Annotated in this window: 55 protein-coding genes (2 of these 55 running past the window's edge); 47 read left to right on the top strand and 8 right to left on the bottom strand. The window is 51.2% G+C overall.

All coding sequences use genetic code 11. The annotated features are described in order from the left end of the window. The 10 genes from ABID13_RS12370 to ABID13_RS12325 all read left to right on the top strand — a co-directional run. Nucleotides 1-576, top strand: the 3' portion of a protein-coding gene (locus ABID13_RS12370) for an aldo/keto reductase (RefSeq protein ID WP_048929043.1). The gene continues 417 nt to the left of window position 1, outside the view; only the last 576 of its 993 coding nucleotides appear in the window; the start codon falls outside the window, past its left edge; the stop codon is at nt 574-576. A gap of 36 nt (nt 577-612) precedes the next feature. Then, nucleotides 613-828, top strand: a complete 216-nt coding sequence (locus ABID13_RS12365) for a DUF951 domain-containing protein (protein ID WP_007861682.1) — start codon at nt 613-615, stop codon at nt 826-828. 134 nt (nt 829-962) lie between these two features. Further along, nucleotides 963-1,250 (top strand): 30S ribosomal protein S6, encoded by a 288-nt coding sequence (rpsF, locus tag ABID13_RS12360; protein ID WP_007861681.1) that lies wholly within the window; start codon nt 963-965, stop codon nt 1,248-1,250. 48 nt (nt 1,251-1,298) lie between these two features. Next, a complete protein-coding gene (locus ABID13_RS12355; RefSeq protein ID WP_040415992.1) occupies nt 1,299-1,757 on the top strand; it encodes a single-stranded DNA-binding protein in 459 nt (152 codons plus the stop codon). A 38-nt stretch (nt 1,758-1,795) separates the two neighbouring features. Next, nucleotides 1,796-2,065: a 30S ribosomal protein S18 gene (rpsR, locus tag ABID13_RS12350; RefSeq protein WP_002568382.1), complete on the top strand. Its 270-nt coding sequence runs from the start codon at nt 1,796-1,798 to the stop codon at nt 2,063-2,065. Nucleotides 2,066-2,467: 402 nt separating this feature from the next. Then, complete coding sequence (locus ABID13_RS12345; RefSeq protein ID WP_045092970.1) at nt 2,468-3,424, top strand: uroporphyrinogen decarboxylase family protein; 957 nt, start codon at nt 2,468-2,470, stop codon at nt 3,422-3,424. 17 nt (nt 3,425-3,441) lie between these two features. Continuing rightward, nucleotides 3,442-4,866, top strand: a complete 1,425-nt coding sequence (locus tag ABID13_RS12340) for an ABC transporter substrate-binding protein (protein WP_048929042.1) — start codon at nt 3,442-3,444, stop codon at nt 4,864-4,866. 64 nt (nt 4,867-4,930) lie between these two features. Then, nucleotides 4,931-5,800 (top strand): carbohydrate ABC transporter permease, encoded by an 870-nt coding sequence (locus tag ABID13_RS12335; protein ID WP_045092968.1) that lies wholly within the window; start codon nt 4,931-4,933, stop codon nt 5,798-5,800. A gap of 11 nt (nt 5,801-5,811) precedes the next feature. Beyond that, a complete protein-coding gene (locus tag ABID13_RS12330) occupies nt 5,812-6,651 on the top strand; it encodes a carbohydrate ABC transporter permease (protein WP_045092967.1) in 840 nt (279 codons plus the stop codon). Between the two features lie 27 nt (nt 6,652-6,678). Next, nucleotides 6,679-7,311, top strand: a complete 633-nt coding sequence (locus tag ABID13_RS12325; RefSeq protein WP_045092966.1) for a GntR family transcriptional regulator — start codon at nt 6,679-6,681, stop codon at nt 7,309-7,311. Nucleotides 7,312-7,370: 59 nt separating this feature from the next. Here ABID13_RS12325 and allE read toward each other — a convergent pair whose 3' ends face one another. The 3 genes from allE to ABID13_RS12310 all read right to left on the bottom strand — a co-directional run bounded on the left by allE (nt 7,371) and on the right by ABID13_RS12310 (nt 10,141). After that, nucleotides 7,371-8,159 (bottom strand): (S)-ureidoglycine aminohydrolase, encoded by a 789-nt coding sequence (allE, locus tag ABID13_RS12320; RefSeq protein WP_048929041.1) that lies wholly within the window; start codon nt 8,157-8,159, stop codon nt 7,371-7,373. Nucleotides 8,160-8,215: 56 nt separating this feature from the next. Continuing rightward, nucleotides 8,216-9,448: a peptidase T gene (gene pepT / locus ABID13_RS12315; protein WP_045092964.1), complete on the bottom strand. Its 1,233-nt coding sequence runs from the start codon at nt 9,446-9,448 to the stop codon at nt 8,216-8,218. A 195-nt stretch (nt 9,449-9,643) separates the two neighbouring features. Further along, complete coding sequence (locus tag ABID13_RS12310; protein ID WP_007861662.1) at nt 9,644-10,141, bottom strand: L-2-amino-thiazoline-4-carboxylic acid hydrolase; 498 nt, start codon at nt 10,139-10,141, stop codon at nt 9,644-9,646. 318 nt (nt 10,142-10,459) lie between these two features. On the opposite strand from ABID13_RS12310, the gene ABID13_RS12305 reads away from it, so the two are divergent. From ABID13_RS12305 to ABID13_RS12275, 7 genes are all read left to right on the top strand, one after another. Beyond that, nucleotides 10,460-11,413 (top strand): ABC transporter permease, encoded by a 954-nt coding sequence (locus ABID13_RS12305; protein WP_007861661.1) that lies wholly within the window; start codon nt 10,460-10,462, stop codon nt 11,411-11,413. Nucleotides 11,414-11,506: 93 nt separating this feature from the next. Next, a complete protein-coding gene (locus ABID13_RS12300) occupies nt 11,507-12,388 on the top strand; it encodes an ABC transporter permease (protein WP_007861659.1) in 882 nt (293 codons plus the stop codon). 33 nt (nt 12,389-12,421) lie between these two features. After that, entirely contained in the window at nt 12,422-14,083 is a 1,662-nt protein-coding gene (locus ABID13_RS12295) for an ABC transporter substrate-binding protein (RefSeq protein WP_007861651.1), read from the top strand. 40 nt (nt 14,084-14,123) lie between these two features. Beyond that, nucleotides 14,124-15,122 (top strand): ABC transporter ATP-binding protein, encoded by a 999-nt coding sequence (locus ABID13_RS12290; RefSeq protein ID WP_048929040.1) that lies wholly within the window; start codon nt 14,124-14,126, stop codon nt 15,120-15,122. Continuing rightward, nucleotides 15,109-16,086, top strand: coding sequence for an ABC transporter ATP-binding protein (locus ABID13_RS12285; RefSeq protein WP_007861649.1), 978 nt, complete (start codon nt 15,109-15,111; stop codon nt 16,084-16,086). The genes ABID13_RS12290 and ABID13_RS12285 overlap by 14 nt, the downstream gene beginning before the upstream one ends. 15 nt (nt 16,087-16,101) lie before the next feature. After that, a complete protein-coding gene (locus ABID13_RS12280; RefSeq protein WP_082173767.1) occupies nt 16,102-17,520 on the top strand; it encodes a Sapep family Mn(2+)-dependent dipeptidase in 1,419 nt (472 codons plus the stop codon). Nucleotides 17,521-17,589: 69 nt separating this feature from the next. Continuing rightward, nucleotides 17,590-18,240 (top strand): GntR family transcriptional regulator, encoded by a 651-nt coding sequence (locus ABID13_RS12275; protein WP_227162028.1) that lies wholly within the window; start codon nt 17,590-17,592, stop codon nt 18,238-18,240. Between the two features lie 71 nt (nt 18,241-18,311). On the opposite strand, the gene ABID13_RS12270 is transcribed toward ABID13_RS12275, so the two are convergent. Further along, nucleotides 18,312-19,286, bottom strand: coding sequence for a LysR family transcriptional regulator (locus tag ABID13_RS12270; RefSeq protein WP_007861645.1), 975 nt, complete (start codon nt 19,284-19,286; stop codon nt 18,312-18,314). A gap of 143 nt (nt 19,287-19,429) precedes the next feature. Here ABID13_RS12270 and ABID13_RS12265 point away from each other — a divergent pair, with 143 nt between their 5' ends. The 23 genes from ABID13_RS12265 (at nt 19,430) to ABID13_RS12155 (ending at nt 45,714) form a co-directional block, all read left to right on the top strand. Next, the gene (locus ABID13_RS12265; protein ID WP_048929039.1) at nt 19,430-20,743 is read left to right on the top strand and encodes a GntP family permease; all 1,314 of its coding nucleotides are present in this window, start codon (nt 19,430-19,432) and stop codon (nt 20,741-20,743) included. 13 nt (nt 20,744-20,756) lie between these two features. Then, complete coding sequence (locus ABID13_RS12260; protein WP_007861643.1) at nt 20,757-21,920, top strand: amidohydrolase family protein; 1,164 nt, start codon at nt 20,757-20,759, stop codon at nt 21,918-21,920. A gap of 305 nt (nt 21,921-22,225) precedes the next feature. Further along, nucleotides 22,226-23,881, top strand: coding sequence for an ABC transporter substrate-binding protein (locus tag ABID13_RS12255; RefSeq protein WP_045092960.1), 1,656 nt, complete (start codon nt 22,226-22,228; stop codon nt 23,879-23,881). Nucleotides 23,882-24,060: 179 nt separating this feature from the next. After that, a complete protein-coding gene (locus tag ABID13_RS12250) occupies nt 24,061-25,050 on the top strand; it encodes an ABC transporter ATP-binding protein (RefSeq protein ID WP_007861641.1) in 990 nt (329 codons plus the stop codon). Next, on the top strand, nt 25,034-26,062 hold the full coding sequence (locus tag ABID13_RS12245; RefSeq protein WP_048929038.1) for an ABC transporter ATP-binding protein: 1,029 nt from the start codon (nt 25,034-25,036) through the stop codon (nt 26,060-26,062). Before ABID13_RS12250 ends, ABID13_RS12245 begins: the two co-directional genes overlap by 17 nt. Nucleotide 26,063: 1 nt before the next feature. Then, a complete protein-coding gene (locus ABID13_RS12240; RefSeq protein ID WP_048929037.1) occupies nt 26,064-27,011 on the top strand; it encodes an ABC transporter permease in 948 nt (315 codons plus the stop codon). Nucleotides 27,012-27,037: 26 nt separating this feature from the next. Continuing rightward, nucleotides 27,038-28,006: an ABC transporter permease gene (locus ABID13_RS12235; RefSeq protein WP_007861634.1), complete on the top strand. Its 969-nt coding sequence runs from the start codon at nt 27,038-27,040 to the stop codon at nt 28,004-28,006. Further along, on the top strand, nt 28,003-28,956 hold the full coding sequence (locus ABID13_RS12230) for an acetamidase/formamidase family protein (RefSeq protein WP_048929036.1): 954 nt from the start codon (nt 28,003-28,005) through the stop codon (nt 28,954-28,956). The genes ABID13_RS12235 and ABID13_RS12230 overlap by 4 nt, the downstream gene beginning before the upstream one ends. Next, nucleotides 28,953-29,846 carry a LysR family transcriptional regulator gene (locus ABID13_RS12225; protein ID WP_045092957.1) on the top strand — a complete coding sequence of 298 codons (894 nt, stop codon included), beginning with the start codon at nt 28,953-28,955 and terminating at the stop codon, nt 29,844-29,846. The genes ABID13_RS12230 and ABID13_RS12225 overlap by 4 nt, the downstream gene beginning before the upstream one ends. Before the next feature lie 202 nt (nt 29,847-30,048). Next, nucleotides 30,049-31,176, top strand: coding sequence for an efflux RND transporter periplasmic adaptor subunit (locus ABID13_RS12220; RefSeq protein WP_048929245.1), 1,128 nt, complete (start codon nt 30,049-30,051; stop codon nt 31,174-31,176). Between the two features lie 14 nt (nt 31,177-31,190). Continuing rightward, nucleotides 31,191-34,238 carry an efflux RND transporter permease subunit gene (locus ABID13_RS12215; protein WP_048929035.1) on the top strand — a complete coding sequence of 1,016 codons (3,048 nt, stop codon included), beginning with the start codon at nt 31,191-31,193 and terminating at the stop codon, nt 34,236-34,238. Nucleotides 34,239-34,913: 675 nt separating this feature from the next. Further along, nucleotides 34,914-35,222, top strand: coding sequence for a hypothetical protein (locus ABID13_RS12210; RefSeq protein ID WP_045092956.1), 309 nt, complete (start codon nt 34,914-34,916; stop codon nt 35,220-35,222). Between the two features lie 54 nt (nt 35,223-35,276). Next, on the top strand, nt 35,277-37,292 hold the full coding sequence (locus tag ABID13_RS12205; RefSeq protein ID WP_007861618.1) for a V-type ATP synthase subunit I: 2,016 nt from the start codon (nt 35,277-35,279) through the stop codon (nt 37,290-37,292). 2 nt (nt 37,293-37,294) lie between these two features. Next, entirely contained in the window at nt 37,295-37,777 is a 483-nt protein-coding gene (locus ABID13_RS12200; RefSeq protein WP_007861617.1) for a V-type ATP synthase subunit K, read from the top strand. Nucleotides 37,778-37,822: 45 nt separating this feature from the next. Continuing rightward, on the top strand, nt 37,823-38,416 hold the full coding sequence (locus ABID13_RS12195; RefSeq protein ID WP_007861615.1) for a V-type ATP synthase subunit E: 594 nt from the start codon (nt 37,823-37,825) through the stop codon (nt 38,414-38,416). 17 nt (nt 38,417-38,433) lie between these two features. Next, nucleotides 38,434-39,402 carry a V0D/AC39 family V-type ATPase subunit gene (locus ABID13_RS12190; RefSeq protein WP_048929034.1) on the top strand — a complete coding sequence of 323 codons (969 nt, stop codon included), beginning with the start codon at nt 38,434-38,436 and terminating at the stop codon, nt 39,400-39,402. Beyond that, on the top strand, nt 39,395-39,715 hold the full coding sequence (locus tag ABID13_RS12185) for a V-type ATP synthase subunit F (RefSeq protein WP_007861611.1): 321 nt from the start codon (nt 39,395-39,397) through the stop codon (nt 39,713-39,715). The genes ABID13_RS12190 and ABID13_RS12185 overlap by 8 nt, the downstream gene beginning before the upstream one ends. Before the next feature lie 24 nt (nt 39,716-39,739). Continuing rightward, nucleotides 39,740-41,515 (top strand): V-type ATP synthase subunit A, encoded by a 1,776-nt coding sequence (locus tag ABID13_RS12180; RefSeq protein ID WP_007861609.1) that lies wholly within the window; start codon nt 39,740-39,742, stop codon nt 41,513-41,515. Next, a complete protein-coding gene (locus tag ABID13_RS12175; protein ID WP_007861607.1) occupies nt 41,515-42,888 on the top strand; it encodes a V-type ATP synthase subunit B in 1,374 nt (457 codons plus the stop codon). The genes ABID13_RS12180 and ABID13_RS12175 overlap by 1 nt, the downstream gene beginning before the upstream one ends. Nucleotides 42,889-42,917: 29 nt before the next feature. Next, nucleotides 42,918-43,601 carry a V-type ATP synthase subunit D gene (locus ABID13_RS12170; RefSeq protein WP_007861605.1) on the top strand — a complete coding sequence of 228 codons (684 nt, stop codon included), beginning with the start codon at nt 42,918-42,920 and terminating at the stop codon, nt 43,599-43,601. A 281-nt stretch (nt 43,602-43,882) separates the two neighbouring features. Further along, nucleotides 43,883-44,620: a TlpA family protein disulfide reductase gene (locus ABID13_RS12165; protein ID WP_048929244.1), complete on the top strand. Its 738-nt coding sequence runs from the start codon at nt 43,883-43,885 to the stop codon at nt 44,618-44,620. Further along, complete coding sequence (locus ABID13_RS12160; RefSeq protein ID WP_007861597.1) at nt 44,617-44,757, top strand: CD1871A family CXXC motif-containing protein; 141 nt, start codon at nt 44,617-44,619, stop codon at nt 44,755-44,757. Before ABID13_RS12165 ends, ABID13_RS12160 begins: the two co-directional genes overlap by 4 nt. Before the next feature lie 135 nt (nt 44,758-44,892). Further along, nucleotides 44,893-45,714 carry a 4Fe-4S binding protein gene (locus ABID13_RS12155; RefSeq protein ID WP_007861596.1) on the top strand — a complete coding sequence of 274 codons (822 nt, stop codon included), beginning with the start codon at nt 44,893-44,895 and terminating at the stop codon, nt 45,712-45,714. A gap of 125 nt (nt 45,715-45,839) precedes the next feature. On the opposite strand, the gene ABID13_RS12150 is transcribed toward ABID13_RS12155, so the two are convergent. Both ABID13_RS12150 and ABID13_RS12145 read right to left on the bottom strand, forming a co-directional pair. Further along, a complete protein-coding gene (locus ABID13_RS12150) occupies nt 45,840-46,307 on the bottom strand; it encodes a RidA family protein (protein ID WP_007861595.1) in 468 nt (155 codons plus the stop codon). Between the two features lie 43 nt (nt 46,308-46,350). Continuing rightward, nucleotides 46,351-47,475: a D-TA family PLP-dependent enzyme gene (locus ABID13_RS12145; RefSeq protein WP_048929033.1), complete on the bottom strand. Its 1,125-nt coding sequence runs from the start codon at nt 47,473-47,475 to the stop codon at nt 46,351-46,353. 373 nt (nt 47,476-47,848) lie between these two features. On the opposite strand from ABID13_RS12145, the gene ABID13_RS12140 reads away from it, so the two are divergent. The 7 genes from ABID13_RS12140 to ABID13_RS12110 all read left to right on the top strand — a co-directional run bounded on the left by ABID13_RS12140 (nt 47,849) and on the right by ABID13_RS12110 (nt 55,380). Continuing rightward, entirely contained in the window at nt 47,849-49,354 is a 1,506-nt protein-coding gene (locus tag ABID13_RS12140) for a sodium:solute symporter family protein (RefSeq protein WP_007861591.1), read from the top strand. A gap of 22 nt (nt 49,355-49,376) precedes the next feature. Continuing rightward, a complete protein-coding gene (locus ABID13_RS12135; RefSeq protein WP_048929032.1) occupies nt 49,377-50,009 on the top strand; it encodes a helix-turn-helix transcriptional regulator in 633 nt (210 codons plus the stop codon). A 34-nt stretch (nt 50,010-50,043) separates the two neighbouring features. Next, nucleotides 50,044-51,657: an N-acyl-D-amino-acid deacylase family protein gene (locus ABID13_RS12130; RefSeq protein ID WP_007861587.1), complete on the top strand. Its 1,614-nt coding sequence runs from the start codon at nt 50,044-50,046 to the stop codon at nt 51,655-51,657. A gap of 48 nt (nt 51,658-51,705) precedes the next feature. Continuing rightward, entirely contained in the window at nt 51,706-52,677 is a 972-nt protein-coding gene (locus ABID13_RS12125) for a sugar kinase (protein WP_048929031.1), read from the top strand. Between the two features lie 126 nt (nt 52,678-52,803). Continuing rightward, complete coding sequence (locus tag ABID13_RS12120) at nt 52,804-53,433, top strand: bifunctional 4-hydroxy-2-oxoglutarate aldolase/2-dehydro-3-deoxy-phosphogluconate aldolase (RefSeq protein ID WP_007861585.1); 630 nt, start codon at nt 52,804-52,806, stop codon at nt 53,431-53,433. A gap of 90 nt (nt 53,434-53,523) precedes the next feature. Continuing rightward, on the top strand, nt 53,524-54,603 hold the full coding sequence (locus tag ABID13_RS12115) for an L-threonylcarbamoyladenylate synthase (protein WP_007861584.1): 1,080 nt from the start codon (nt 53,524-53,526) through the stop codon (nt 54,601-54,603). A 102-nt stretch (nt 54,604-54,705) separates the two neighbouring features. Then, the gene (locus ABID13_RS12110; RefSeq protein ID WP_007861583.1) at nt 54,706-55,380 is read left to right on the top strand and encodes a FadR/GntR family transcriptional regulator; all 675 of its coding nucleotides are present in this window, start codon (nt 54,706-54,708) and stop codon (nt 55,378-55,380) included. On the opposite strand, the gene ABID13_RS12105 is transcribed toward ABID13_RS12110, so the two are convergent. Both ABID13_RS12105 and ABID13_RS12100 read right to left on the bottom strand, forming a co-directional pair. After that, entirely contained in the window at nt 55,373-56,791 is a 1,419-nt protein-coding gene (locus tag ABID13_RS12105) for a glycoside hydrolase family 32 protein (RefSeq protein WP_048929030.1), read from the bottom strand. The two genes, ABID13_RS12110 and ABID13_RS12105, sit on opposite strands and share 8 nt — an antisense overlap. Before the next feature lie 31 nt (nt 56,792-56,822). Continuing rightward, on the bottom strand, nt 56,823-57,671 hold the 3' portion of the coding sequence (locus ABID13_RS12100) for a PTS transporter subunit EIIC (protein WP_048929029.1). 567 nt of this gene lie beyond the right edge of the window; the window shows 849 of its 1,416 coding nt (coding positions 568-1,416); the start codon falls outside the window, past its right edge; the stop codon is at nt 56,823-56,825.

Raw genomic sequence — 57,671 nt, 5'->3', positions numbered from 1 at the left:
CCGGATCCGGAGACGCCGCTGGAGGAGACTATGGGTGCGCTGTCCGATGCGGTGAGGCAGGGGAAAGCCCTGTATGTGGCCATATCCAATTATCAGGCCCCGGAAGCAGAAAAGGCAATTGCCATGCTCCGCGCCAACGGCACGCCATGTCTGCTGCACCAGCCGCGTTACAATATGCTGGAGCGGTGGGTGGAGGACGGCCTGCTGGAGCTTCTTGACAGGGAAGGCGTGGGGTGCATCTGCTTCAGCCCATTGGCCCAGGGAGCGCTGACAGACAAGTATCTTTCCGGCGTGCCGGAGGGATCACGGGCATCCAGGGAGGGGAACACCATAGGCGGACGGTATCTGTCTGAGGAGAGCCTTGTTAAGATCAGGGAACTTAACCAGATCGCCGCCTCAAGGGGACAGACCCTGGCCCAGATGGCACTTGCATGGGTCCTGCGGCGCAGTGAGGTGACAAGTGTGCTCATAGGGGCAAGCAGCACCGCACAGCTGGAAGACAATGTGGCGGCTCTGGACCATCTGGCATTTGAACCGGATGAACTTGAGAAGATCGAGTCCGTCCTGAGCAGATAGAGGGGCTGTATTTACATATAGAAGTGGAGTAATAAGATGATGGAAAAGCTGAATTACGAAGTGGGTGATGTGGTAAAGCTGAAAAAACCGCATCCATGCGGCAGCAATGAATGGGAAATCCTTAGAGTGGGAGCCGACTTCCGGCTGAAATGCATGGGATGCGGACACCAGATCATGGTGGCCCGCAGGCTGGTGGAGAAGAATACCAGGGGATTGACCAAAAAAGGGGCGAATCCACAGGAGCTGCAGTGATGAAAGTTATAAAAATATTAAAAAACATCTTGCAATTGTCCCGGGAATTTGATAAAATAATACTCCGTGACATATCATATCCTTGCTCCTGTTACTGAAAGCAGGGGCCAGAGACCACAAGGAGGTAAAGCAAGATGAACAAGTATGAATTAACCGTTGTTCTGAATGTGAAGCTTGAAGACGATCAGCGTGCAGCAGCACTGGAAAAGGTGAAAGGTTACATCACACGTTTCGGTGGCACCGTGACCAATGTAGATGAATGGGGAAAGAAGAGACTTGCATATGAGATCCAGAAGATGCATGAAGCTTTCTACTACTTCATCCAGTTTGAGTCCGATTCTGTATGCCCGAATGAAGTAGAAGCACACATTCGTATTATGGAACCAGTTATCAGATACTTATGCGTTAAAGTAGAAGCATAAGACATACCCAGCCCGTGTAAGCGGGAAAGAAAAAGGAAGAGTGACCGTATGAACAGAGTTATCCTAATGGGAAGATTAACAAGAGATCCGGAAATCAGGTATTCACAGGGAGAGCGCTCCATGGCGATTGCCAGGTACACCCTTGCAGTGGACAGGAGAGGACGCAGAGGCCAGGAAGGCGGAGACCAGACCGCAGATTTTATCAACTGTGTGGCATTTGACCGCGCAGGAGAATTTGCAGAAAAGTATTTCCGTCAGGGTATGCGTGTCCTTGTTTCCGGCAGACTTCAAACAGGTAGCTATGTAAATAAGGAAGGTCAGAAAGTATACACCACCGAGGTCATCCTTGATGACCAGGAATTCGCAGACAGTAAGGGCGCAGCTTCTGAAATGGGCGGCTATACGCAGTCAGCTCCTTCTCAGAGACCGGCTCCTACCAGTGCGATTGGTGATGGGTTTATGAACATTCCGGATGGAGTAGAGGACGAAGGACTTCCATTTAACTAGAATGTTCTATGGTTGAATAATAAAGGAGGACAACACCAATGGCATTTAATAAAACAGATAGACCAGATGGCGCTAAGATGAGAAGACCAGGCGGAATGCGCAGAAGAAAAAAAGTATGTGTATTCTGTGGCGATAAGAACGGCACAATTGATTACAAGGATGTTAACAAGTTAAAGAGATACGTATCCGAGAGAGGCAAGATCCTTCCCCGCCGTATCACCGGCAACTGTGCTAAGCATCAGAGAGCTCTGACTGTAGCGATCAAGCGCGCACGTCACATCGCTCTTATGCCTTATACCTGTGATTAATAATTGGTAACAGATCAGGACGGCGGGAAAATGGGTGCCAAAGCGGGCGTTAAGCTTGCTTATAAGTCCGTTTTTCCACCCATTTTCACATGGGATTTCCTGAACAGTTACAATAATTGTATATTAAAAGTCCCGAGGCCGGTGGGCCCTGGGGCTTTTTTTGTGGTAAAAATTATTGGCCAGAACGTGGGAATTATACGGCTTTTCATATGTCATGCGGGGTGATGAATAAGGACCATGGGGGACGGCGGTGAAATAGATAGTTAAAAAATATACAAAAAATATAAAAATATTATGAGAATATATATAAATTAGCTAAAAATATTCTTGACAGCTAATAGTAACAGTGATATTATCAGTGGTATAAATACAGAACTGTTCAGCTATTGGAGGAAAGAGAAGATGACAAAAAAAGAGCGGGTTATTGCAGCAATTGAGGGTAGAGAGGTGGATTATGTGCCGGTTGGTTTTTCACTTCATTTTCCGTCAGGGAAAGAAAAAGGAGAGCAGGGAGTTAAGTCCCATCTGGAGTTTTTCCGCCGGACCGATACAGATATTATTAAGGTGATGAATGAGAACCTGGTTCCGGATGTGGGTGAGATAAAGACACCGGGGGATTGGGATAAGATACCGTCATATTCCATGAATGACGGGTTCATGAAGGATCAGATCGAGATGGTTAAAAGGATTCTGGACCAGGCAGAAGAGGATGCCTTTTCTCTGGGAACCCTTCACGGGATCTGTGCTTCTGCCATCCATCCCATTGAAGCAAGATATGGCTATGAACATGTGAGGGAGATGTTCTGCGCCCATATCAGGGAGAATAAGCAGCCGGTGGTGGAAGCCTTTAAGCGGATTACTGACGGTATGTGCCAGCTGGCTGTAAGATATAAAGAACTGGGCTTGGATGGTATCTACTATGCGGCCCTAGGCGGGGAACAGCATTATTTCACAGATGAGGAGTTTTCGGAAATCATCGAGCCGTTTGACAAGGAGATATTAAGAGCGTCCAAAGAGGCTGGTGCATATAACTTCCTGCATATGTGCAAGGACCATCTGAATGTGAAACGGTATAAGTCCTATGAGGCGCTGACCGATGTGGTTAACTGGGGAGTTTATGAAACCGGCTTCAGCCTGGAAGATGGAAGAAAACTGTTTCCGGGCACAACGATCATGGGAGGACTTGCTAACAGAAGCGGTGTTATGGTAGAGGGCACGGTGGAGGAGCTGAAGGAAGCGGCAAAAAAGGTGATTCGTGATTATGGAAAGACAGGATTTATCCTTGGCGCGGACTGTACATTGCCGACTGAGATTCCATATGACAGGATCCGGGCAATTGCAGAGGCGGTAAGAGAATAATAAAGGGAGGTTTTTTTATGAAGAGAACAGTAGCAGGACTATTAGCAGCAGTGATGACGGCAGGCATGATAACTGGCTGTGGAGGTTCAGACACCGGCAAGGCATCGTCTTCCGGCAGCAGACAGGCGGCAGGCGGCGCTCAGGTGGCAGACGGCAGCGGCAGCCAGGAGTCAGATAAGACTGTATATCCTGCGGGGACCATTACTATCTATGGCACAGGACAGCCCCAGTATCTTCAGGAGTACTATGACGCATGGCTGGATGCCCACAGGGATATAGCCCCGGATGTGAAGATTGAGATCGTGCAGACAGAGGGGCACGCCCAGAGCCGCGAGAAGATCACCATGACAGCATTGGCCGGTGCGGATGAGGATCTTCCGGATGCCACATACCTGGATCCGGTTAATATTATGGATCTTTCCCAGGCGGGAATCTTAAAGGATGAGACTGAATTCCTCCAGCCTTACATAGAGAAGATGGTGGACGGCGCTGCGGCAGATGCCACCATAAGCGGAAAGATCTATGGACTTCCGGAATCGGTGCGTCCTAATGTACTGTTTTACAACAAGGATATCTTTGAAACGTATGACATTGACCCGTCCATGATGAAGACCATGGAGGGATATATTGAGGCGGGACGCCAGTTAAAGGAAAAGAGCAATGGTGAAGTATATCTGTCCTACATCAGCCCAAGCAGCAAGACCTGGAGATATTGGGGAAGAAGAGGCCTAATGCCTCAGGCCAATGCAAGGATCTGGGATGAAAACGGAGCAATTGTAATAGGAGAGGACGAAGGTACAAAGATGGCCCTTGGAACACTGGATACCTTATATTCAGAGGGCATGTTATTAAAGTCGGAGATTATGGAACCTGCATTATATGATGCAATTAATGAACAGAAGGTGGCAACATTTTACATCGGCGCCTTCTGGGATGAGTTTATGAGAAAGAACTGCCAGCAGACAGCGGGGCAGTGGGAGGTTATGCCTTCGCCTGAATTCGAGGGTGTAGGCAAGGCCGGAGCGCCTGTATCCTCCTACTTCTGTATTGTGAATAAAGGGGATAATGTGTATGCAGGGCTGTTGGAACAGCTATGGAAAGATTTCACATTTGATACGGAGTCCAGAAACACATGGGTAAAATCCATGGAATCCCAAAACGCTCCATATGCCAACCCTATATCCCTGGAGATGCTGCAGGATGATTTCTGGAAAGAGCCATCTGATTTTTACGGCGGCATGTCATTCCGTGAGATGGAGGGCAAGTGCCTTGAAAATGGAGCAACAAATATGGCAGTAACACCACAGGATGCGGAGGCCGATGAGATCATTTCTTCTGAGCTGGAGAATTATGTGGCAGGCAATCAGACCATGGAACAGGCCATTGCCAACATGGATAAAAATCTGAAAGCAAAAATCGGGCAGGCAGAAATCATAAAGTAATATGCACTTTGTCTGGGGGAAGGCACGGTCTTCCCCCATGCTTTAAAATTTAAGGAGTTATAGTATGCTGAAGATATTTAAAAAATATAAGGCTCCCTATTTGTTCATACTGCCGTTTTTTCTTCTGTTTCTCGCATTTCAGCTGATTCCCACTATATGGACATTTTACATCAGCCTTACAAACTGGAAGGGGATTGGAGCACCGGAGTTCTGCGGGATCAATAACTATAGAAAATTGCTGATCGACAATATGTTCTGGGACGCATTGAAGAATACCATGGTATATTGGATCACGGGCCTTGTATTCATATTGATTCTCTCAGTGCTGATTGCAAGCCTGCTTAACTCGGATATGTTAAAGGGAAAGGCGCTTTTTAGAACGGTTACGTTCCTTCCCAATATCTGTGCAGCTATTGCAATGGGTTTAATATTCAGAATGCTTTTTGACGAGAACGTAGGTCTTTTCAATGAGTTTTTATCATGGATGGGGCTGGGGAAGGTCCCTTGGCTTACCAGCACCCAGTATTCTAAGATTCCGGTAATTATGCTGAATGTGTGGAGAAATACACCGTGGTTTACCATGATCGTATTTTCCGGCCTGTTAAATATTTCCCGGGATTATTATGAGGCGGCCACGGTAGACGGTGCCAATAAGTGGAAGCAGTTTATATACATAACACTTCCGTCTCTTGGAAATATTCTTTTCTTCTGTTCCATAACACTGACGGTAGACAGCTGGAAGCTTTTTAATGAGTCATATATTTTACCTGGTCCCAGTACATCCAATACATCATTGTTCCAGTATATGTATGAATCAGGCTTTAACATCTTTAATATGGGATACGCCTCCGCTATTGGAGTTATTCTAATCCTGATTCTGGCAGTGCTGTCTGTGATGCAGATGGTGGTGAAGCGGAAACAGGGAGAATTATAGGGGGGAAATAGATGGGGTATAAGGGCAAAAAAATCTGGGCAAGCTTTGCAGTACACGCATTGTTGATCATTATATCATTAATATGTATTCTTCCTATATTGTGGATGTGCCTGATTTCAATCAAACCAACATCAGAAAGTATCAGTGGGTTTCAGTCCATATGGGTTGCAGAGCCCACTTTGGATAACTTCAGAAAATTATTTGACATGATACCGGTGGGACTGAATACGTTCAACAGCGTATTTACCACTCTAATGGGAACAGCCACTTCCCTGTTCTTCTGCTCACTGGCAGGATTTGCATTTGCCAAATACAAATTTCCGGGAAGGGATTTTCTGTTCTATTTTGTGATCGCAACAATGCTGGTGCCTCCGGAGGTTGGGGCGGTTCCGCTGTTTGTGATCATGAAAAAAATAGGGCTGATCAATAGTCTGTGGTCACTGATCGTCCCCAGGATTGCCACTGCGGTGGGTATTTTCTACATGCATCAGTATATCAGCGATGTTCCTGATGAACTGATAGAGGCTGCCAGAATTGATGGCTGCAGAGATTTTGGGATATTTTACAGGATCATCCTGCCCATTATCAAGCCGGCATTGGCATCCTGGGCAGCAGTCACCCTGATCGCCAGGTGGAACGATTTCTTCTGGCCTCTTCTGTACCTACGCAAACAGGCAAAATACACATTGATGGTCACAATTTCCCTGCTTCCCGTAAGCGAGGGGCTCTCAACACCGTGGCCTGTAATTCTTGCGGGCACAACCCTTGTAATTATTCCAATTATTGTGTTATATTTAATATTACAAACATTCCAGAAATCAGGGATGATGGCAGGAGCTGTAAAAGGCTAAACTCATATTAAATAAAGGGGATATACAATGCAGGGGCAATCGATAAAAAGTCAGGTACATGACGGAATTATGAAGGATATATTGGATGGGACTTACAAAGCCAATGATATTATTAACGAAAAGACATTAATGGAAAAGTACGGTGTCAGTAAAACTCCCGTAAGAGAGGCGCTGGTCCAGCTTTGCGGTGAGGGCGTCCTTAACAATATTCCAAGATTTGGATACCAGCTGACAGTGATACTTCCAAGCCAGATCATCGAAATAGTTGAATACAGGAAAATCATCGAGTTAGGGGCCCTGGAGATGAGTTTCCCCCATTTGACCCGGGAAAACTTCGACCAGTTAAAGGCATTGAATGAAGATGCTGGGAAAATTACCTATACAAAGGACTCGCGTATCCATTGGGAAACCAACATACAGTTCCACAAAACTTTGTGCAGTTTCTGCAATAACACCTTTATCCAAAGGTCCTTGTCCGATGCGCTAAATATATGTACCAGGATTTCCAATCAATATTTTATCCAAATCTGGAATAACAGTCAGGTTTCAGACGGAAGGAACCATATACGTCTGGTGGAGGCAATGGAAGAGGGGAACTTGGAGCAGGCCAAAGAAATACTGGCAGATGATGTGGAAGCATTTAAAAATGAAATATTATAATAAGTTTGATGAGAATAAAAGGCAGAGAGGATAGAAATATCCTTTTCTGCCTTTTAACTTTATAAAAATGCGTCCCGGTTACAATCTTTTGAGTAAATATAAGCAAATTCTTCATCCCGTCCCACTCCGTAGGCGGCCTGGGGACAGTAGGCACCCATGAACAGATAATCTCCCTTTTTTACAGGGATCCAGTCATGATCCAAAAGATACATGCCCTGCCCGGAGTAAATATAAGCTCCGTGTTCCTGCACATGGGTTTCCGCGTAACCGTGGCTGGCTCCTGGCTTAAAGGAAAGGATATGGAAGTTCATGTCAAAACCCGGATCATCTTTTGCTGGCAGAAAGTCCTTCATGCGCACATCGGCCATGTCCTCATATTCCATCCAGTCCACATCATTGATATTGGCAATGACTGTGTGTGCCTGACAGCCTTCTTGCTTTACATATTTTCTTTTATAGAGAAATGCTCTTGCGTTTCCCCCGAGGTTTTCAAAATGCAGCAGTCTGCCTTCCGGACAGAATATGTATCCGCCTTTTGTTAAGACAGCCGTCTCGTCTTCATTCCATACCTTTAAGGATCCCTCAAACAGATAGAGAAAAGTTTCGATGCCCTCGCCGCCAAATCCGGCCCGGTTATATCCTCCCGGGCTGACGGACAACAGGTAGTCCACAAAGGATGCTCCCAGCTTTGGGGATGAGAGTATGGTGATCTCACATTCCTGAAAGCTGGGAATCACATTCTTTACCAGACCGTCCGGTTCCAACAGTGCATACATACCTTTTTTAATAATGGATCTGTTACAAAGCAGATCGTTTCTGTAGCCGGTTACCTGGTTAATATATCCCATATCATTTTCTCCTATGTGTATCTTGTTTATTTGCAGGCTTTATTTTATAAAAAGGGCTAACTATACAGTTCCACCAAATATTTGAGGATCTCAACCACTTTTTCCATGGATTGGACAGACACAAATTCATGGCGTCCATGGCCGTTCTGGCCCCCGGTGCAAAGGTTGGGGCAGGGCAGGCCCATGTAGGACAGGCGGGAGCCATCGGTTCCGCCGCGGATAGGATCCACAATGGGGGTGACCTGGGCCTTTTCCATGGCCTCAAATACATGGCTGATCAGTTCCTTATGGTCCTTCACCTTTTCATACATGTTCAGATAGCTTTCCTGGATCTGGATTTCCACAGTGCCCTGGCCGTATTTATTATTCAGATACCTGCAGGCTTCTTCCATCAGTTCCTGACGCCTTAGAAATTTACCATGATCGTGGTCCCTTATGAGGAATTTCATCTTGGCCGTTTCCGTGCACCCCTCCAGACGGTCCAGGTGGTAGAAACCCTCGCGTCCCTCCGTGCACCCGGGCGTCTCATAGGCGGGGAGCAGACTCTGGTATTCCATGGCTATGAGGATGGCGTTTTTCAGCACGCCTTTAGCATACCCGGTATGGGCCGTGACGCCATGCACGGTGACAAAGGCGCTTGCAGCATTGAAATTTTCATAGGAAAATTCCCCCAGAAGCCCTCCGTCCACAGTGTATCCATAGGCAGCGTCCAGCTTCTTTATATCCACATGGTCCGCTCCCCGGCCGATCTCCTCATCCGGGGTAAACAGGATGCTGAGTCCGGGATGGGGATGCTGGGGATGTTCTGCCAGAAACTGCACCAGTGTCATGATCTCCGCCACACCGGCCTTGTCATCCGCGCCCAGAAGGGTGGTGCCGTCCGTGACGATCAGGTCCTGGCCCACAAAGCGCTCAAGCACAGGATATTCACTGACTCTGGTGACAATATTCTTCTCCTGATTCAGTACAATATCACCTCCGTCATAATCGGACACAATACGGGGCTTAATGTTGGCTCCCGACATATCCATGGCCGTATCCATATGCGCGATCAGGGCCAGACCAGGCTTGGCGCAGCCGCTGGAGGGCGGTATGTGCCCGTAGACGCAGCCGTACCGGTCCACTTCCGCATCCTCCACTCCCAATTCCTTCAGTTCATCCGCCAGATAACCGGCCAGCTTCAGCTGTTTGGGAGTGGAAGGCACCTTGCCGCTGTCAATATCGGACTGGGTGTCGAACCCCACATAGGTGAGAAATCTGTCTTTTACATTTCTGCCTCTTACATTCATGTAGACCTCCTTAAAGCGTTGGAGTCTCTGATCGGGCTCCGGTGCTCATATTACAAAATATTATACAGGTTATGATGCCGGAATACCAGAGGTATTATGCAGATACTCCCCGGAATCACAAAAGGCCGCCATATGAAAATGACAGCCTGAGAGCCATGTGGCAGGTTCCCTGTAAAGTATTTGAACTGATACGAATTATTTATGGAAATGCAGGTGGCAGCATCCGTCTCCGGCAGCAATGGTCTTTGTGATATCCAGTGTCAGCCCCATCTGGTCGGCAATACCGCGGTCCCCGTCCATGGCCATGTCGCACAGCAGTTCCAGTTCCTTGCCCTTATAGCCTAGTTTTTCCCAGGCCTGAACAAGGGGACACTGGCGGAATTCTGCCACCAGGCTGTCATGGGAGGACTCGAGCACATCGATCTCCATGTTTTTTGCGCCCTGTCCGCTAAAGAATGCCCTGCCAAAATCAGCGGCGCTGTCCGGGTCCTCACAAAGGGGCTTATACATGTTGTCGCCATGGATATGGCCGCACTTGCGGATGGCTTCGCGGCACATCTTCTCAGCGTCAGCGCCCTGCTCCTTAGCCTGTTCATAGAGAAGTGCCATCCATGTGGCTCTGTGCTCCACGGCACCGCGGCAGGCCATGGTTGCGGGATCGGTAAATTTAGGTTCATTGTGTTTAACAGACATCTTAAAATCCTCCTTCAATAAAATCAGTTTTTGATATTCCGATTTTATCCAGGCACGCAGAAATAACTGTTATTTATTTAAACATGCAAATGTAATCTAGTCAATACTTTCAAAGACTTAAATATATTTTTGTCGATTATGCCAATAAAAAAGAAAAAAAGTGTGCATATTAAACAAAAATAATTAAAAAACAGTTCGTAAGGTTGACATTTACGTTATATCTGATATTATCAGTGATATAACAATGATATTCTTAGTGTTCAGGCACGCAGCTACCCATTAAGAAGGATCACGGAAATACGGAGGTCGATAAACAACATGTTTAAGTACATTGTAAAACGTCTGTTGGTAGCGATTCCCACCTTTTTCGGAATAACTGTTCTTGTATATCTGATTTCGGCAATGGCTCCCGGAAGTCCCCTGGAGATGCTCATGGCAGATCCCATGGCAACCAAGGAGAGTATGGAAGCGCTGAAAACACAGATGGGGTTAAATGACCCGGCGATCATACAGTATTTCCGGTGGCTTGGAGCCATGCTCCAGGGAAATCTGGGGATCTCATACCGGAACAGCCTTCCTGTACTGGGACAGGTACTGGAAAAATTGGGACCCACACTGATACTTACACTGTCATCTACTGCGCTATCAGTTCTGATCGCAGTGCCCCTTGGCATCATGTCAGCGTATAAGCCCTATTCCGCATGGGATTACGCCTCATCCGGATTTGCATTTGTAGGGGCATCCACCCCTACCTTTTTTACAGGTCTAGTGATGATCTATCTGTTTGCAGTCAAGCTTCGGGTACTGCCCATGGGAGGAATGTACGATGCCGGGGTACATACGGTCGGCTCGGCAGTCAACCATCTGATCCTGCCCTGTCTGGTTCTGACCATATTTAATATAGGCAGCATACTGAGGCAGACCCGGGGCAGCATGATGGAAGTGTTCAGCGAAGACTATATCAGGACAGCCAGGGCCAAAGGCCTTGTAGAACCAAGGGTTGTCATTGTCCATGGCCTCAGGAACGCTCTGATCCCTGTGGTAACTGTTCTCAGCACCATGATTCCGTTTATGTTCGGAGGCGCTGTGGTGGCGGAGCAGGTATTCAGCTGGCCGGGGCTGGGAAGCCTTATGGTCCAGTCCATTAATGCAAGAGATTACCCCATGATAATGGGGATCACCGTAGTAATTGCAGCAGCCGTTCTGGTGGGCAATGTCCTTACGGATATTGCTTACAGTCTGCTTGACCCAAAGATAAGGGAGAGCCGTTAGCCGCCTCACTGGTTCGTGGACAACCTCACCAGGTGGGCCGCATGTATTGTACATAAACGGCCGGAGAACAGCTGTAACAAAGGAGGTAAGAGGATGTCAGAGACAATCGTCATAAAAAAGGACTCATATTATCGGGACGTGCTGAAAAAGTTCACGGCCCACAAGCTGGCCATGATCGGCGTTGCAATTATTGCATTGGAAGTATTCCTGGTGGTATTTCTTCCCATCATCCTGAAACTGGATCCATACACATCGGATATACTGGCCTTCAGCGCAAAGCCCGGTCCCGGCCATTTACTGGGAACAGATGACACGGGAAGGGATGTGTTCGCAAGGCTGGTGTACGGCGGCCGCGTATCCCTTCTGGTGGGTCTGCTTTCCGCCATCATAAGCCTTTGCATCGGCGTCCCCCTGGGGCTGATCGCCGGTTATTACAAGGGGATATGGGAAACCATTGTCATGAGGGCCGCGGACATTTTCATGTCATTCCCATCCATGATACTGGTGCTGGTATTGGTTGCCGTGATCGGACCCTCTGTCTGGACCGTTACGCTGGTGATCGGCGTGCTGGGATGGACGGACTTTGCCAAGCTGATCTACGGCAATGTATTGTCGGTCAGGGAAAAGGAGTACGTGGAATCAGCAAAGGCCGTGGGGACCAAGGACCTGCCCCTTTTGATGAAATATGTGGTGCCCAATGCGTTTGCCCCCATATTGATCAACTTTACGTTCCGTACCGCCCAGGCCATTATCCAGGAATCCGCACTCAGCTTTCTGGGCATGGGCGTTCAGCCGCCCCAGGCTTCCTGGGGAAATATCCTGTACGCGGCGCAGTCCATCACCGTGCTTTCATCCAGGCCGTGGCTCTGGGTGCCGCCGGGCATTTTGCTGGTGCTTACGGTTACCAGCATCAATTTTGTAGGGGACGGCATCAGGGACGCCCTGGATTCAAAGACAAAGATTAAAAAGAAATAAAACAAACACATACAAGTTTAAAGGAGGAACATTATGAGACGTAATTTTGTAAGAGTAATTGCAGCTTCCATGGCATGTACCATGCTGCTTTCAGCGTGCGGCGGGTCTTCCCGGGGAACATCCGGCACGGCGGCCAATGCAGGGGGAACGGCCCAGACAGAAGCGCCAAAGGCTGGGGGAAGCAGCACCGGCGAGAAGATCGTTACCATTGCACAGTCCGGGGACTGGGATACGTTCATGGTGATGAACACCACCAATGCAGGCGCCGACAATGTAAATGAGCTTATGTTTGACCGTTTGATGACCATTAACACGGACGGCACGTTTGAACCCAGGCTGGCTGATTCCTGGGAGACCAATGAGGCCCGGGACAAGATTACATATCACCTGAACGAGAACGCGAAATGGCATGACGGGGAACCTGTAACCGCAGAGGACGTGGTCTACTCCGCACAGGTTGCATCTTCCTCTGAATATAACTACCTGCGCCGCATCCGTATGCAGTACTTTGCGGGTACCGATGACACCGGATGTGAGACAGGGACTGACAGTGTGGAAGTAAAGGCCGTGGATGACCATACGGTAGAATTTACCTTAAAGACACCCATGGATCCCTCCATTGTCTATGCTCTTGTAAACCGTGACTTTTTTATCATTCCAAAGCACCTGTTGTCCGGGATCTCCGATGGGGACCTGGTAAATGATGCGTTCTGGCAGAAGCCCATTGGCTCCGGCCCATGTATCTTTGACAGCACCGAGTCCGGCGTGTCCATAGAGTTTAAGGCAAATAAGGACTACTACCTGGGCGCACCTGATTTTGACAGGCTGGTGTTCAAAAAAGTACAGTCCTCCAATATCCTTTCCGGCCTGATGAGCGGCGAGATCGATGCCCTTTCCGGAAATACGCAGATCCCTCTGGCTGACTGGGATGCTGCCAACAACACCCCGGGTGTTGCCGCAAAGTCCGTACCCACCTTTGCGTACCAGTACATGGCCATGAATACTTCCAGGGATTACCTGACAGAGGACATCCGCCATGCAATCAGCCTTGCCATCAACCGCCAGGTGATCGTGGACCAGCTCCTTCAGGGCCAGGGACGCGTTGCCATCGGCCCCCTTCCTGAAGACCACAAGTACTATGACACAAGCCTGAAGGTTGAATACGATCCTGAGAAGGCAAAGGAAATGATCGAGGCAGCGGGCTGGGATGCAAACCGCGAACTGGAAGTACTGGTTTCCACTGGCAATGAAGTGAGGGAAAAATCAGCGATCCTGATCCAGCAGGATCTTCAGAAGATCGGCATCAAGACAAGGATCCAGACACTTGATTTCCCCACCCTGCTGTCCAATGCGCGCAATGGCGAGTATGATCTGTGCTTTATCGGCTCCGCCGGTTCCGTTGATCCATCCGAATCCGTACCTAACGTGACGGCAGGCTACATGAATAACTTTACACAGCTGTCCGACCCGACTTTGGGCCTTTTGGGCGAGGCCGGAGCCAAGGAGATCACATTTGAGGCACGTAAAGAGGCTTATGACAAATATCAGCAGGAACTGTTTAAGCAGATGCCAATGGCATTCCTGTATTTTACCAATGACCTCTTTGGATACAGCGAGAAGCTGGAGAATGTGCGGGTAGGCGCCATTGATTACAATGTGAACAAGAATGTATGGGCCTGGAAGGTGAATAAGTAATCGGGATCAGCATGTTCCATACGAAAAGCGAGGTACTTAAATGTCTGAAAATTTGATTGAAGTAAAAAAACTCGTAACCCAGTTTTCCGGAAAGAACGGAACAGTTACTGCTGTGGACGGCGTATCCTTTCATATAAAAAAGGGCGAGACCCTGGGAATCGTGGGAGAGTCAGGCTGCGGCAAATCAGTGACGAGCATGTCAATTTTGAGGCTGATTCCTCCCCAGTCCGGTAAGATCGCATCTGGAGAGATCCTGTTTAAGGGAAAAGACCTGACCAGGCTTAACCAGAAGGAAATACGCCAGATCCGTGGTAACGAGATCGCCATGATATTTCAGGACTCCATGACAGGGCTGAATCCGGTTATGACCATCGGAAAACAGCTTGTAGAAACAATAACCGCGCATAGTAAGATGGATAAAAAACAGGCATGGAAACGCGCCGAGGAGATGCTCATGAAAGTGGGCATCCCCTCCCCGGCCCAGCGCCTTAAGGAGTATCCCCACCAGCTTTCCGGCGGCATGAGGCAGCGTGTGATGATAGCCATGGCCCTTTCCTGCAATGCATCCCTGTTCATAGCGGATGAACCCACCACTGCCCTGGATGTTACCATTCAGGCCCAGATCCTGGAGCTTATGAGGGAATTAAAAGAAAAGGATAACAAGTCGATCATGCTCATCACCCATGACATGGGTGTGGTTGCGGAGATGGCGGACGAGGTAATGGTCATGTATGCGGGCAAGGAGATGGAGTACGGGGATGTGAAGAGTATTTTTAAGCATCCGCTCCATCCGTATACCCAGGGGCTGCTTAAGTCCATCCCCCGTCTGGACCAGAACAGCGCGGAGCGCCTCTTTAATATCCCGGGGTCGGTCCCGGATCTGAGCGAAATGCCAAAGGGATGCCGGTTCTGTACCCGGTGTACGCAGGCACAGAGCAAATGCCATGAACAGGAACCGGGGCTCTATGATATAGGGGGACAGAAAGTTCGCTGCTGGAAATATGCGCCGGAGGGAGGCTGGGAACATGAGGTCGAATAAAAACATATTGGTTGAACTAAAGAATGTAAAAAAAGAGTTTATCACAGCCAAAACCATGACCGGAAAACCGTTAAAGATCGTCCATGCCGTGGACCGGATCAACCTTTCCATCTATGAGGGGGAGACCATTGGGGTGGTGGGTGAATCGGGATGCGGAAAGTCCACGCTGGGGCGGTCCATCCTGCGGCTGATCGATCCTACCTCAGGCCAGGTCCTCTATAAGGGTGATGATATCACAAAGTACAACAAAGAGCAGATGCGCCAGATGCGCAAGAAAATGCAGCTGATCTTCCAGGATCCGTATGCCTCCTTAAATCCCCGTATGACTGTGCTGGAGCTGATCAAGGCTCCCCTGGACGCCTTTGGAATGGGTAGCAATGAGGAGCGCATACAGAAGGTAAAGGAGATCATGGAACTGGTGGGTATGCCGGAGAACATGATGAACCGTTATCCCCATGAGTTCTCAGGAGGACAGAGACAGCGCATTGTCATCGCAAGGGCCCTTGTGCTGGACCCTGAATTCGTGGTCTGTGACGAGCCGGTGTCCGCTCTGGATGTGTCGGTCCGCGCCCAGGTGCTGAACCTGATCCAGGACCTTCAGAAAACAAAAAAACTCACCTATCTGTTCATTTCCCATGACCTGAGTGTGGTTAAGTACGTGTCTGACCGTATTGCTGTAATGTATCTTGGGAGGATTGTGGAGATTGCAGAAAAGGATGAGCTTTATAACAACCCGCAGCACCCTTACACCAAGGCCCTGCTGTCAGCGATCCCCATCCCTGATGTGGATAATAAGATGAAGAGGGAGATCCTTACGGGGGATGTGCCCAGTCCGCTGAATCCTCCCCGGGGCTGTTATTTCCACACCAGGTGTAAATACGCTGCCGGCCGGTGCTCTCAGGAATGTCCGAAGCTTCATGATGTGGGCGGCGGTCATATGGTATCATGTCATCTGTGCGAATAAGGAAGGAAAATCAAGATGTTTAAACCTGACAGCAGTTTTATGCAGGAGATCGATCAGTGGATCGAAAAAAACAGCCAGGCATTTGTAAAGGACCTGGACAGATTAGTAGCCATTCCCAGCATATCGGTTCAGGGGGATGAGAAATATCCCTTTGGAAAAAATTGCGGGGATGTGCTGGATGAGGCGGTTTCCCTGGCCGCAGGGTATGGATTCCATGTGGAGAATCATGAGTATTACTGCGGCAGTCTCCTGGTAAAGGGGACGGCAAAGGAACCGAAGCGGATCGGCATGTATGCCCATCTGGATGTGGTTCCACTGGGGGAAGGGTGGCATAATCCGCCTCTTAAGTGCACGCTGAAAGACGGATTCTTGATCGGCCGGGGAGTGGGGGACAACAAGGGGCCGGGTATCTGCGCCCTGTACGCCCTGCGGTATTTAAAGGAGCATGGCATTGCCCTGAAAAATGACGTGCTTCTTTATTTTGGCTTGTCAGAGGAAACGGGAATGCAGGACATTGAGTATTTTTGCCGTACCCAGCAGGTCCCGGATTTCAATCTGGTGGTGGACACTAATTTCCCTGTATGTTATGGGGAAAAGGGTCTGATGAGGGCTGATATTGAGCGGGAAATGGACGGAAACCTGGTATCCTTCCATGGCGGCAGCGTGGTCAACGTGATTCCGGCAAAGGCCGAAGCCGTGCTTTCAGGGGTGGACCTTAAAGAAGCCGTGGAAAGACTGAAGGGAATAGACGGGATCAGCGTGGAGCAGGACGGGGCGGATATAAAGGTTTCAGCCCGGGGCATATCCCGCCATGCGGCATTTCCGGAGGGGTCCGTGAATGCGGTCCATGTTCTGGCAGGTGCTCTGGCAAAGAGCGGACTGGTCAGAGGCAGTGCCGAAGATGCAATGCGGGCAGTGGAATCCATGACATCTGATTATTATGGGGTGGCATGCGGCATTCCCTTTGAGGACAGTGAATCCGGAAAGCTTACCTGTGTGGGCAGTGTTGCCCATGGGGAGAAGGGAAGGATCAATGTGTCCTTTGACACCAGGTATCCGGTGACCGTGGATGGCCGGGAGGTGGCGGAAGGTTTTAGAAAACAGGCGAAATCCCTGGGATTTGGGATTACCATCGGCGAGCTGTCGGCACCGGCCTATGTACCTCTTGATAATCCCTACATTCCTGTGTTAAGTGAGATCTGCGATCATGTCCAGGGCAGGCATTATGAGCCTTACACCATGGGGGGAGGAACCTACTCCAGGCATCTTCCCTGTGCCATCGGATTCGGGCCGGGTGTGCCGGATGCGCCCAATCCCTTTGAGAACGGCCACGGACAGGGGCACCAGCCCGATGAATGTGTTCCCTTACAAATGTTGCTAAAAGGTTTGAAAACATATATAATATCCCTTATGGAGCTGGATCGTATGCTATAAGGAAATGCTTTAAGGCATGTTGGAAAAAAGTGGGAGGGAATGTATATGGGAAGCGGGAAGCCATCGTCTTTGAAGACTGAAATATATGATTCTATTCTGAAAGACATAATAGAGGGCAACTACAAGCAGAATGAGATCATCAATGAAAAACAGTTGATCGAAAAGTATGGGGTGAGCAAATCCCCGATCAGGGACGCCCTGATCGAGCTGTGTAATGAAGGAGTGCTGATCAGCCATCCCAGGTATGGATATGAAGTGGTCAGGATCAATGAAAAGGAGATACGGGATATAGTAAATTTCCGGATCATGGTTGAGACAGGATGTCTCAGGGATGCCGCCTCCATCATGACCAGGGGTGATATTATGGAGCTGCGTGAGTTCACCCTGACTGAGTGTTCTGACAAGGATAAGGACCTGACCATCCTGAAGCACTGGGACAACAACAGCAAATTCCATCTCCGCCTGCTTTCCTACAGCGGGAATGAGTACTGCTACAGTATGCTGCAAAAAAGCATTGGAATCATGACAAGGGCCTATGCCCAGAGGCACTGGGAGAAATGGGGAACCATCTCCATCCGCATGGGCTGTGAGAACCACCTGAAGGTGATCGATTATCTGATGGACAAGGATCTGGAACGGGCGGTGGATGAACTGCGCCGGGATATTGTGTCATTTCTCGATATTTTATATCCAAACTATGGAAGTCATATGTATATGTAATGTCTGATCCAAGCCATGGAGAAATTTCTCCATGGCCCTTTTGGTTATAAAATCATCCTATTATGGATCCGTTATAAACCTGCCGCCCTGCCTGGGGCCTCTGAACAGGGAAATGGCCGTCTCATCTGCATGGCCAGTTCCGCCCCATACTCCTTAGCCAGCTGTATAAAATACCGGGATGCCTCGTTTAAATGGGTATTCTTGCGGTAAGTGATGTAGGTGGTCCAGCTGATGGGAGGGGAGAGACGGAACCAGGACACAGCATCACGGTCCGGGCTGCACAGGGCTCTGGAAAAGGGCAGGACGGTACAGCACAGGCCGGTGGCAGCCAGCTTTACCAGGGCGTGGTTCATGCCTGTCTCGATCAATATCTTGGGCTGGTATCCGGCCGCGGCAAAGGCCGGGTCAATGATGCCGCGCATGGTGGAATTGGGGAACATCAGGGCAAAGGTATCCTCCTTAAAGAGCTTTAGATCCATAAAGGGCATGGGTTCCCCTGGGGCGGCGCACTGACCGGCACAGGGATGGGTTTTTGGCACTCCCAGGATCATCTCCTCCTGGTACAGGGGGATGTATTCCAGATTGACCTTGTCCTGCTCACCCAGCATGACCAGGCCAAAATCCAGCTTGCCTGCGGCGATCATGCTGTGCTGCTCAGCCACATAGCGCTCCAGCAGATGAAAGTTAATGCCCGGATACTGCCGGTTGAATTTGGGAAAAACAAAGGTGAACAGGTCAATACCGTGTTCCAGGGTCAGCCCTAAGGTGATCTCGCCCACGGTGTTGTTTTTCATATCAGACAGGATATTGTAAGTATTCTTTTTGATCTTCATGATCTCACGGGCATTTTCCACGTAGATCCTGCCTGCCGCGGTCACCTGCAGATGGTGCTTATCCCTGTAGAACAGCTGGATCCCCAGTTCCTGTTCCAGCTTGATCAGCTGCTGATTCAGGCCGGACTGTGTGATGAAAAGGGATTCCGCTGCCTTGGAAATGCTGCCGTGGTCTGCAATTGCGATCATATATTCCAGCTGTCTTAATTCCATAAAAACTCCTTCGCACTTTTACTACTATCCGATATAATTACTCTTAAGTTCACTTCTTACTACTCTGCTATTATAATAAAAACATATCAAAAAGTCAGTACTATTTCATGAAAATGTACAAATCAAAAGAAAAGGGGTATAATATGTTAGGTATTGTAGGGCTGGTCTGTGCTGTCGTGGCCGTTATTTTCCTGATCTGGAAAAACTGGCACATGGCCATTGTGTCTTTAGTGGGCGCTATTATTGTGATCGTATTTAATGGAATGAATCCCGTGTCCGCCATCACTGAGAATTTTATGACCGGGATGAGCGGGTTTGCCGGGAGCTGGTTCCTGCTGTTCATGCTGGGATCCATATTCGGCAAGGTAATGGGGGAAAGCGGCGCATCCGTGGGGATAGCGGGCAGTTTATTAAAGCTTTTGGGGGATAAGTCAGTGGTCCTGGTCATTATGATTACCGGATTAGTGCTGTCCTATGGAGGAATCGGAACTTTTATCATTGCATTTTCCGTGTATCCCATTGCAGTCGCCCTGTTCCAGAAGGCGGATATACCGAAGAAACTGATCGTGGCAACCATCATGGTGTGTCCGGTGACCGTGTGTATGGCCATGCTTCCAGGTTCACCGTCCACGCAGAATCTGCTGCCCACTACATATTTTAACACAACGGCTTACGCGGGAGCCAAGATCGGCATTATCTGCTCCGTGCTCATGTTTGCGGCAGCTTATCTTTACCTGAACTGGCAGATCAAGGCCGCAAAGGCAAACAATGAACACTTTGTGGCAAGCCCGGGGGAAAACATCATGGATCTGCAGTCCGTGGAGCAGGGAAAGACGCCTGAGGTGTGGAAATGCTATGTTCCCATCGTTGTCCTCCTGGCCGCCATGTTCGGTTTCCAGAAGCTGACCGCCATGCCCTCCACATACGCGGTGTCATGCGCCATGATCTTGGCCATTGTGATCGGATGCATCCTTTATAAGGATAAGCTGGATATCCAGTTAGCCATCAATGACGGCGCCTCAGGCGGCCTGGGCGCACTGATCGCCACCTCCTCCATCATGGGATTTGGAAGCGTGGTATCCGCTTCACCGGCTTACGGGATCGTCACGGACGCTCTGGTGAACATGAACATCGGGCCTCTGGCCACGGCTCTTATTTCCATCAACGTGATCGCGGCCATCACAGGTTCGTCCGCAGGCGGACTGAATATTTTCCTTTCCAGCATGGGCGGATATCTGGCTTCCACCGGACTGAACACAGCCATGCTTCACCGGGTGGTATGTATTGCCTCCTCGGGCTTTGACGCAATGCCCCATGCCTCCGGCATGGTGGTGTGCAACCAGATCGCCAGGACTTCCCAGAAGGATACATATAAGCATGTGTTCATTACCTGTGCGATCATGCCGTTCTGCTGTGCCATCCTGGCCTGCGTCCTCGGCACCATGGGAATTATCTGACAGAGGTGACATTATGAAAGCTGATTTTATCATTCGGGGCGGCAGGGTCATGGACCCTGTCACGGCCACCGACCAGATTCGGGACGTAGTTGTCTCAAATACAAGAATTATAGACCCCCAGGGGGAAATGGTGGAATGTGACCATGTGATCGATGCATCAGGCTGTATTGTGGCTCCGGGCCTTATTGACTTCCATACCCATATTTTCTATGAGGGAAGCGGCACCTGCCTGCGCCCTGATTTCATGATCTCCCAGGGGACCACGGCTGCCGTGGACGCAGGAACCGCAGGAACGGTTACCTATGAGGCATTTTATAAATCCGTGATCGCCCAGTCCACGGTCAGGATAAAAAGCTTCCTGACCACATTTTCAGGAGGACAGCTGGATTTTAAGCTGTGCGAAGATTTTGATCCCTGCCTGATCAACCTTCCCAGGATGGAGCGGGTCATTGACAAATACCGGGACAATATCCTGGGACTTAAGATCCGTCTGTCAAAGGGCGTGGTGCCTGATGATAAGGGGCTTGAATACCTGAAGCGGATCGTAGACCTTGCGGAGGAATTGGACAATAAGCTGGGGACCTCCCTCAGGGTCTGCGTCCACACCACCAACGCACCCATTACAGCCGGCGAACTGGCTCAGTGCCTGCGTCCGGGGGATATTTTCTGCCACTGCTACCAGGGCGCGGGCAATACCATTGTCACGGAGGACGGAGGGATATCACCCCTTGTGCTGGAAGCAAGGAAGCGGGGAGTGATCTTCGATGCCGCCAACGGCAGGGGGAACTTTGGGGTGGATACAGCCAGACGGGCTCTGGCAGCCGGGTTCCTTCCCGACATCATCAGCTCCGACCTGACCCTGGATAAGTTTAATATACCGCCCTATGCCAAAAACCTCCTTTTTGTCATGGCAAAATACAGGACCTTGGGCATGGAACTGATGGATATCCTCAGGGCAGTGACCGCGGTGCCTGCCAGGATCATGGGGATGGAGGGTAAGATCGGTACGTTAAAGCCGGGAGCGGATGCGGATATTGTTATCCTCAAGCAGAAGGATCTGAGCTTTACTCAAAAGGATTTCCGGGATGAGGAACTGACAAGCCATGAGCTCCTGGTTCCCCAGATGACCATGTGCGCAGGGGAGATCAACTTCTGCCAGTCGGATTTCTTCCTATAATTATAGGAGCTTTCTGGAAAAGATAGAAACTAAGTAACAGTTACAAAGATCATACAAAAAGACCGGGCTGTATTTGTCTGAAAGGCATGAAATTGTCTAAAAGGCATAAAAACAGCCCGGTCTTTTATGAAACTATATCCCCCCTTGTTACAGATTCGTCTTTCCATTTAATTTTACCTATGATAAAATAGAAGGTACGCTGGTCAATTGTAATACCAGAGCTATTGACATTTGGAGACTGTGATGATATAAATAAAACCATACTAAATTACTATGAATAGTGTGCTTGATCGGGAGGACGAATTATGAAGAATACAACAGGAGTGGCAAAGCGGTGTGTTTCCCTGGCATTGGCCGCGGTTATGGCATTGTCCCTGGCCGGCTGTAAGGGAAAGGCAAATGAAGGTATACAGGCAGAGGGCGGTTCGGCGCCAGCCCAGACAGGGGCGGCGGGGGAGAAGATCGTAAACATTGGTGTGACAAGCTCCCTGAATACCCTGAATCCTCTTTTGATGGACGGGGTGGAGATGAACAAATACGCCACAGGCCTTATGTTCCTTCCGCTGATGGACCTGGATAAGGATATGAATTTTGAGGGAATGCTGGCTGACTCCATCACGGCGGAGGATGGCAGCAACTTCCTGGTGCATATTGATGATCAGGCTGTCTGGTCCGATGGAACCCCGGTGACCGCAGATGATGTGATTTATACGGCCCTGCGTATCTGCAGCCCTGTTATTGGGAATGTGGCCATGATGTACTATGTATTTGAGGGCGTGGGCGATGACGGATTTGTGGAGGCGGGAGCCGACCATGTGGAGGGCATCACCAAAGTGGATGACAAGACCGTGCGCTTTACCACCAAGGCACCCATGTCCCTGATCACATTTAAAGCATCCTATGCCCGGTATCTCATGCCCCTTCCAAAGCATGTGATCGAGAATATCAGCGAGGAAAATCTTATGTCAGACCCCTGGTTCAACAAGCCGGATGTGGTCAGCGGACCTTACAGGGTAACTGAATTTGACCGGGATCACTATGTGGCCTATGAGGCTAATAAGGATTACTGGAAGGGAGCGCCTAAGATCGACCGTCTGAACATTAAGATCGTGGAGGGAAGCCAGCTCTATGCAGGCCTTAAGTCAGGGGAGATCGATGTGACCCAGAATACCATGAGCTCCATTCCCCTGGAGGATTATGAGAGCGTCCAGTCCCTGGAGAATGTGAATGTGTCCTTTGGCGATCCTATCACCAACCAGTCCGTATTTATCCGCACATCCAACATACCGGATGCAAAGGTCCGCCAGGCCATGCTGTACGCCATTGACCGCCGGCAGATCCTGGACCAGCTGTTAAAGGGCAATGGGGAGGTATCGGAAGGATTCCTGTCCTCTGCCAGCCCCTACTTTGATGAGTCCATCACTCCTGTGACCTATGATCCGGAGAAGGCAAAGACCCTTTTGGAGGAGAGTGGCTGGGACAAAAATAAGACCATTAAGTTCTGCATTGATTCAGGTGACAGCACTTTTGTCAACGCCGCTTCTGTCATTGCGGCGCAGTGGGCGGCCGTGGGGATCAAGGCGGATATCCAGACCATGGATATAAACACACTCCTTGGCAATGCTAACAAAGGAGATTTTGACGTGATGGCAGTGCAGTACACCTACCCGCCGGTAGATCCCTACGCAGATGTTGCATGGCTTCTGGGCGGTGAGGGCAGCTGGACGGAATACAGCAATGATAAGGTGAATGAGGCACTGTCCAAGGTGCAGCTTTCCAGCGATATCGGTGAGCTGAAGGGGCTGTACTCCATTATAGATAAGCAGGTACAGGAGGATGTACCCATGTTCTCGGCCTATATCATCAAAACCATGGCGGCTGTTAATAAGCGCCTCACAGGTGCGGAGCCCAGCGTATACGGGTTCCTGAACCATGTGGAGCAGTGGGATATAGCCCAGTAAGCCAATTGAATCGCTTATGACTGAATCCCGGGGGGCGTTACGCTCTCTGGGTATTCTTGATTCAGATGGACGGAGGAGGAATATCCGGTGCCCATAAGGGAATACCCGGCAGACGGAAGAGGAATACCCGGTGCCGGCAGGAGAAAATTTACAGTACGCAGTAGAAATGAGGAAATATTATGTCGCATATCCTGGAAGTCTCGGATCTGGAAGTTACATTTTCCGGGGATGGAGGAAAAAATATCAGCGTAGACCATGTGGATTTCTATGTGGATCCAGGTGAGGTGGTCTGTATCGTGGGGGAATCCGGCTGTGGGAAAAGTGTCACCTCCCTGTCCGTTATGGGGCTTTTGGGACGTGGCGGCAAGGTTACGTCCGGCAGGGTGATGTTTGAAGGAAGGAACCTTCTGGAACTGACTGAGAAGGAGCTGGACCAGGTCAGAGGGGACAGGCTCACTATGATATTCCAGGATCCCCTGACTTCCCTGAACCCTGTGTTTACAATAGGAAACCAGATGACGGAGAGCATCCGCATCCACATGGGTCTTGGCAAAGAGGAGGCAAAAGCACGGGCACTGATGCTGCTGAAAAGGGTGGGCCTTCCAGGCGCCGACTCCGTGATGAAGCGGTACCCCCATCTCCTTTCGGGCGGTATGAGGCAGAGAGTAATGATCGCCATGGCGCTGTCCTGCAATCCATCCCTTCTCATCGCGGATGAACCAACCACTGCCCTGGATGTGACCATCCAGGCCCAGATCATGGATCTTATCCTGGAATTGAGGGAAGAATTGGGGATGAGCGTGCTTTTGATCACCCATGACATGGGGCTGGTTGCCCAGATGGCTGACCGCGTGCTGGTAATGTATGCGGGACAGATGATCGAGCAGGCCCCTGTGCTGGAATTGTTTGACCATCCGGCCCACCCCTATACCAGGGCGCTTCTGCGCTCAGTGCCGGAGATCCGGGACGGAAAGGAACGGGTCCTGGAATCCATTGAGGGCATTGTGCCGGAACAGTATGATTCCATTATGGGATGCAGATTTGCGGACCGGTGTCCATACAGACAGGATATCTGCCGGTATCCTCAGACAGCGGAGGAGATCAGGGCCGGGCATCGGGTGAGATGCTGCCGCGTAAAGGAGGTTGAGGAAAATGCCGCTGAATCATGAAGTGCCTCTTTTGCAGGTAGAGAATCTGAAAAAATATTATTCCGCCAAAAGCGGGATGTTTTCCCGCAGTTCGGGGGAGATCAGGGCAGTGGACGGAGTGTCCTTTTCCCTGTATAAAGGCGAGACCCTGGGGCTGGTTGGAGAATCCGGCTGCGGCAAGTCCACCCTGGGCCGCCAAATCGTGGGGCTGGAGCGCCCCACCGGAGGCAGGGTCCTGTATCAGGGAAAGGATCTGGCCAATATAAGCGCCGGCCAGATGCGGTCCATACGCACACAGCTGCAGATGGTGTTCCAGGACTCCTACTCATCCCTGAACCCCAGGAAGCATATATATGAAATCCTGTCAGAGCCCATGCTGTACCATGGACTTGCAGATAAGAACACCATACACAGGGAGGTGGAACGGCTGCTGGACATGGTGGGACTTCCCCAGAATGCCCTTGGCCGTTACCCCCATGAATTTTCAGGCGGCCAAAGGCAGAGGATCGGCATTGCCAAGGCCCTTTCATTAAAACCACAGCTGCTGATCTGCGATGAGCCGGTGAGCGCCTTGGACGTGTCCATCCAGGCCCAGATCCTGAACCTTCTTAAGGAGCTGCAGCAGGAACTGAACCTGACCTGCATTTTTATCGGCCATGGACTGGGTGCGGTCAACTATGTGAGTGACCGTATCGCAGTCATGTACCTGGGGCAGATCGTGGAACTGGCGGACAGCCGGGAACTGTTTGAGCATCCCCAGCATCCATATTCCAAGGCGCTGTTTGATGCGGTGCCCCTGGCTGATCCAAGAACCAGAAAGAGGCGTGGAAAAGGCATTATTGAGGGGGAGGCGGAGTCCGAGACAGGACCGGCGGACGGATGTCCCTTTTATCCCAGATGTCCGCGCCGCACCGGAGAGTGCGCGGATGCGGACATGGTTCTTCAGTCCGCACCCGTGGGAAGCAGGCATCTTGTATCATGTATCCATACAATTGGGGGCGGGGGCCGTGTAATCCAGGGAGGAGTGAGCTGATATGACAAAATACATTATAAAGCGCCTTTTGATCGCTCTGCCCACCCTGATCGGCATCACCATCATTGACTACGCCATCATGTGCTTTGCGGGAAGCCCCCTTGAGATGATGCAGGGCGCCCGTATCTCCCAGGCGGCCGTGGCGGCCAGGGAGGCTGCGCTGGGGCTGGACCAGCCCTTTTATATCCAGTATCTCGTATGGCTGGGACAGCTGCTCCAGGGAAACATGGGATACTCCATTAAATCCTATGAGGCGGTCAGCGCCATGATAGGAAGCCACCTGGGGCCAACCCTGCTTCTCATGGGCGTGTCCCTGATCGTAAGCCTGATCATGTCGGTTCCGGCCGGAATATACAGCGCCATCCACCAGTATTCCAAGGGGGACTATGCTGTGGTGACCGCTTCTTTTTTCGGAAGCAGCATACCCGGCTTTTTCCTATCCCTGCTGCTGGTCTATATTTTCACTGTAAACCTGGGTATACTGCCATCAGGAGGCATGGTCACCCTGGGAACCTCCGGGGGCGCCGCGGATGTGGCGGCCCATATGGTGATGCCCGTGCTGGTGCTCTCCGTGTCCATGGCAGGGACCAACATACGGTATATCCGCAGCGCGGTGCTGGAGATCCTCCAGCAGGACTATCTCCGGACAGCCAGGGCCAAAGGGATTGGAAGGCCAAGGGTCATATACAAGCACGCCCTGCGCAATGCCCTGGTGCCGATTGTGACAGTGATCGGAATGCAGATCCCCGTCCTGTTCGGAGGGGCCGTGATCGTGGAGCAGCTCTTTTCCTGGCCCGGTCTTGGGCTGATGACCATGAGCGCCATCCTTAACAGGGACTATCCCGTGATCATGGGTGTATGCCTGCTGTCTGCCGTGGTAGTGCTTGTGGCAAATCTGGTAACGGACATTGTGTATGCCATTGTGAATCCGGCCATCCAGTACGAGTAGTGGTTAACAGGAGTTAAACAGATAGAATGAAAAAAGATAAGGTTACATTAAATGATGAAATTGGAAGAGAAAATTACTGGCAGACCGTATGGCGCAGGTTCCGCCACCACCGGCTGGCCTGTTTCAGCCTGGCTGTCCTGGCTGTTATCTGCACCGCGGCCGTGCTGGCCCCGATCATAGCACCCTATGACCCTGAGGAGATCGCAGGGCCTTTCGGCGCTGCTCCCAGCCTTAAGTTTATCCTTGGCACGGATCAGATCGGGCGGGATATGTTCAGCCGCCTTTTGTACGCCACCAGGATCTCCCTTCTGGTAGGCGTGCTGGCCACTGCCATATCAACGGCCATCGGAGTCATACTGGGACTGCTGGGCGGATACTTTGGGGGATGGCTGGACATTGCCATCATGCGTTTTACGGACATGGTGATGTCCTTCCCCTATATCCTTCTGGTGCTGGTGGCGGCCGCCATCTTTGAGCCTGGCCTTTGGAGCATTATCCTGATCCTGGGATTTGTGGACTGGCCCGGCATCGCCCGCCTGGTGAGGGGCAATGTGCTGAGCCTTCGGGAGACCAATTTTGTAAAAGGCAGCATTGTGGCGGGGATGCCCACGCGGCATATCCTGTTCTCCGAGATTCTGCCCAACACAGTGGCTCCCATCCTGGTATACGCCACCTCTGTTATGGCCCTGTCCATGCTGGACGAGGCGTCCCTAAGCTTTCTCGGCATGGGCGTACAACCCCCGGCAGCCAGCCTGGGCAATATGTTAAACAGCGCCCAGTCCCTTACGGTGCTGACCAGACAGCCATGGCTCTGGATCCCTCCGGGGCTTTTAATCGTGATCCTTGTGGTGGCCATCAACTTTGTGGGGGATGCGCTCCGGGACGCCCTGGACCCATCCGCGGTCATGACCATCCGCAGACCGGCGTCCGCCGGCGGATCAAGCTCCAGTGGTAAATCAGCATCCACCCGGGAAAAAGGAGAGATTGCAGAATGAACCGGTATATAGAGAAGAAACACGTTATCCATACATTTTCCCCGGACCATGTGCCTGCTGCAAGCGCCAGACCCGGGGAAACCCTTATATTTGAGACATATGACTGCCATATGGGGCAGCTTCTGAGGGAAGGGTCTGACTTTGACCATATGGACAAAAGCCTGGCCAACCCGGCCACCGGACCGGTATATATAGAAGGGGCCTGTCCTCAGGATATACTGCGCCTGGCAATCAGGAATATAGAGTTGGACCAGGTGGGGATCCTGGACAAGGGACCCACGGCAGGGGCGCTGAAGGAGCATTTCCCCGAATATATCATCAGACGGCTTCCTGTAAAGGACGGCATGGTCCATTACGGACATCTTCAGATCCCGGTCCGCCCTATGATTGGCGTTATCGGCACCGCCCCCAAAGGGCATGCGGTGAGCACACTGGCGCCCGGGGACCATGGAGGCAACATGGACTGCACCAGCATTGGGCCCGGCGCGGTACTGTACCTTCCGGTCCGGGTGCCCGGCGCCCTTCTGGCAATGGGAGACCTGCATGCGGTGATGGGTGACGGGGAGTGCGGGAACTGCGGCGTGGAGACCGGCGGCCGGGTCACGGTCCAGGTGGATGTGGTAAAAAACCATCCCATCCCATGGCCGCTGGTGGAGACAGGGGATCGCTGGATCGCCATTGCCTCCCGGGAAAACGTGGATGAGGCATGCCAAAAGGCCGTGGACCAGATGTTTACGTTCCTGACTGTTGAAGCAGGGCTTTCTAAGCTGGATGCGGGAATGCTTATTGACATGCTGGGAAACCTGGTGGTGTGCCAGATCGTAAATCCCCAAAAGACAGTGCGCCTGGAAATGCCCAAATGGCCCTTGGAAAAGCTGGGGTTTTATGGATTTGCTGATCAGGAATCCATTACCCGTGGCTTAAAGGGAGAACAGGAGGTCCGTCCATGACCATTCACCAGATGGAATGCTTTCTGGAAGCGGCCAAGACCCTTAACTTTACAGAGGCGGCCAGCCGGCTTTACATTTCTCAGCAGGGGCTCAGCCGCCAGATCGCCTCGCTGGAAAAGGAGCTGGAACTGCGCCTGTTTGACAGGACCACTAGGGATGTGCGCCTTACAAGGAGCGGGGAGCTGCTTTTATGGCGCTGGAAGGATATACCAAAGGAGATAAGCGACTCCGTGGACATGGCCAGGGAAGAAGGGGAGCGGGCCAAGAGCAGGATCAATGTGGCAGTGGTGGGAATGAACGGGATCATAGAAAAAGCGGGCAATCTGCTGGCCGACTACATGGCCGTTGACCCTGATACGGAATTTGAGATCAGTGAGTTTACCAGCATCAAGGATATGACAACCGGAAACCCGGATCTTATGATGACGGTCAGCTTCCTGCCCACCCATGAGCAGCTGAGGGAGAAATACGGTGTGCTGTGCATAGGGAAACTTCCCCTGTACTATGTGGTATCCAGGAAAAATCCCCTGGCAGACAAGGAGGAGGTATCCATAGAGGATTTTAGGGGGGAGACCATGCTCTGCCTGTACAAGAACTTTTTCGCAGGCGCGGAGATGCATCTGTTTGAACTGCTGTCAAAACAGGAGCATGTGCTGCAAAAAGCCCGTTTTTATGAGAATGTCAACAGCCTGGAACTGGCTTTGATCGCAAATGAAGGGATCCATATCAGTTTTAAGGAGTTTTATCACAATTATGGGGACCGCCTGAAGCTGTTCCCCCTTCCCGATGCCGAGAACCAGGTGAGCGCCAGTGTGCTTATGGTGTGGCGGAAGGAAAACGAGAAGAGGTTTGAAAATTTTATTAAATATTTGAAAAAACTTTATAATTAACAACATGTGGTTGTTAATTATCCGCATTTTGATGTTAGACAAAAGAGGGTGTCACTGTCTAAAATACTAGATGGTTGGTTTGATAAAAGGAATTTATGGTCGGGGAAAGGTGGTAGCTGCAGCAGCCCATTTCCCCTGTTTTTTATCTCATGCTATGAATGAATCTAAAAATAATAAAGGTTATGAAAGGAAAGAGGAGAAAATGAAAAAGGCAAAGACGCGTATTATCTGGGGAATCATTATTGTGGCCATCGCTGCATTTTTGATTGTCCGCATTTTCAGGAAAGAAGAGCCTGTTGCCCCCACCCCTGACCCGGTGGTCATGGTACAGCCGCCGGTTATGGGCAATATAGAGTTGACAACTAATCTGGTAGGTACTATTGAACCGGCGGATATTGTCTACATATATCCAAAGGCGGGTGGTGACGTTACCGCCGTCAATGTAAAGGCAGGGGATACAGTGGCAGCCGGACAGGTGCTGGTTGAGATTGATACCAAGCAGGTGGCCACGTCCAAGAATGCCATGGATACCGCCAAGGTAGCCTGGGATGATGCCGTGTCCACATTAAACCGCATGGCGCCCCTTCACGCTTCCGGGTTTGTATCTGACAAAGAATTTGAGGGATACCAGACGGCCGCAGAGGCAAAGCGCCTTCAGTATGAATCAGCTAAGATCGGATATGAGACACAGATGGAATTCAGCCATGTAACATCCCCTATTAACGGCCGGGTGGAACAGCTGAATGTAGAGCTTCACGATACGGTGGGGTCCTCCATGCAGATGTGTGTCATTGCCGGGGAAGGCGGCAATAATGTGACCTTTTATGTGACGGAGAAGGTGAAAAACAATCTGAGCCTGGGTGCTCCTGTTACCGTGACAAAGGAAGGAAATCAATATGGCGGCTCTGTTGTTGAGATCAACAATATGGCCGAGGCATCCGTGGGCCTTTTTAAGGTAAAGGCATCGGTGGATGATCAGGAGACCATGGCTCCGGGAACCAGTGTGGAGATCCAGGTTCCATCTGCTTCCGCCAGGAATGTGATGCTCATTCCCAACCACTGCGTTTATTACAAGTCAGGGGATGCGTATGTCTATACATATGACCAGGCAGAGGGCATGATCCATGAAGTGCCGGTGGAAGTAGGCATATTTGACAGCGAGAATATCTCTGTGCTTTCAGGGCTTACCCTGGATGATATGGTGCTTACCACATGGACCTCCGAATTAAAGGAGGGAACAAAGGTAACCCTGGACACGGGAGCCGGCGAAGATGCCGGACAGACGGATGAAGCTGAAAGTCCAGCCGCAGACACAAGCGCAGCACAGTAGAAGGAGGCAGCAAAATGGGCTTAACGAAACTTGTCTTAAAAAGACCGGTCAGTACGGTTCTTGCAATCCTGTGCCTGATTGTGTTCGGTTTATCCTCGGTGATGAAGTCACCTTTGGAGTTAATGCCGGATATGAACATGTCCATGATGATTGTTATGACTGTCTATGCCGGAGCCAGCCCTGATGATGTCAATGAGCTGGTTACAAAACCCATAGAGGACAGGGCCAGTACCCTTAGCGGTCTGGATACCATTTCTTCCCAGTCCAAGGAAAATATGTCCATCGTCATGCTCAAATATGACTATGGAACAGATATGAATGATGCTTATGACGACCTGAAAAAGCAGATGGATCTTGCCAAGGCGGAACTGCCGGACGATGCTGATGATCCCATAATGCTGGAACTGAATACCAGCATCATGCCCAATGTGATCATGGCAGTCAGCCATGGCGAGGATGATGACCTATATAACTATGTAAATAATAACCTGGTTCCTGAATTTGAAAAATTGTCTTCCGTGGCTGAGGTATCCCTTGTGGGAGGCGCCCAGAAACATATCAAGGTCGTGCTGATGCCTGAAAAGCTGAAGCAGTATGGGGTGACCATGAACTCCATTGCAGGCGACATCACAGGCGCTGACCTTACATACCCTGCGGGCGATACCGAGGTGGGAGACCAGAAACTGGCGGTTTCCACAGAGCAGCCCTTTGAGACCATGGAGAGCCTGAAGGATATTCCCCTTACTGTTTCAGGCGGGAATATCGTGTACCTGGGGGATGTGGCTGAGATCTATATGGGCGCGGACGATATGGAAAGTATTGCGCGTTATAAGGCTGAGAACGGGGTGCCCGAGGACATTGTGGCACTTACGGTCAGCAAGCAGCAGGACGCAGCCACCCTTACCGTATCCAAAGATGTGAGCAAGGTAGTGGAGCAGGTCACCAAGCTGGATCCAACTCTCCAGATTACGGTAGTCAATGATGATAAGGATTCCATCATGTCATCACTGAGTTCCGTTATTGAAACCATGATCCTGGCCATCATTATATCCATGGTCATTATCTGGTTGTTCTTCGGGGATCTGAAGGCTTCGCTGATCGTAGGAAGTTCCATACCTGTGTCTATTCTGGCATCCCTAATATTGATGCAGCTTATGGGCTTTAGCCTGAACGTTATCACCCTAAGCGCCCTGGTGCTGGGTGTTGGTATGATGGTGGATAACTCCACGGTTGTGCTGGAGAGCTGTTTCAGGGCCACGGACGACACTGGCTTTAAGGAATATTCCAAGGCTGCCTTAACAGGAACCGGGGTTGTGTATCAGTCGGTTATCGGTTCCACACTGACCACCTGCGTGGTATTCCTTCCATTGGCTATGCTTGGAGGAATGACAGGCATGATGTTCCGGCCTCTGGGCTTTACCATTGTGTTCTGTATGACGGCTTCCCTTATATCAGCTATCACGGTGGTTCCGCTGTGCTACATGATCTATAAACCCATTGAGAGAAGTTCAGCGCCGTTCTCAAGGCCTGTGGAAAAAATGCAGGCAGCTTACAGGAATATCATGAAAAAGATATTAAAGAAGCGCGGCCTCATTATGCTGGCGTCCGTACTGCTGCTGGCATTCTCATTCCTTCTTGCCAAGAACCTGGATACAGAGCTTATGGCAGAGGACGACCAGGGTCAGATCACCATAACCGCGGAAGTAAAACCCGGTATGAAGATTGATAAGATAGACCAGATCATGAAAGAGATCGAGGGGATCGTATCCCAGCATCCTGATGTGGAATCCTATTTCACCATGGCGGGAAGCTCCGGACTGAGCATGAGTTCCGACCCCAATATTTCTGTTTATCTGAAAAAAAACAGAAATATGGAAACGGATGAGGTGGTAAAACTCTGGAAGCAGCAGCTGGCAGGGATACCGGATACCAATATAACAGTGGAGGCTTACTCGCAGGTGAGCGCCATGATGGGTTCTGACAATGATTATACGGTAGAGCTCCAGAGTACCAATTATGATGATTTAAAGGCAGTCAGCGATAAGATCGCCGCCCAGCTCAGCGACAGGCCTGAACTGACAAAAGTGCACTCATCCCTGGAAAATGCAGCGTCAGTTGTCAAGGTTACTGTAAACCCCATCAAAGCCAGGGCAGCGGGGCTGACTCCGGCGCAGATCGGCGGGACCCTTAACAATATGCTCAGCGGCGTGACACCTACCACCATGAATATCAATGGTGATGATGTGGATGTAAAGGTGGAGTATCCAAAGGACCGTTATAAGACCCTGGATCAGGTGGAGAGCATCACTCTGCAGACATCCTCAGGCAAATCCGTGGCACTGACGGATGTGGCTGATATCCGCTTTGCGGACAGCCCGGCATCCATCACCAGACAGGATAAACAGTACCGTGTGACCATCAGCGGTATTTATACGGAGAATTCAACCAAGGAAACAAAAGGACAGCTCCTGACAGATGTGGTGATGCCCAATGTGAGCGGAACCGTAAGTATTGCCCAGAACTCCCAGGAGGAGTCCATGGCAACCGAGTTTACCGCCCTGTTCCAAGCCATTGCCCTGGCGATCTTCCTGGTATTTGTGGTCATGGCAGCGCAGTTTGAGTCACCCAAGTTCTCCATCATGGTTATGACCACCATCCCCTTCTGCCTTATAGGTGCCTTTGGGCTTTTGTGGATCGCGGACAGCGCCATCAGCATGACGTCCCTGTTGGGCTTCCTGATGCTGGTTGGTACGGTTGTCAACAATGGTATCCTCTATGTGGATACCGTAAACCAATACCGGCGGGATATGGATCTGAATACTGCCCTGATCGAGGCGGGCGCCACCCGTTTAAGGCCGATCCTCATGACCACCCTGACCACGGTTGTTTCCATGGTTCCAATGGCTATGGCCCTTGGAGACAGCGGAAGCACCACCCAGGGCCTTGCACTTGTTAATATCGGCGGTCTGACCGCGTCCACCATTCTGTCACTGCTTATGCTTCCTGCATATTACAGTCTCATGAACGGAGGCGGAAAGAAGCGTGTGATTATTTCAGATTAATTAATAAAAAAGACATGGGCTGGAGGATCAGTTCATGTCTTTTTTTGCAGCGTTGGAATCAATGCCTCGGTGATCATCTATACCATATTAATGAAAGTATGGCCGGTAAAAGCGGTAAATTCAGGAGGTGCTTATGAGAAAGTATAAAATAACAGCAGCATTGGGGATCGCTATGATGGGAGTCAGTTCATTTATGACATCCTACGCCTTTTTTCACTGGCAGCCCTAGACGTGTTAAAAAAATGTTAAAAAATTACTGTTTTCAAAATTGAAAAATGATGGTATCATAAAAACAAATGTGGCTGCAGCAAAGGGGGAGGAGATTGCACCTTGGCTCTGCAGCCTATTTTGATACAGAAGATTGTTATTATTATAACAATCCCGATATGAGTAGATTTATAGAAGTTTTTGTATGATATACAAAAATTTTTAGAATTACTAAAACTTTTTGATGAAAAAGTTAGAAAGTGGATTGCTAAATTTTTAGTCATGGGTTATAATCTATTCATATTGTACAAAAATAATAGGAAAGATATGGACAAATACTAGATAACTTGTCATTTTGCAGTAGAAAAGTATTTGCCATAGTATTCCTGCGGGCTTATCTGCGTAAACTAGGTACATACTCCACGCAGATGTCCTGTGGGATGTCCGGGAAAGAAAGGGGGATTTGGATTGGCCCAGGAGACAATTGATGCAATTCGCCAGGCAGAGGCAGCTGCCGAGTCAGCGGAAAAAGATGCAGTAAAACAGGCGGAAGCAATTGTGGCGGAGGCAAAGGCCCAGGGTGTGCAGTTAAAGGCAGACATGACAAGCGCTGCCAGAGAAGCTGCAATGCGGGCCGAAGAAGACGCAAAGGCTCAGGGTGAGCAGATGATGCACGCAGCAGGTGCAGAGGAAGTAAAAGAACTGGAAGCCCTGCGCAGTGCCGTAGCCGAGAAACAACAGCAGGCAGTCAAGGTCATTTTATCGGAACTGCTGTAAGGAACGTCCACGATCAAACAATCGCGGAAAGGTCAGGAAGGGAGGCGCTTAAGGTTGGCAGTAGTGCCTATGAAAAAAGTGCTGATCTGCGGCCTGAAAAAGGACCGCAAGGGCACCCTTGAGCTTCTGCAGCGCCAAGGGGTACTGGAAATCAGCAATGTGCTGCAGGAAGATGATATGTTCCAGAAGATGGACGTAACGTCTTCCAAAACCGTATTTGAACGAAACGCCGCCATAGCGGAGCAGGCGATCATGGTCCTGAGCAAGTATGCTCCTGAGGACAAAGGCATGTTATCCTCATTTGCAGGCAGGGAACTCCTGTCAGTGGAAGAGTACGAGGCTAACGCGGTAAACCATGATGAGACCATGAAAAAAGCCTACCGCCTGCAGGATCTGGCAAAACAGATCGGCGAACACAGTGCCATGATTCCGAAGCTGGAACAGCAGATGGAGGCACTGGCGCCATGGAAAAGCTTTGATCTGCCTTTGGACTTTAAGGGAACAAAGAAATCCGTGGCATTCATCGGTTCCATACAGGAAGAGATTTCCCTGGAACAGATCACAGAAAGGCTTGGTGAGCTTGCGCCCCAGGCAGATACCATTGATGTAAATATTGTCAGTGCATCCAAGGAGCAGACCTGTTTATTCATCGTCTGTGCAAAAAAGGATGCGGAGGCAGTTGAGGATGGGTTAAAGAAGCTGAATTTTGTAAAACCTCCCCTCAGCTCACAGGTGCCGGCCAAGCGGCAGCAGCAGCTGGAGGAAGAACTTTCCAAGGTGCGTGCCGAGATCGCGGGAGCCGAGAAGGCGATCGCGGATATGGCGCCTGACAGGGAAGCCCTCAAGTTTGTAATGGACTACTATACCATGCGTGCTGAAAAGTACGGAGTGTTAAACGGTCTGGTGCAGTCCAAACGAGTATTCCTTATTACCGGGTATGTTTCAGTGGAAACAGCTCCCAGGCTTGAAAAGCTGCTTCAGGAAAAATACGAAGTAGTGGTCGAGTTTTCCGAACCGGAGGAAAAGGATGATGTTCCGGTTATTCTTCACAATAACAAATTCGCCGAGCCGGTGGAAGGCGTCATTGAGAGTTACAGCCTTCCTGGAAAGGGTGAGATCGACCCGTCCATGGTAGTGGCAACCTTTTATTATGTGCTGTTCGGGCTCATGCTTTCCGATGCGGCCTATGGCCTGATCATGGTGGCCGGCACTGCATACTGCCTTACCAAGTTTAAGAACATGGAAGACGGTATGAAGAAATTCATGAAAATGTTCATGTACTGCGGCATTTCCACTGCGTTCTGGGGCTTTATGTTCGGCAGCTTTTTCGGAGATGCGGTGAACGTGATCGCAACCACATTTTTTAACAGGCCTGACATCAGGCTGGCTCCCATCTGGTTTGAGCCGGTCAGCCTGCCTATGAAAATGCTGGTGTTTGCGTTCGTGTTAGGTATCATCCATCTGTTTACAGGACTGGGGATCAAATTCTATTCCTGTGTGCGGAGCGGAAACCTGGCAGACGGCATCTACGATGCGATTTTCTGGTATATGCTGGTGGGAGGCGGTATCGTTTACCTGCTTACCATGTCCATGTTTACCGATATGCTGGGACTTACCTTCACACTCCCGCCAATCGCCGGGACAGTGGCAGCAGTGCTGGCGGTGATCGGACTCATTGGAATCGTACTTACCAGCGGGCGTGAATCAAAGAGCTGGTTTAAGCGCATCCTTAAGGGCCTGTACGGGGCATATGGGATCACCTCTTATCTGAGTGATATCCTTTCCTACTCCCGTCTGCTGGCACTGGGACTTGCTACCAGCGTTATCTCCACCGTATTTAACAAGATGGGCAGCATGGTAGGGGGCAATATTGCAGGAGCCATTGTATTTATCCTGGTATTCCTCATCGGACACAGCCTGAACCTGGCGATCAACGCCCTGGGCGCCTATGTCCACACAAACCGTCTGCACTATGTGGAGTTTTTTGGAAAGTTTTATGAGGGAGGCGGACGGAAATTTGAACCCTTCGCCATTCACACCAAATATTATAAAGTCAAGGAGGACATTTAGTTATGGAGAATATGGGAGTTGTTTTAGCGTTAACAGGAGCAGTGCTTGCAGCACTTTTTGCAGGAATCGGTTCAGCCGTTGGTGTTGGTATTGCAGGTGAGGCAGCAGCAGGAGTTGTGACAGAGGATCCAAACAAGTTCAGTAAAGTACTGGTATTACAGCTGCTTCCCGGTACACAGGGTATCTACGGACTGCTGATCGGTTTCATCACCCTGACACAGATCGGTATCATGGGTGGAAGCGCTGATATCTCTTTGGCTAAGGGCTTCTTATATCTGGCTGCATGCCTTCCTATGGCATTTGTCGGCTGGTTTTCCGCTATTAAGCAGGGCAAGGCCGCTGTTGCAAGTATCGGCCTGGTTGCCAAGAAACCTGACCAGTTTGGTAAAGCTATGATCTTCCCGGCCATGGTTGAGACCTACGCCATCCTGGCACTGCTGATCTCCATTCTTGCTATCTTTGGTATTGCCGGCGTTAACGTATAATCGGCAGGCCAAATATCAGGAGACATCAGGAAAGGAGAACATCGCATGGCGGGATTAGATAAGATCATCAGCCAGATTAAAGAGGAGTCCCAGGAAGCGGCGGCACGTACCATAGCGGCAGCCCGCAGCGAGGCGGATCAGATCCTGGCAGCAGCCCGTAAGGAAGCGGAGCGGGAGTGCGCCGATATTGACAGGCGTTCACGCCAGTCCGTTGCCAACATCCTGGAAAGGGGGCAGTCAGCCGCTGATCTTAGGAAGAGGGGAAGTATCCTGGCCGAGAAGCAGAGACTCATTGGCGAGACCATTGCCAGGGCCAAAGCCGAGCTTAAGGATATGGACACGGATGCCTATTTTGAGATGATTCTGAAGCTGGCGGTAAAATCCGCCCAGGCGGGCAAGGGCGAACTTCTGTTATCAGATAAGGATTTGGCCCGGATGCCCCAGGGATTTGAGGATAAACTGAATGCGGCCCTGACTGACAAGGGCGCAGCGCTGCGCATTTCCAATGCCACAAGGGATATTGACGGAGGATTTGTGCTTACTTATGGAGGGATTGAGGAGAACTGTTCCATTGATGCGCTCTTTGATTCAGCCCATGAGACATTACAGGATAAGGTGCAGGAAATTCTTTTTTCATGAACGGAGGAACATTTTAAATGGCAGACAAACAATATGTTTATGCAGTAGCCCGTATCCGTTCCAAAGAATTGTCCCTGCTATCCGGTGCATTTTTAGAGCAGCTGACAGCTGCAAAAAGCTATGATGAGTGTATCCAGCTTCTCACTGAAAAGGGCTGGGGAGACGACAGCACCAAGGATGCTGAAGCCATCCTGGCCGCTGAGCGGAGGAAGACCTGGGGGCTGATTTCAGAGCTGGTGGAGGACATGTCCGTATTTGATGTGTTCCTGTACGCCAACGATTACCATAATCTGAAGGCAGCCATCAAGGAGGTCCGCATGGGCCATGAGTACCCCGGGATCTACATTGACCAGGGAACCGTGGATGTAAAGCTGATACACGATGCAATTGAGAACAGAGAATTCCAGAATCTTCCGGAGACCATGAGGGTGCCTGCGGAGGAAGCCTACAAGGCTCTTCTGCACACACAGGACGGCCAGCTCTGCGATATCATCATTGACAGGGCGGCGCTGGAAGCTATTTACCATGCCGGTAAATCCTCAGGCAATGAGTTCTTAAAGCTTTATGCGGAGCTGACAGTTGCGGCAGCAGATATAAAGACAGCGGTGCGGGCATCCCGTACCGGTAAGGACAGGGCATTTTTGGAACAGGCGCTGGCGCCTTGTGATACCTTGGACACGGTCCGCCTGACCCAGGCGGCCATAGAGGGAGTGGATGCCATCGGCATTTACCTGGAATCCACCACCTATGCAGATGCGGTAGAGGAGTTGCGCCGCTCACCTTCAGCTTTTGAACGGTGGTGCGACAATCTGATGATCCGTAAGATTAAGCCGCAGCAGTACAGCCCATTCGGACTTGGACCGCTGGCAGCTTATATTCTGGCACGAGAGAACGAAATAAAATCAGTTCGGATCGTACTTTCCGGGAAACTCAACCACCTTCCCGAAGAGTCCATCCGGGAAAGGGTAAGGGAGATGTATGTATAAGATTGCAGTAATGGGCGACCGTGACAGTATCTACGGATTCGCCGCTCTGGGTCTGGAACCATTTCCCCTCACAGACCCGGTGGAGGCAGGAAAGAAGATAAGGGATCTGGCAGAGAGCGGATATGCGGTGATCTACATCACAGAAGCCCTGGCAGCCCAGGTTGAACCGGAGATTGACCGCTTCCGTGAAGCTGACCTTCCGGCCATTATACTGATTCCCGGCGTGTCCGGCAATACGGGCAAGGGGATTATGGCAGTTAAAAAGTCAGTGGAGCAGGCAGTTGGCTCTGACATTATATTTAATGGGCAGTAGTGCTCATAACTGAGGAGGTAAAAGATGAGCAAAGGCGTAATTAAAAAAGTAGCCGGTCCTCTGGTTATTGCAGAGGGCATGCGCGACGCCAACATGTTCGATGTTGTTCGCGTTAGCGACCAGCGTTTGATTGGTGAAATCATAGAGATTCATGGCGATAAGGCTTCCGTTCAGGTTTACGAAGAAACCTCCGGACTTGGACCTGGTGAGCCGGTGGAATCCACAGGCGTGCCCATGAGCGTGGAGCTTGGGCCTGGCCTGATCGGAAGTATATATGACGGTATCCAGCGTCCTCTGGACGCCATTATGGAAAAGACAGGGGGAAACCTGCTGAACCGCGGTGTCGAGGTACCTTCCCTGAAGCGCGAGAAAAAATGGACCTTTGAGCCAACCGTGGCCCAGGGTGACAAGGTGGGCGGCGGCGATATCATCGGTACGGTACAGGAAACCGATGTAGTGGTGCAGAAGATCATGATCCCTGTGGGGATCCAGGGAACTCTGACCTATATAAGCGGCGGCGAGTTCACCGTAACCGACACGGTGGCGGTTGTGACTGATGAAAAGGGACAGGAGCATCCGGTGACCCTGATGCAGAAGTGGCCTGTACGTAAGGGCCGTCCTTACCAGAGAAAGCTGTCTCCTGATATGCCTCTTGTAACAGGGCAGAGGGTTATCGACTGCCTTTTCCCCATTGCCAAGGGCGGTGTTGCGGCTGTTCCCGGACCATTTGGTTCAGGTAAGACAGTGGTTCAGCATCAGCTGGCTAAGTGGGCTGACGCGGACATCGTGGTCTATATCGGCTGCGGCGAGCGCGGCAACGAGATGACCGATGTTCTGAACGAGTTCCCGGAGCTGAAGGATCCAAAGACCGGAAAGTCTCTGATGGAGCGTACCGTTCTGATCGCAAATACCTCGGATATGCCCGTTGCGGCACGTGAGGCATCTATTTATACAGGTATCACCATTGCCGAGTATTTCCGTGACATGGGCTATTCCGTGGCCCTGATGGCAGACTCCACATCACGTTGGGCCGAGGCTCTCCGTGAGATGTCAGGACGTCTGGAGGAAATGCCAGGTGAGGAAGGTTACCCTGCATACCTGGGTTCACGTCTGGCGCAGTTCTACGAGCGTGCCGGCCGGGTGATCTCCCTGGGCAGTGACAACAGAGAAGGCGCCCTCTCCGTAATCGGTGCCGTATCCCCTGCAGGCGGCGATATTTCCGAGCCTGTTACTCAGGCAACCCTGCGTATTGTAAAAGTATTCTGGTCCCTGGATGCCGACCTGGCATACAAGAGACATTTCCCGGCCATTAACTGGCTTACCAGCTACTCCCTATATGTGGACACCATGGAAAAATGGTTTAATGCAGAGGTGGAGAGCGACTGGACCGAACTGCGCTCACGTCTGATGCGTCTGCTCCAGGAGGAGTCGGAATTGAACGAGATTGTGCAGCTGGTTGGTATGGACGCACTGTCCGCCCCGGACCGTCTGAAACTGGAAGCAGCCCGTTCCATCCGTGAGGACTTCCTGCATCAGAATGCCTTCCATGAGATTGATACATTTACATCCTTAAAGAAGCAGCATATGATGATGAAGCTGATGATGGCTTATTATGACCAGTCTCAGGATGCTCTGGGCAAGGGCGTGAATATCGAGCGCCTGGTAAGCCTTCCTGTCCGTGAGGCGATCGGCCGTTTCAAATACACCGAGGAACCGGATCTGGATAAGGTTTACGCAGATGTCATCAAGACCCTGGAGAATGAGATCAACGATGAGCTGAGCAGAAAGGAGGACTTCTAATGCCCAAGGAATATAGAACAATAGAAGAGGTAGCAGGTCCTATTATGCTGGTCCGCGGCGTACAGGGAGTAACCTACGATGAGATGGGAGAGATCGAACTGGCTAACGGCGAAAGACGCCGCTGCAAGGTTCTGGAGATCGATGGCGGCAATGCCATGGTACAGCTGTATGAGGCAGCCACGGGTATCAACCTGGATTCAAGTAAGGTGCGTTTCTTAGGACGTACCATGGAGCTGGGTGTGTCCGAGGATATGTTAAGCCGTATGTTTGACGGCATGGGCAAGCCCATTGACGGCGGTCCCGACATCCTGCCAGAAAAGCGTATGGATATCAACGGCCTGCCCATGAACCCGGCAGCCAGAAGCTATCCTGAGGAGTTTATCCAGACCGGCGTTTCCGCCATCGATGGGCTGAACACCCTGGTACGTGGACAGAAACTGCCCATTTTCTCTGCATCCGGTCTTCCCCATGCCAACCTGGCGGCTCAGATCGCACGTCAGGCAAAGGTGCGCGGCACTGATGAGCCATTTGCCGTTGTGTTCGCCGCCATGGGCATCACCTTTGAGGAGGCAAACTTCTTCATGGAGAGCTTCCGTGAGACAGGTGCGATTGACCGAAGCGTCATGTTCATCAACCTGGCCAATGACCCTGCCGTAGAGCGTATCGCAACACCGCGTATGGCCCTGACAGCTGCAGAGTACCTGGCATTTGAGAAGAACATGCACGTGCTTGTCATTCTCACCGATATTACAAACTACGCAGACTCACTCCGTGAGATCTCCGCAGCCCGTAAGGAAGTTCCCGGACGCCGCGGTTATCCCGGATATATGTATACCGACCTGGCTTCCCTTTATGAGAGAGCAGGACGCCAGAAGGGCAAGACCGGTTCCATCACCATGATCCCGATCCTGACCATGCCTGAGGATGACAAGACCCACCCGATCCCTGACCTTACAGGTTATATCACCGAGGGCCAGATCATCCTTAGCCGTGAACTGTACCGCAAGAACGTGACACCGCCCATCGATGTGCTTCCGTCCCTGTCCCGTCTGAAGGATAAGGGTATCGGCGAGGGCAAGACAAGGGCAGACCATGCCGATGTTATGAACCAGCTGTTTGCAGCCTATGCCCGTGGTAAGGATGCCAAGGAACTGATGGTAATCCTGGGCGAGGCGGCTCTGACTGATATGGATAAGCTGTACGCCAAGTTTGCAGATGAGTTTGAGAAGGAGTATGTATCCCAGGGCTACTATGCGGACCGTGAGATCGAAGAGACCATGGAGATCGGCTGGAAGCTGCTGCGCATCCTTCCAAGGAGCGAGCTGAAACGTATTAAGGACAAATTCCTTGACCTTTACTATGATGCAAAATAACCAGCAGTCAGAAAGGAAGTTGACATAACATGGGTGCAAAACATGTGAATCCCACCCGTATGGAGCTTACTCGTCTCAAGAAAAAGCTGGCCACAGCCATCAGGGGACATAAGCTCTTAAAGGATAAGCGGGATGAATTGATGCGTCAGTTCCTGGACCTGGTGCGTGAGAACAAAGCTCTTCGTGAAAAGGTGGAGGCAGGGATCGCTGCGGCCAACCAGAATTTTGTGCTGGCCCGCTCCGGTATGACGGATGAAGCCCTGAATGTGGCCCTGATGGCCCCCAAGCAGGAGGTTTATCTGGAATCTGAGACAAGGAACGTCATGAGTGTGGAGATCCCGGTGTTTAAATATAAGACCAGGACGTCAGACCCCAATGACATCTACTCCTATGGATTTGCCTTTACCTCCAGTGATCTGGATGATGCGGTAAAGAGCCTGGCAGATCTTTTGCCGGATATGCTGCGCCTGGCTGAGTGTGAGAAATCCTGCCAGCTCATGGCAGCGGAGATCGAGAAGACCCGCCGCCGTGTAAATGCTCTGGAACATGTAATGATTCCCGAGACCCAGCAGAACATCCGCTATATCACAATGAAGCTGGATGAAAATGAGCGCAGTTCCCAGACAAGGCTTATGAAGGTTAAGGATATGATGCTTGAAGAAGCCCACCACTACAGCGAGAGGGAAGTGGTTCCTGTGGTGGATGAGGTGTAAGACCGGATGGGGCGGCCGGACCATCTGTGTGATCGGTTTATGAAACTTTTATGAAAATGCCCTCCGGCCCGGGTGGACAGAAGATAATAATTATGTTAGAGTTAATCCCAGGAAGTGGCAGATATGCCTCGTCCTGGGATTATTCGTTAACTGTGGGAGAGCCCGGCATGCCGGACTCTTTTGTCAAGTGTACTCCCGGACTCTTCCGCTCATCAGATCTTCTGGAGAGATGGGGATGGGGAGGGGACGAGCGTACGTTCAACCAGATGGGAGGAATCAGAATGAAATTACAACATTTTACAGTACATAAAAGATCCGTGATCAGGACAGGTGCCGCCATAGGGCTCATCCTGTGCCTGGCCCTTCAGACCGCGGGCTGCAGTCCGTCAGGCTCTGTTCAGGAGACAAAGGCGCAGACCTCGGCGGAGGGGACAGAGACAAAGGCGCAGACAGATGCCCAGACAGGAGCGCAGACAGATGCCCAGACAGTAGCTGAGGCTGGGGCGTCACAGGCTGGGGATGGCATAGGGACGTCACAGGCGGATGACCAGGCAGCGGGAGAAGGGGATGCCGGAATCGAGCCACAGCCGGGGAAACCCTTAAAATCCGGTAATAAAGCCCCTGATTTTACTGCTGAACTCATTGACGGTTCCACGGTCACCCTTTCCGATTTTAAGGGAAAGCCTGTGATCATCAACTTCTGGGCTACCTGGTGCGGTCCCTGTGTCAAGGAAATGCCTGCCTTCGAGCGCCTGAAGGAGAATTACGGGGATGAGATCGGCATCCTTGCAGTGAACTGCGGGGAGGATGCTGATACGATCAAGGATTTTGCCGATGCCAATGGCTATACCTTTCCCATTGCACTGGATGAAGAATACCAGGTATCCATGCTTTATCCCACCAACTCGATCCCCTACACGGTGGTGATCGATGGGAACGGAAAGGTGACCCATGTCTCCTCAGGGGCAGTGGATGCGGATACCATGTATGAGCGCTATAAGGAGGCCCTGGGGTTATGACAAGACAGAATAAGGCCGCTGCAGCTCTCCTCATCCTGGGAGTGGTATTCCTGTGTATAGGGGTGGCCCAGGGAGGTTACCGTGACGCTTTTCAGAAAGCGGTCCGGGTGTGCCTGGAATGTATCGGGATCGGGTGAGGGAATGAGTGATTTGAAGTACGCCTCTGCAGTCCGCCGGAGGCTTTATATTGGAAGGAGATGTAGGACCCCTGCCAAGAAAAACATATTATGATTCACTACCAGAAGAGGTGGGGGTCTGGATCGGAGGGAAAGATGAAACGGCGTCTCATACAGTTATGTGCGGCACTGATATATAATCTGAACCTCAGGGGATTTGCTGAGGTATCGATCTATAAGGGTAAACGGAAGGGCCTGTGCGTTCCGGGGCTGAACTGCTACTCATGTCCGGGGGCTATTGGCTCCTGTCCCCTGGGGACCCTTCAGAATTCCCTGGCAGCCATGGACAGGAAGCTGCCCTTTTATATTCTGGGAACCCTGCTGCTTTTTGGCGTCACGCTGGGCAGGACCATCTGCGGCTTTTTGTGTCCCTTTGGGTTTTTGCAGGAACTGCTTTATAAGATCCCTCTGCCCAAGATAAAGAAGAACAGGTTTACCATGGCGCTGTCCAAGGTTAAATATGCGGTCCTGGCTGTGTTTGTGATCGTGCTGCCCATTGCCCTAAAAGCGGCGACCAGGGTTCCGGTCCCTGCATTTTGTAAATACATATGTCCTGCAGGGACACTGGAAGGCGGCATCCCCCTGGTCCTTCTGGATGAATCCCTGGGCAGCCTGGCCGGCGCCCTGTTTTCCTGGAAGGTGCTGGTGTTGGCTGTGATCCTGCTCAGCGCTTGTTTCCTGTACAGGAGCTTTTGCCGGTTCCTATGTCCCCTGGGCGCGGTCTATTCCCTCTTTGCCCCGGTAGCCCTGCTGGGAGTGAAGGTGGACCATGACGTGTGTACGGACTGCAAACTGTGCGTGCACACCTGTAAGATGGATGTCAGGCATGTGGGGGACATGGAATGCATCCAGTGCGGGGAATGCATGAAGGAATGCGGGGTGGATGCCATTCATTGGAAGAAGCCCTTTGGGAGGTAGCGGTGTTTGCATAATATAACATTTAATGAACATGTACGGCCAAAGGCTTTTTTGTTGAAATCCAATACACATTACAAGGATAAAGTTCCAAAGATATTATATTCTGTTATCGGATGAAATACACTCTATGCCTCAACCTCCAGCAGCACCTCGATCTCGCAGGCAATGCCGCCCGGCAGTGCATTGGTCCCGATGGCGGAACGTGCGGGGCAGCCGATCTCCTCGCCAAAGAGCTCTACCAGCAGGCTGGAAGCACCGTTCACAACCTGGGGCTGCTGGACAAAGTCATCTGCGCTGTTTACAAAAGCCAGGACTTTGACAAAGCGCTTGATCTTGTTCAGGTCGCCGATCTTTGCTTCAATATTAGCCAGAAGGTTCAGCGCACAGTTGTAAGCTGCTTTTTGTCCTTCTTCCACGGTCAGGTCCCTGCCTAATTTGCCAATGACCGTGCTGCCGCCTAGATCAGGACCGCAGCCTGAACAGTATAATAAGTTGGTTCCAAATTCGCGGACAGGTGTGTAGACTCCGCCTTTTGGAGGAGGCGCAGGAAGGGTGATGCCTTTTTCTTTTATTTTATCATATACGTTTGCCATGATCGTAATTCCTTTCTTATCTTAAATTTTTCTCAAACACATGTTAATAAGTGATCTTGCGGTTTCTTGCCGTGACTTCCCATGTATCAGCCATATGTCCATTTTCAACCACGGGAACAGACGGGTATAGGGCGCTGGTGGGACAGATATGGGTGGGCACCACAAAAAACTCATCTCCCACCTGGGGGCACTGGTCCTCATAGCCGGGTTCCATGGCAAAGGCCCAGTGTTCCTCGCTCTGGAATAATTCCTGGACATGATCCATACCTGCGATGATGCCCCGGGTTCCTTCCGGGTCGGAGGCAATCCCTTTGTATCCCAGATCCAGGGTAAAATGGCCTTTCACAGGGCAGCTGACAACTCTTGTGAGCACGGCCGCTCCCGGAGTAAAGGGCAGGTCGGGATATTTCTTACTATATCCATAATCATTGATAAAATAGGTGCCGGGTGAAAAATAGGCATGATATGGTGACTTGGGAAAGTCCGCATAGCAAGGCATGGAGGGGGATCCGCCCAGCACCAGAGTATGGCAGGAGTATCCCCTGTCGCTTATATGGGCGCATACTTCACGGATCTGTGAGGCGCTTACATCCGCATGCTGTTTGCGCAGGTTAAACTCCTGCTCGGTGCGGTGACCATCGTAGCAGTGGAGGCCCATCATGGAAATGCCCTCCATAGAAGCGCACCGGTTGAAAAATTCTTCTGTGTCAGGGATGGCTACCCCGGTGCGGTTCATTCCCAGGTTCACATCCACCAGAAGACGCGCCACGGAGCCGGATTCCTTAAATACCTGTCCCAGGGCATGAACCTGTCCGGCGTCATCTCCCACGGCCCAAAACCGTACCTGGGGATATGCCATGGTTAAGTTAAGAAAACGTCTGATATTGGGACCAACCAACGGGTAGGCCACCAGCACATCACCAGCCCCGCAGCTGGCGGCCATTTCGGCCTCCGCTATGGTTGCACACTTAAAACGTGTAATGCCCGCGCTCATCTGCAGGCGGACCATCTGCGCCATCTTATGTGTTTTTACATGGGGCCACAAGTTCTCAGGGCCGCCAGCCAGGCTGACTGCTTTTTTGATATTCTCCCTGATGATATCCAGGTAGTAGACAAGAGCCGGCGTGATCACATCTTTGGATTCTTCAAACAGATATTTTTGCTCCATAACAACCTCCTTTATTTGCTCGCGGCCATCAGACGATTTAGACGAATCAGACGAGTCACTGTCGGTTGAGGCACACGGATTGCGGCAGAATCAGAAACACTGTTCATTATGGTTATAACACAAACTGTTGAAATTCGCAACACAATATTTGCAAAAAATATCAACAAAAATTTGAAATATAATGAAATAGAGATAAATATGCACAAAAAAATAAAAAAGCATATTGACAATTTGTTGAATACTCATTACAATAAAATTAAACAAATTGTTGAACTGTTCAAAATTTTGGCAGAATTCAGAGACGGGTTCAACAATGTTTTAAGTGCCTTCAGGCACTGGATGTTACTCATCATTTAACTTAAGGAGGAAGAGTATGTTAACAAAGACCCATGCTACATTTTTTATTGTTGGATTCATGCTGTATGTGCTTTTAATGATCGTGGTAGGCATTATCTGCAGCAGAGGCAAATCCAAAGGAAAGGATTACCTCACAGGCGGAGGCAAGATGCCCATGTACCTGATCTTTGCAACCATGGGCGCGACCCTGATCGGAACAGGTTCGTCCATTGGCGCAACGGCCAACGGATTTAAGAACGGTTTTGGCGGTTCCGCCTATGGGATGGGCGCTGCCCTGGGCATCCTGGCATTGGTACTGGTGGCCAAGAAGTCCAAGCTCAGGGCCAAGAACCTGATGACCATGGCGGAGGAGGCTCAGTTCCATTACAATGGAAACAGGATGGTAAAGGCTGTCATGAGCTTTATGATGTACATTATTGAGGTGGTATGGCTTGGCAACCATATCAACGGCGGCGCCACTTACCTGAGCTATGTAACCGGAATGGACCTGACCACCTCCAAGATGGTGGCCGTGCTGGCATTTGGAATCTATGTTATCATCGGCGGTTATCTGGCCGTGGTGTGGACGGATCTGATACAGCTGACCATACTGGTTTTCGGGTTCATAGCGATCACGGCTATTTCCATTCCCATGGCGGGCGGCTGGGGGACTATCACGGACACCATTACAGCTGCGGGAAAGGCAGGGAATTTAAGCTTTTATGGAATCGACTCCATGGGAGCCATGGCGCTGTTCTCACTGATGTTTTCCATTGCCATCCCCTGTCTGGGAACACCCACTTACCGTATGCGTATCTATACGGCCAAGGATGATAAGACCGCCATTCGGGCCTTGAGCCTTTCCGGCTGGCTGCTGTTGATTTTCTCACTGCTTCCTGCTATTATTGGTATGGCGGCATTTACAATCGCAACCAATACAGGAGCCCAGGCAGTGCTTGAAAAGCCGGACTTTGCATTTACTTATATCGCTACCGTGGTGCTGGGACCCATGCTGGGCCTGATGTTCATGATTTCCGGACTTTCTGCAACCATGTCATCCGGTGACTCCGATGCCATTGCCGGGGTTACGATCCTGATCCAGGACATTTATCCCATCATAACCGGAAAGCAGCTGGATGATGAAAAGGTGGGCCGGTGGTCCAGAATCGCAACCGTGGCCACCCTGCTGTTAGCCTTTTTTGCAACGCTGTTTGCCAAGGATGTTATGAGTTATATCAGCAATGTGATCGGCTCCATTATTCCCGGCGTATCCATCGCCATGCTTCTGGGCGCGTGCTGGAAACGCTCCACCTGGCAGGGCGGACTGGCATCAGTGGGAGTCGGGACCGTATTCGGTGTCCTGTATCTGGCGGTACCTGCATTTTCCAGTGCGGTGGCAGGTATTTTCACAGGACCTGCTATTCCTGCAACCTTAGTTGCCCTGGCAGCGGAAGTGATTGTCTCTTTGTGCACAAAGAAAGAAGAAATGTCCGAAGAAGAAAGACTTGCTCTTGTATTTGAATCAAGAGGAGCTGAAAAATAAGGGCTTGAAGGGAGACCGATTCATGGGGTTTGTAAAAGATAATTTTGAGGTGCTTGACAGTATTGCAAGGTGTATATCCTGTCAGTTCGGACCTAACTGCGAGGTGGTGCTTCACGACCTTACTCTGCCGTATGACCAGACCATTGTGGCAATCTACAACGGCCATGTGACAGGGCGGGAGATCGGCGGGGGAGGAACCAATGCAGGTCTGGAAATCCTGCGGGGCACAGCCATGCCTGAGGACCAGTATGGTTATATCAACTATACCAAGGACGGAAGGACCCTGCGTACCTCCAGCAAGTATTTCAGGGGCGAGGACGGCAGGGTGGAGGGAAGCCTTTGCATCAACCTCGATATTACAGGCCTTTTGATAGGGGAAGCAGCCATGAGGGCCCTCGGCGGCCATGGGGCTGAGACCAACACCAAGGAGGTATTTACCAGCAATGTGGACGAGCTGCTGGATCTGATGATGCAGGATGCAGTGCAGAGTACCGGAAAGCAGCTGTCCATGCTGACAAAGGAGGACAAGGTAGCGGTGGTCCGCTATCTGGATGAGAAAGGCGCCTTCCTTATTAAGAAGTCGGCTGAGAAGGTTGCGGACTTCCTTGGTATCTCCCGTTTTACTGTTTACAATTATCTGAACGAGCCCCAATAGCCAAAAGGGGCAAAAGAAAGCGGGGAAACAGAGAATGGGATCTGTTTTGATCAAAGACGGGCTGGTATATGACGGACTGGGAAATACACCGGCCAGGACAGATTTATATATAGAGAATGACAGGATAAGGAAAATAGGACCCCATATGGAGGAAGAGCGTGCGGACCAGGTGATCGATGCAAAGGGCATGGCGGTAACTCCGGGGTTCATTGATATACACAGGCACTGTGATGCAAAACCGTTTAACAGCAGGGAGTTTGGGGATGTGCTCCTGTCCCAGGGAATCACAACCACCGTGGTGGGAAACTGCGGCATTTCCATGACGCCTGCCAGCTCTGACCCCGACCGGGCCAGGGAGATGTACGAGTTTGACGAGCCTGTGCTGGGGCCCATTACAGATAACCGGATACACACCTACCATGATTACATGGAAGCCCTGGATCACATAAAGCTTCCTGTCAACTTTGCCTCCATGATCGGCACCGGTGCGGTGAAGATAACGGTCAAGGGGTTTGCAGACACCCCCTATACCCGGGAGGAGATGGAGGCGGCCAGGGCATTGGTGGAGGACGCCATGAAAGAGGGGGCGGCCGGTGTATCCGTGGGTATTATGTACCTGCCTGAGTGTTACAGTACAGCGGATGAGTTTGCCGGGCTGCTGGAACCCGTTGGGCGCTATGGAGGTGTTGTCACCGCCCATATCCGCGGAGAGGGCGACAGCATGGTGGACAGTGTCAGGGAGATCATAGAGATTGGGAAAAAGGCCGGATGCGCGGTGGAGATCAGCCATTTTAAATCCTGCGGCATGGCCAACTGGAAGAGGGAGATCCACAGGGCTATTGCTCTCATAGAGGAAGCCAGGGCAGCGGGACAGGATGTGACCTGCGACTTTTATCCCTACGAGGGAGGATCCACAGCCCTGACCACCATGGTTCCCCCGGTGTATGTAAAGGGAGACATGGGAAATGCCTTAAAGCGCATGGGAACGCCGGAGGGCATAAGGGAGTTCAGGGATGCCTGCAGCGTGCCCTATGATGACTGGGATAATTTTGCCATTACCTTGGGGTGGGACAGGATCCTGATATCCGGAGTGGTAAGGAAGCACAATGAAAAATTTCTCGGCAAAACAGTGACGGAGGCGGCCCGGGACTTTGGATTTGAGGATCCGGCGGACTGCGCGGCATACCTGATGCATGATGAGGACGGAAGAACGGCCATTATTAATATGAGTATGTGCCAGGAAGATATTGACACAGTGGCAAAGCTGCCCTATTCTGTAGTTATATCGGATTCCATTTACGCGGATACCAACACGCCCCATCCCAGGATGTATGGAGCATTTCCAAAGATCATCAGGGAATACGTGAGGGAGCGGGGGATCTACACCATGGAGGAGGCGGTGATGAAGATGACCTCCATGCCTGCGAGGCGGATGAAGCTTGAGGGAAGAGGCCGCCTGGAGGAAGGCTGCTTTGCTGATATCAATGTGTTTGACCCGGAGCATTTCCGCGACAATGCCACCTTCTCCCAGCCGGCCAGGATGGCAGAGGGGCTGGCGGTGTGCATGGTAAATGGAAACGTGGTGCTGCGGGATGGAAAGCCCCTGGGAGAATTTTGCGGAAGGAACCTTCGTATCACCAGGGGGTAACATCCATATGAGATGGGAATCTTTATATTATCAGACAAGGAGAGACATATGCCGGAGATTATTACAATTGGCGAGACCATGGCTGCATTTACGCCTGAGTCCACGGGATTTTTGCGGTATGTCAGCAATTACCGGATGCGGATCGCCGGCGCGGAGAGCAACCTGGCCATCGGCGTCTGCAAACTGGGGCACAGCGCGGGCTGGGTCAGCAGTCTTGGAAAAGATGAGTTCGGTGAGTTTGTGAGAAACAGCATAAGGGCGGAGGGTGTGGATACCAGCAGAGTGGTATTTGACCCGGAACACAGAACCGGTATCATGTTTAAGCAGGTGAGAAATGCTTCAGAAACCTCTGTGTTTTATTACAGGGAACATTCCGCAGCCAGTTTCATGGGCCCGGATCTGCTGGATGAATCATATCTGTCCAGTGCCAGGATCCTTCATCTCACGGGGATCACCCCGGTCCTTGGAACAAACTGCCGGGAGATGGTGGAGGCAGCCATGGACCTGGCTGTAAAGCATGGACAGATGATCAGTTTTGACCCCAATATCCGCAGGAAGCTGTGGGGCGATAAGGACTTTGCGCCAATGCTCCGGGATATGATGATGAAAGCACAGATCGTGCTTCTGGGTGCGGATGAGGCCCAGGCGCTCCTTGGCACCGCAGAACCGTCAGAGATCATGGATCATCTGTTTGACAAGGGGCTGGCTGAATATGTGGCTGTAAAGGACGGAGCAAAGGGAGCGTATGTGGGAAGTCTTGAGAACACCCGGAGGGACCGCGATGGCCTGGTCCGGATCCCGGCCTTTCCATGCAGCTGTGTTGATCCGGTGGGAGCCGGAGATGCGTTTAATGCCGCATTCCTGTGCGGTATTCTGGAAGGAAAAGATATAAGGGAATGCGGCAGTATGGGAGCCGTGGCAGGGGCCCTTGCCACTGAGACCTATGGGGATACGGAAGGGTATCCCTCCCAGGAACAGATGGAGGCGGCGGTCAAGGGGAACACCATGGTCTACAGGTAAGACGGACCGGCAGCGGAATGTCTTTTGGATAGAAACATAAAATATTCATACCCTCAGTGGACAAGGGCAAAACCGTGTGTCCCCTTGTCCACTGAGGGCAGGGGGCTGCAGGGAAAGGAGCAGGAGATGAAGAAAATATTGGAACATAATAAGATCTGTGCGATTATGAGGAACATACCCTTGGAAAAAACGCTGGATTACGCCGAGGCAGTGTACCGCGGAGGCGTCCGCATGTTTGAGGTGGCCATGAATTCAGACAGCGCAGTCCGCCAGATCGAGATCATGAGAGAGCGGTTCGGCGGTCAGGTCTATGTGGGAGCCGGCACAGTGACAACGCCGGAGCGCTGCCGAATGGCATGGGAGGCAGGGGCCCAGTTCTTCCTTACGCCCTCCGCCACGGTGGGAACCATGGAATTCTGCCGCAAGTACGATATCCCGCTTTTGCCGGGGGTACTCACCCCAACGGATGTGGCCGTGTGCCTGGAATATGGATACCCTATTATGAAGCTGTTTCCCGCAGGGGATATGCCGTCCTCCTATATCAAGAGCCTGAAGGGGCCGTTTGACGGCACGGAGTATGTGGCTGTTGGGGGCGTGACCGCGGACAATATTGAATGCTTTCTAAACAATGGGTTCATAGGAGTGGGGATCGGAAGCAACCTGATGCCAAAAGAGTATGTGAAGAATAACCAGTGGGAACAGGCATCCCAATATGTTGGGGAGATCGTAAGACGTGTGAATGGTTCTGATGTCTGAACTTTACATTCAAAGCTGCCGGTGCTAAAATAAATTGAGCACCGGCGTTTTTGTGCCTAAAAAGAGACAGATGGGATACTGAGGTAAGTGATGGAGACAAAACGGATCATAATCAAGGATAGAGAGAATATAAAAGATGAGGAACTGTCAGCGGCGGCGCAGGTCCTTCGGGAGGGCGGCCTTGTGGCATTTCCCACGGAGACCGTGTATGGACTGGGGGGCAATGCCCTGGATGAGGACGCTGCAAAGAAGATCTATGCTGCAAAGGGGCGGCCATGTGACAATCCATTGATCGCCCATATTTCGTGTGCAGAGGAACTGGAACCCCTGGTAAAGGAGATCCCTGAAGCGGGTAGGAGGCTGATGGAAGCATTCTGGCCCGGCCCTCTTACCATGATCTTTCCAAAGAGCAGCAAGGTTCCCTATGGAACAACGGGAGGTCTGGATACCGTGGCTGTGCGAATGCCCGATGACCCCATCGCCAACCGGCTCATAGCCCTGGCCGGGGTTCCCATAGCAGCTCCCAGCGCAAATACATCAGGGCGTCCCAGCCCCACCACGGCGGATCATGTGTGGCAGGACATGAACGGGCGGATTGAAATGATCATTGACGGCGGGCCTGTGGGGATCGGGGTGGAGTCCACTATCGTGGATGTGTCGTCACCGGTGCCTGCTGTACTGCGCCCGGGCGCCATCACCATGGAGATGCTCAGGGAAGTGCTGGGAGAGGTAACCATTGACCCGGCTATCCTGGGCCCCATGTCGCCGGGGGTGCGCCCCAAGGCTCCGGGCATGAAATATAAGCACTATGCGCCCAAGGCGGATCTTACGCTGGTGGAGCCGGAGGGCATGGCCATGGATCAGGACCAGGTGATGCGTATGGTGGAAACGGTCAGGAAGCTGGCGGAAGAAAAATGTTCCCTTGGCTTTCGCGTGGGCATTATCTGTACGGATGAATCAGCATCGGAATACCCCCGCGGACTGGTCAGAAGCATTGGAGCCAGAAGGAGCCAGGCGTCTGTGGCCCATAACCTGTATGCGGTTCTCAGGGAATTTGACGATTTAAAGGTGGATTTCATATTTTCCGAAAGCTTTACGGAGGACCACCTGGGCCAGGCGATCATGAACCGCCTTTCCAAAGCGGCGGGGTACAGGATCGTGCGGGTATAGGTGGGCCTGGGAGGAAAATTAGGGGCCGGATTCGGAATTTAGATGTCCGGATCGGAACTTAAGGGCCGGTATCAGGTGAATGGAAAGCATAAGGAGGACAAGATGGAAAAACAGACCCTGGGAGAGATCGCTGCCCAGAAACTTCTGGGAATGATACAGGAAAAAGGCTATACGGCCGGAGATAAGCTGCCCACGGAAGCGGAGCTGGTGGAACTTCTGGGAGTGGGACGGAATACGGTGCGGGAGGCCTTGCGCATCCTGATGTCCAGGAATATTGTCACCATACGCCAGGGTTCCGGCACCTTTATATCAGATAAGAATGGGGTCGCGGATGACCCCCTGGGATTTTCCATGATTGAGGACAGAAGAAAGCTGACCGAGGACCTGATCCAGATCCGTGTCATGCTGGAGCCGCCCATAGCTGCCCTGGCTGCCCAGAATGCCACTCCGGAGGATGTTCTTGCCCTGGAAGCTGTGCTGCTTGAATTGGAGGAGTGCATGGAAAAACGGGAAGATTATTCAGAAAAGGATTCCCAGTTCCATGCCATGATCGCGGGCTGCAGCCATAATCTGGTCATGACCAACCTGGTTCCCGTGATCACGGACGGAGTCCAGGTGTTTGCAGGTTCTGTCCGGGAAACAGAGTATGAAAATACCAGGGAAGCCCACCGGAGGATATTTGAAGCCATCCGTGACCGCCGGCCCGTGGACGCCCAGCAGGCCATGTATTTTCATCTGATGTTTAATGATATCCGGTATAAGGATGAGGTCAAATAGCAGGGATTTCGTCTGATCCGGCTTCGTAGGTCCTGCCGCTTAGGACGCGCTCGCCGTTATTTGCGTAGATTTCCACAAAGGTGTTGTCCAGGCAGATCAGGAGTTCCATGGGGCTGCAGGGAGCAAAGGTGCACCGGCGCAGGGAACCGTAAGCCGGGTCTACCGGGATCTTCAGACTGCTTCGGTCCCAGGTGATGCTGCGCTGGGCCATGTCCACTGTGAGGGACCAGAAATCCTCACTGCTTCCCACTTGCAGGACATGGGGAAGGCCGTCATCTTCAAACGACCAGTTAAGGCACACCGGAATTTTTGGGTTTGAATAGGGAGTTGGGTGGGGCGGGACCTGGATGGGAGTGCCAAATGCGGGCAGGACTTCAGGGCAGGGAGGAGTATACAGCTGCCCCTGTCTGACCTGCAATAAGCGGGGCAGGGTCAGGCCATGGCGCCAGTGGTATCTGTCCTCGGGAAGCTTCTGCTCCCCGCACCCCAACCAGCCAAATACCATGGGCGTTTTATCCTTTCCATAAAACGGCTGGGGCGCATAGAAATCAAAACCACAGTCCGTCTCCTGAGTGCGCTCTGCACGAAATTCCATGTGTTCCAGATCCAGTCTGCCTGTAAGGGCAAGGGAAGTAAACTGATTGAGATACCTGTCTCCCTGGGGGGGAAGGCCGATCAGTGAGATCATCAGCACATCATATCCATCAGACTTTATAAATCCGGGGCATTCCACCATGGTTCCAAGGTTCAGTTCCTTTCCCTTTTCTGTAATCCGAACAATCCCCAGATAATCCCACTCCAGAAGCGTGGAGCCTGAGTACAGGATCAGCTGTCCTTTCCCTTTTGGGTCCGTGGCCCCCAGCATCATATAGTAACGGCCGTTTTGTTCAAATACAAAGGGGTCGCGGATGTCACCGCCCATGCCTGACGGGGCGCCATCGATCAATGGATTTCTACTGCACTTTGAGATGGTTCCGTCAGGTTTCATAATGGCGGCGGCCTGTTTAGGGATCCGGCCTTTTTCTGTTTTATAGTTTGCAGTATAGAACAGGTAACAGTTTCCGTCCTCGGGGCTGACAAAGGCATTTCCGGAATAGCATCCGTTTTTTTCATAGGGCTGTGAGGGGATCAGGATCTCATCACACCATTCCCAGGCAGACAGATCCCTGGATTTCACATGGGCCCAGTGCTTCATTCCGTGGCTTGCCCCAAAGGGGTACCACTGGTAGAACACGTGGTACCAGCCTTCATACCAGCACAGGCCATTGGGGTCATTTAACAGGCCGCAGGGAGGGCAGATATGGACCACGGGCCGGTAAGGGCTTTGGGAAACTGCTGCGGCCAGGTCACGCAGATATGGGATGTGTTCCCTGGATATGGCCGTATATTTGTCAAAGTTCTTCAGTTCCATGATTGTTCCGCCTTTCTGTTTGATCCGCCGGTTACGGCTGTTTATTTCCCAGCTTTCCGGCTTTTGCACACACCAGGATAAAGACAATGGGGAGTGCAAATGCAGCCAGGTTTCCTATGATATATCCTGCCAGCACAGGCGGGTAGACAATGGTCAGCCCCGGAAGTCCGGTCAGGGCAAAGCCGATCGCTTTCACGTCCAGAAGTTTCATCACAGCGCCTCCGATTCCAGCGCCGGTGATGGCGCAGATAAAGGGAATCATGGAGTCCTTAATGTTGACTGCAAAGATTGCCGGCTCCGACACTCCAAACAGGGTTGGGAAAAAGGAGGACATGGCGATCTCGCGGTCTTTGGAGCGCTTTTTAGCCAGCAGGTACATGCCGATGCAAGCCCCGCCCTGTGCTATGATGGATACGGACCACAGGGGCTGTATGTAGTTAAACCCGGTGTTGGCCACCAGGCTGGCCTCAATGCCCTGGATGGCATGATGGGTTCCGGTAATGACCAGAGGCTGGAGCAGGGCGGCAAATGCAAATGCACCCACAATACCGCAGCGGTTATAAAGAAAATCTGTGACGATCCCCAGTCCGTGTCCGATGAGATTGCCCAGGGGGCCGAATACCAGGAACAGTGCAAGGCCTGAGATCAGAAGGGTAACGGATGGCACCACGATAAAGGAAACCACCTGGGGAACATGCTTTTGCAGCACCTTTTCCGTCCTGGCAAGGAACCAGGAGACAAGAATGGCGGAGAATACGCCGCCCTGGAAACCAACAATGGGAGTCTGTATGCCCAGAAGGCTCCAGTACTGGGGAACAGCGCCCGCGGCAACCGCGTTGGCATCCATCAACCCCGGATGGATCATGATACAGCCAAGTAC

This window comes from Enterocloster citroniae, assembly GCF_040545455.1.
GTDB classification, from domain to species: domain Bacteria; phylum Bacillota; class Clostridia; order Lachnospirales; family Lachnospiraceae; genus Enterocloster; species Enterocloster citroniae.
The sequence above is the reverse complement of the archived record's forward strand: the minus strand, read 5'-3'. Positions and strand labels throughout refer to the sequence as shown.

What these genes read in the sequence shown, in the direction of transcription:
- ABID13_RS12365 (WP_007861682.1), top strand. Translation starts at nt 613, where the DNA reads ATGATGGAAAAGCTGAATTACGAAGTGGGTGATGTGGTAAAGCTGAAA.
- rpsF (WP_007861681.1), top strand. Translation starts at nt 963, where the DNA reads ATGAACAAGTATGAATTAACCGTTGTTCTGAATGTGAAGCTTGAAGAC.
- ABID13_RS12355 (WP_040415992.1), top strand. Translation starts at nt 1,299, where the DNA reads ATGAACAGAGTTATCCTAATGGGAAGATTAACAAGAGATCCGGAAATC.
- rpsR (WP_002568382.1), top strand. Translation starts at nt 1,796, where the DNA reads ATGGCATTTAATAAAACAGATAGACCAGATGGCGCTAAGATGAGAAGA.
- ABID13_RS12345 (WP_045092970.1), top strand. Translation starts at nt 2,468, where the DNA reads ATGACAAAAAAAGAGCGGGTTATTGCAGCAATTGAGGGTAGAGAGGTG.
- ABID13_RS12340 (WP_048929042.1), top strand. Translation starts at nt 3,442, where the DNA reads ATGAAGAGAACAGTAGCAGGACTATTAGCAGCAGTGATGACGGCAGGC.
- ABID13_RS12335 (WP_045092968.1), top strand. Translation starts at nt 4,931, where the DNA reads ATGCTGAAGATATTTAAAAAATATAAGGCTCCCTATTTGTTCATACTG.
- ABID13_RS12330 (WP_045092967.1), top strand. Translation starts at nt 5,812, where the DNA reads ATGGGGTATAAGGGCAAAAAAATCTGGGCAAGCTTTGCAGTACACGCA.
- ABID13_RS12325 (WP_045092966.1), top strand. Translation starts at nt 6,679, where the DNA reads ATGCAGGGGCAATCGATAAAAAGTCAGGTACATGACGGAATTATGAAG.
- allE (WP_048929041.1), bottom strand. Translation starts at nt 8,159, where the DNA reads ATGGGATATATTAACCAGGTAACCGGCTACAGAAACGATCTGCTTTGT.
- pepT (WP_045092964.1), bottom strand. Translation starts at nt 9,448, where the DNA reads ATGAATGTAAGAGGCAGAAATGTAAAAGACAGATTTCTCACCTATGTG.
- ABID13_RS12310 (WP_007861662.1), bottom strand. Translation starts at nt 10,141, where the DNA reads ATGTCTGTTAAACACAATGAACCTAAATTTACCGATCCCGCAACCATG.
- ABID13_RS12305 (WP_007861661.1), top strand. Translation starts at nt 10,460, where the DNA reads ATGTTTAAGTACATTGTAAAACGTCTGTTGGTAGCGATTCCCACCTTT.
- ABID13_RS12300 (WP_007861659.1), top strand. Translation starts at nt 11,507, where the DNA reads ATGTCAGAGACAATCGTCATAAAAAAGGACTCATATTATCGGGACGTG.
- ABID13_RS12295 (WP_007861651.1), top strand. Translation starts at nt 12,422, where the DNA reads ATGAGACGTAATTTTGTAAGAGTAATTGCAGCTTCCATGGCATGTACC.
- ABID13_RS12290 (WP_048929040.1), top strand. Translation starts at nt 14,124, where the DNA reads ATGTCTGAAAATTTGATTGAAGTAAAAAAACTCGTAACCCAGTTTTCC.
- ABID13_RS12285 (WP_007861649.1), top strand. Translation starts at nt 15,109, where the DNA reads ATGAGGTCGAATAAAAACATATTGGTTGAACTAAAGAATGTAAAAAAA.
- ABID13_RS12280 (WP_082173767.1), top strand. Translation starts at nt 16,102, where the DNA reads ATGTTTAAACCTGACAGCAGTTTTATGCAGGAGATCGATCAGTGGATC.
- ABID13_RS12270 (WP_007861645.1), bottom strand. Translation starts at nt 19,286, where the DNA reads ATGGAATTAAGACAGCTGGAATATATGATCGCAATTGCAGACCACGGC.
- ABID13_RS12265 (WP_048929039.1), top strand. Translation starts at nt 19,430, where the DNA reads ATGTTAGGTATTGTAGGGCTGGTCTGTGCTGTCGTGGCCGTTATTTTC.
- ABID13_RS12260 (WP_007861643.1), top strand. Translation starts at nt 20,757, where the DNA reads ATGAAAGCTGATTTTATCATTCGGGGCGGCAGGGTCATGGACCCTGTC.
- ABID13_RS12255 (WP_045092960.1), top strand. Translation starts at nt 22,226, where the DNA reads ATGAAGAATACAACAGGAGTGGCAAAGCGGTGTGTTTCCCTGGCATTG.
- ABID13_RS12250 (WP_007861641.1), top strand. Translation starts at nt 24,061, where the DNA reads ATGTCGCATATCCTGGAAGTCTCGGATCTGGAAGTTACATTTTCCGGG.
- ABID13_RS12245 (WP_048929038.1), top strand. Translation starts at nt 25,034, where the DNA reads ATGCCGCTGAATCATGAAGTGCCTCTTTTGCAGGTAGAGAATCTGAAA.
- ABID13_RS12240 (WP_048929037.1), top strand. Translation starts at nt 26,064, where the DNA reads ATGACAAAATACATTATAAAGCGCCTTTTGATCGCTCTGCCCACCCTG.
- ABID13_RS12235 (WP_007861634.1), top strand. Translation starts at nt 27,038, where the DNA reads ATGAAAAAAGATAAGGTTACATTAAATGATGAAATTGGAAGAGAAAAT.
- ABID13_RS12230 (WP_048929036.1), top strand. Translation starts at nt 28,003, where the DNA reads ATGAACCGGTATATAGAGAAGAAACACGTTATCCATACATTTTCCCCG.
- ABID13_RS12225 (WP_045092957.1), top strand. Translation starts at nt 28,953, where the DNA reads ATGACCATTCACCAGATGGAATGCTTTCTGGAAGCGGCCAAGACCCTT.
- ABID13_RS12220 (WP_048929245.1), top strand. Translation starts at nt 30,049, where the DNA reads ATGAAAAAGGCAAAGACGCGTATTATCTGGGGAATCATTATTGTGGCC.
- ABID13_RS12215 (WP_048929035.1), top strand. Translation starts at nt 31,191, where the DNA reads ATGGGCTTAACGAAACTTGTCTTAAAAAGACCGGTCAGTACGGTTCTT.
- ABID13_RS12200 (WP_007861617.1), top strand. Translation starts at nt 37,295, where the DNA reads ATGGAGAATATGGGAGTTGTTTTAGCGTTAACAGGAGCAGTGCTTGCA.
- ABID13_RS12195 (WP_007861615.1), top strand. Translation starts at nt 37,823, where the DNA reads ATGGCGGGATTAGATAAGATCATCAGCCAGATTAAAGAGGAGTCCCAG.
- ABID13_RS12190 (WP_048929034.1), top strand. Translation starts at nt 38,434, where the DNA reads ATGGCAGACAAACAATATGTTTATGCAGTAGCCCGTATCCGTTCCAAA.
- ABID13_RS12185 (WP_007861611.1), top strand. Translation starts at nt 39,395, where the DNA reads ATGTATAAGATTGCAGTAATGGGCGACCGTGACAGTATCTACGGATTC.
- ABID13_RS12180 (WP_007861609.1), top strand. Translation starts at nt 39,740, where the DNA reads ATGAGCAAAGGCGTAATTAAAAAAGTAGCCGGTCCTCTGGTTATTGCA.
- ABID13_RS12175 (WP_007861607.1), top strand. Translation starts at nt 41,515, where the DNA reads ATGCCCAAGGAATATAGAACAATAGAAGAGGTAGCAGGTCCTATTATG.
- ABID13_RS12170 (WP_007861605.1), top strand. Translation starts at nt 42,918, where the DNA reads ATGGGTGCAAAACATGTGAATCCCACCCGTATGGAGCTTACTCGTCTC.
- ABID13_RS12165 (WP_048929244.1), top strand. Translation starts at nt 43,883, where the DNA reads ATGAAATTACAACATTTTACAGTACATAAAAGATCCGTGATCAGGACA.
- ABID13_RS12160 (WP_007861597.1), top strand. Translation starts at nt 44,617, where the DNA reads ATGACAAGACAGAATAAGGCCGCTGCAGCTCTCCTCATCCTGGGAGTG.
- ABID13_RS12155 (WP_007861596.1), top strand. Translation starts at nt 44,893, where the DNA reads ATGAAACGGCGTCTCATACAGTTATGTGCGGCACTGATATATAATCTG.
- ABID13_RS12150 (WP_007861595.1), bottom strand. Translation starts at nt 46,307, where the DNA reads ATGGCAAACGTATATGATAAAATAAAAGAAAAAGGCATCACCCTTCCT.
- ABID13_RS12145 (WP_048929033.1), bottom strand. Translation starts at nt 47,475, where the DNA reads ATGGAGCAAAAATATCTGTTTGAAGAATCCAAAGATGTGATCACGCCG.
- ABID13_RS12140 (WP_007861591.1), top strand. Translation starts at nt 47,849, where the DNA reads ATGTTAACAAAGACCCATGCTACATTTTTTATTGTTGGATTCATGCTG.
- ABID13_RS12135 (WP_048929032.1), top strand. Translation starts at nt 49,377, where the DNA reads ATGGGGTTTGTAAAAGATAATTTTGAGGTGCTTGACAGTATTGCAAGG.
- ABID13_RS12130 (WP_007861587.1), top strand. Translation starts at nt 50,044, where the DNA reads ATGGGATCTGTTTTGATCAAAGACGGGCTGGTATATGACGGACTGGGA.
- ABID13_RS12125 (WP_048929031.1), top strand. Translation starts at nt 51,706, where the DNA reads ATGCCGGAGATTATTACAATTGGCGAGACCATGGCTGCATTTACGCCT.
- ABID13_RS12120 (WP_007861585.1), top strand. Translation starts at nt 52,804, where the DNA reads ATGAAGAAAATATTGGAACATAATAAGATCTGTGCGATTATGAGGAAC.
- ABID13_RS12115 (WP_007861584.1), top strand. Translation starts at nt 53,524, where the DNA reads ATGGAGACAAAACGGATCATAATCAAGGATAGAGAGAATATAAAAGAT.
- ABID13_RS12110 (WP_007861583.1), top strand. Translation starts at nt 54,706, where the DNA reads ATGGAAAAACAGACCCTGGGAGAGATCGCTGCCCAGAAACTTCTGGGA.
- ABID13_RS12105 (WP_048929030.1), bottom strand. Translation starts at nt 56,791, where the DNA reads ATGGAACTGAAGAACTTTGACAAATATACGGCCATATCCAGGGAACAC.